Below are 41,376 nucleotides of genomic sequence, written 5' to 3' on the forward strand. Positions count from 1 at the left end.
AATACCTGTACCTGAAATTGGATAAGTATTGGTACCATCAGTAATCTGTGTAGCATCACCTACTGTAGTAATATCTACGTCTACATAAAATTGTGTATTAGAACAATCCGCAGATACTGTTGAAGAATCTACAACTGCTACAGTACATGCTAACGGAGTTCTAACAATAAATTCATCTATAAAGAAATCATAATCCTCATCATCATCTACCGTTCCATCTGTTGCCCAAACAGCAAACATAACCGTACCTGTATAAGCACTTAAATCGAAAGTTTCAACATCTCCAGTATGAGATGGATAATTTGACTGGTTATAAGTTATAAGGTTTACCCAAGTTGCTCCACCATCTTCTGAAATCAAAACCTGAACTTCATCATCACTACCCATTCCGTTAAGTTCTGGCGGGTTAGAGTTCGCAAAATCTGTAAGAGAAACTGAATATACTAGTTCATAGCCTCCACCAGATAAATCAAATAGAGGAGATATTAGCCAATCTTCTGTATCATTATAATACAAATTAATTCGAGCAGAATTGTTTGTTGTACCTATGTGTGAGAATGCAGTGTGTCCCCAATATCCAATTCCAAAATCAGAAGGACCAGTTGTTGGGTTACCTTCACTTGCTTCTCTCCAACATGAAGCAGGAACAGCAACATCAAAACTTTCTAAATAATCTGGTGTAAATGCAGCACAAAGGGTTGTAAAAGCATAAGGTCCTTGCCAATCACTAAATCCATTGATATCACAATTTGAACGAATATAAAATTCATAACCTGTTTCTGGTGTAAGAGCAATAGTCGAAGCAAATGATCCAACACCTTGTCCTACCATACCTCCATCAATAGAAGTCCCAGTTCCTACTGCAAAACCAACACTACCTAATTCTACTTCATAACCTAATGAAGCACCTGCTTCATCAGTCCAAGTTAATTCTGCAAAAGTGTCCATTAGAGCTCCTATAGATATATCAGAAGGTTGTAAACAAGAAGGGCAAGAACCTACTAAATTATCAGAAACTAACAAATCAGCCGGACCATTATGTACAGGATCTGATGATAAGCCTGCTGAAAAAACAGAAGTCCCAGTTGCATCAAAAATCTCATAACTACATTCACTTGCATAATCAGGGCTTCCAGAAGTAGCTGCAGGATTAAATGCTGTTGTTATAACTTGACCAGGTTGTACCGAAAAGGTGTATGTTTCTGTATCAGTTGCGACACCTATATCATCCAAAACAACTACACCATCTACTAATACATCCATATTAGAGACACCATTCCAACCGTCTCCCCAATCATCAGTTAGCGTTATTGTATAATCACATGGTGGACAATATCCTGTTATATTATCACTAGCTAGTAAATCTGCCGGTCCATTATGTACAGGGTCAGATGACAAGCCTGCAGAAAAAACAGAAACGCCAGAAGCATCAAAAATTTCATAGCTACATTCACTTGCATAATCAGGACTTCCAGAAGTAGCTGCAGGATTGAAAGCAGTTGTAATAACCTGACCAGGCAAGACAGAAAATGTATAGGTTTCAGTATCAGCTGCGACACCTATATCGTCCAACACTACAACACCATCTACCAATACATCCATGCTAGAGACGCCATTCCAACCGTCTCCCCAATCATCAGTTAAAGTAATTGAATAATCACATTGAGCATTTACTGTAAAACAAGTAAAGAGTGTGAAAATTCCAATAAATAAAAATGTAATTTTTTTCATCAAGAATTAATTTTAAGTTAGTAATACTGTTAAAAGTATATTAAAATTGAATAAACAAAAGGTTATTAAATTGTAAATCGATAAAAAACAAAAAAAATCGTTGTATACTATTTTAAGTAACCCTAACTCAAAATATCTAATTTTTGATTAGCTTTTGGGAATAGCTAATACCTTTAGAAAAAACTTTAATAAAATAAAATCCTGAGGTTAAAAAATTCAGATTTAACTCTAAACTCTTAGAAGAATTGCTTTGTGTTAAGATTTTTTTACCTGATAAATCATAAATTTCAATAAAATCAATAATATACCGAGAGGTTAAAAATAATCTATCTTGAAATGGATTTGGTAATAGATCAATTTTATTCATGATGTTATCTTCAATTCCTAGATTATCTCCTTCTATTATTAACACCTGTTGATTAGGTTGAATATTGTAAACTACATCTTCAACTCCACTAAGCCATTTAACTTTTATATAGTCTATATTTTCAGCATTACCAACACCAAAAAACTCTTTTGATGAATTTTGTGCAAGATAACTTTCACCCAACATAACATATCTATACTGTTTGTTATTATTTATTGAAATCTCAATCAAGGTACCAACTGCGTCCTTATTACTTTGAGTACTCTTCAGTTCTACAACTAAATAATTATTGGTATTATTAGTCTGGTTCTTCCATAAAAAAGGTAATGCATTACTATTATTAACAAGTATATCAACCTTACCATCGTTATCGATATCGCCTATAGCACTTGCAAAGCTAGCTTTATCATTATTTAAGAACCCTATATTATCTGGTGAGGTAAATGTTTCGTCTGATTGATTTTCATAAAAAGCATAAGAAGGATATCCATCTGAAACAGTGTAAGAGCAACTTACATACAAATCTAAATCACCGTCATTTTCTGCATCAAAGAAGCTGGATCCCCAAGAGAAACTATCTAGCTGTGTTCCTGAACTTACCGATATGTCTGAGAAAGTTTCATCTCCATTGTTCTTTAACAATACACTTCCTGCTGAGGGTGTACTGAAATTATTTGGTGTATTAGTTATGTATATATCTAAATAACCATCATTGTTAAAATCCTCAACTGTAACAGACATAGCATCTAAAACTAAATCAGTACCAGAAGATAAACTTATATCTGTAAACGTTCCATCTCCATTATTTTTATAAAGTATATTGGGAAAAAACTTATCATTAGCTACATATAAGTCCTGCCAACCATCATTGTTTATATCAATAAATCCTGCACACAAAGTTAGTGCCGGTGTATTACTTAAACCTATTTGATCAGTTACGTTAGTAAAAGTACCATTACAATTATTTTTAAATAAATAATTGGTAATTGTTGTACCTGAAGTTCTATTTGACAAGTATAAATCCAAACAGCCATCATTATCAATATCACCAAAGGAAACTCCATAAGTAAATAAATTATCTAGTGGTAGACCCGCGCTCAATGTAACATCTATAAAACCGTTAGATGTATTTTCATATAATCTATTGCCATTAGTGTCACTAGCAATAAATAGATCTTTATCATTATCATTATCGTAATCAACCCATAAAACAGATCTTGTAGGATAATTAATAGCAGGGCTTAACAAGTTCTGTTCAACAAAAAAACCTTGATAATTTTTATAAAATCTTAGAGGTTCACCTGAACCAGAAGTTAAGGTTATATCGTCCCATCCATCGTTGTCGTAATCAGCAAAACTTAATCCATTTCCAAGGGTAAAAAAACCGGTAGTTTGATTTATCCCATAAAAACTTGAAACATCTTCAAAAAAAATTTGTCCCATAATAAGCCTTGGTAGTACAAATAAAAGTAAGAATAGTAGTTTTTGCTTCATACCTCAAAATTAAAAAAAGCAATATAAAAAAAGCCATTATACTTTTGCATAATGGCTTTATATTAATTTTACAAAAGGTTCTATTCCTTTTCTACAAAAGCTTCCATAACAGCATCGCTTACTCCCATATTGCTAAAACCTCCATCGTTGTAAAGATTTTGGAGCGTAACTCTTCTAGTTAAATCACTAAATAATGTTACAGTATAATTAGCACAGTCCATAGCTGTTGCGTTACCAAGTGGTGACATTTTATCTGCATAAGCTAAGAAGCCATCAAAACCTTTTACACCACTACCAGCAGTAGTTGGTGTTGGTGATTGCGAAATAGTATTCACTCTTACCTTTTTATCTCTTCCAAAGAAATAACCAAAACTGCGCGCTATACTTTCTAAATAAGCTTTATTATCTGCCATATCATTATAATCTGGAAATACACGTTGCGCAGCCATATAGGTTAAAGCCACAATACTTCCCCATTCGTTCATAGCATCAGCTTTGTATAACGTTTGCATTACCTTATGAAAAGACATCGCAGAAACATCTGTTCCTTTTTGTGTCCATGCATAATTTTGATCTGTGTAATGTTTTCCTTTTCTAACATTTATTGACATACCTATTGAATGCAATACAAAATCAATTTTACCACCTAAAATCTCCATAGATTTTTCTATTAGATTTTGTAAATCTTCTTCTGATGTTGCATCTGCAGGAATTATTTGAGAACCTGTTTTTTCTGCCAAAGCATTTATTTGTCCCATTCTCATAGCTACTGGTGCGTTTGTTAATACAAACTCTCCTCCTTCTTCATGTACGCGCTCTGCAGTTTTCCAAGCAATAGAGTTTTCATCTAATGCTCCGAATATAATTCCCTTTTTTCCTTTAAGTAAATTATGCATAATTGTATTTTTTAGTCAGTTGTTAAAATAAATAGTTGGTAAATATAATACTAATTCAATAATTGTTTGGCATGTGCCATAGCAGATTCCGTAACATTAAGACCGCCCAACATTTGAGCGATTTCAACTATACGCTCATCTTCACTAAGTTTTTTAAGCTGAGTAAGTGTAACGTCTTCTTTATCTGTTTTAAAGACTTTAAAATGAGAATCTCCTTTAGCTGCAATTTGAGGTAAATGTGTAATGGCGAAAACTTGCATTCTTTGACTCATCTTCTTCATGATAGCTCCCATTTTGTTAGATATTTCACCAGAAACTCCTGTGTCTATCTCATCAAACATAATAGTTGGTAACTGAATATAATCTGCTAAAATAGATTTTATTGCCAGCATAATACGCGATAACTCACCGCCAGAAGCCGCTTTCTTTAACTCGTTGAAGTTAGAACCTTTATTTGCCATGAATAAAAATTGAATAGCATCCTTTCCGTTTGGTGTAAAATGATTCAATTCTTCAAGATCTATTTTGAATTTAGCATTTGGCATACCTAAGTCCGAAAGAATAGCTTCTAACTTTGAGACTAACAAAGGAATTATTTTCTTTCTATTAGCTCTAATTTCAGATGCTTTTTGATTTAATTCTGCTTCAAGCTTGTGTATCTTCTTTTCTAAATCGGCAATACTATCGTCTAAACTCTCAGTATCGTCAATTTTGTTTTGTAATTCTGTTTTTATGGTAATTAAATCGTCTATTTCCGAAACTGAATGCTTTTGAAACAGATTATTTACTATACGAAGTTGCTCACTTAATCTTTCTAGTTCTCTTGGATCTGAAGATAATTTTTCCTCAAGATTATCGAGCTCAACTAATATATCATCTAGTTCTATGTTGATACTAGACAAACGCTCTCTCAAAGCTTCGTAAGATTTTCCAAAACTCGAAATCCTTGTTAGCTCTTGCTTTGCTGCATTTAACTGATCTACTACTCCAACATCTTCAGTATTCAATATAGATTTTGCAATACTTAGCTTCTCGCCTATAATTTCAACATTATTAAGCTCTTCGTATTGTTCTTCAAGTTCTTCAAGCTTGATGGATTCTAGTTGAATTTCATTTAGCTCTTTAAACAAGAATAAATTATAATCGTGCTCTTTTATCAATTCAGTTTTTGATACCTGAAGTTTTTCTAAAGATTTCTGAAGAGATTTATAATCTTTTAATATACCTGAATAAGCTTCAATTACAATTTGGTTTTTGGCCAAAGCATCAATTACCTTAAATTGATAATCATCTTCTGTAACTTGCATAGTTTGATGTTGCGAGTGCACATCAATAAGATAATCGCTCAATATCGCAAGGTTATCTAAGGTTACAGGTGTATCATTTATAAATGCTCTGGATTTTCCTGATGGCAAAATTTCACGTCTGATAATAGTATTCACTTCGTAATCTAAGTCCAAAGATTTAAAAAGTGATTTTAGATCGTAATTAGCAACATCAAAAACGGTTTCTATGATACATTTTTCATCAGAATTTTTCACCTGACTTAAATCTGCACGCTTTCCTAACACTAAAGCAAGACCTCCCAATAGAATGGATTTACCTGCTCCTGTTTCACCAGTAATGATTGTAAGTCCGTTTTCAAACTTAACCTCTAATTCATCAATAAGGGCGTAGTTTTTTATGTAGAGTGATGTTAGCAAATGTTGATAGATTAATTAGTACAAAAATAGATATTATGGAATACTGAAACAAGTTCGACTTTAGTATTTCTATGCCTTAAAACAAAAAGCAGAATTGCTTTAGTATTTAATATTTCTCCACTTTTGAGAATGCATTGGAGCAATCCTATTGAGTATGTCCATAGCATCTCTAATATTTACACTTGGACCACCAGAAAAAACATCCATAATTTCGTTTGCCTTAGCATCAAAAAAGACACGCATAAGGTACGAATTTGGACGTTTTCCATGTACTTTTTGAAGTTCTTTAATCGAAGCTACTATTTGCTCCTTTCCTTTTCTAGTATCTTCATTCATAATATCCAAACCTTGAATATGGTAAGAATACATTGCTGAACGCATTTCACTGAATGTAGGCGACATTAAATTATCTATAAGAGCAAAACGTGATTGTAAACCATCTTCGAGCTTCCAACCTTGTCCGTTTAATTGTTGAGAGTAATTCGCAATAACTTGTGCCTGCTTAAAATACTCATCACCGCCATTAAGTTCGAAGGAATCAGCATCCATTCCAAGAATCATATATACATGAAATGATAACACAGAAATTAAGTTAGATTCAAATTGCGTTGGATTGTAGACTAAATTCTGAAATTCGAGATATTGAAAGTTGAAATCTTTATCATTATAATTATATACAGGCGAACTGTAAGTAGACTTAAAAATAGGTCTTGATGAAGAGACTTGAAGCGAAGCCGAAAAGTAATCATTGTCATAACTAGTGACATTGATTACCATACTACAATTAATACGTTCTTGCTGGCTAAAAGATTTATTGGTCCATTTAGTATTATTGATGAATTCGTTTAATTGCTTCTCTAAATTTTTGAAAACAACATTATTGTCATTTCCTGTTTGTTGCGCAATAACATTTACTGTACAGTTTAACTCTTGTGAGAACACTACAGAATTTATCAATAAACCTAATAAAACTAATATGTTACGCATCTAATTGTTTTAAAATTTGTTGCATTAAATCTTTAGCTACTTCAGCCTTAGACTTTAATTCGTTTTCAATAACTTCGTTAGAAGAGGTTATAAATGTAACCTTATTTGTAGAGACACCAAAACCAGCTCCCTTATCTTGTAGAGAATTCAGGACAATTAAATCTAGATTTTTAGATTGTAATTTGCCTTTAGCATTTTCTAATTCGTTATTAGTTTCTAAAGCAAAACCAACTAAAAACTGATTCTGTTTAACTTCTCCTAAAGATTTTAAAATATCTTTTGTCTTTTCTAACTCAATACTAAACGTTGATTCCTTCTTTTTTATTTTCTGAGAAGCTACTGTTTTTGGTCTGTAATCTGCCACAGCTGCAGAGAGTATTGCGACATCAACATTTTTGAAATGCTGATGCACCTCATCATACATCTCTTGAGCACTGACAACAGGTTTAACATCTATCAAACTATGCTTTGTAGTTTGGTGTGTTGGGCCAGTTACTAAAATAACTTTTGCACCAAGATTAGCTGCGGCATTTGCTATTTCAAAACCCATTTTCCCGCTAGAATGATTCCCTATAAAACGAACAGGATCTATAGCTTCGTAAGTTGGGCCAGCTGTAATTAAAATCGTTTTACCTCTTAATGGTAATTGATTAAGAATGTCTTTTTCTATAAAAGACACAATATCCTCTGGTTCTGCCATACGGCCTTCTCCTATCAATCCACTAGCCAATTCTCCTTTTCCAGCAGGAATCATTTTGTTACCATAAGATATAAGTTTATCAAACGATGACTTGGTAGATTCATGTTTATACATGTCCAAATCCATTGCTGGTGCAAAATAAACAGGGCATTTTGCAGAAAGATATGTTGCTAAAAGAATGTTATCGCAAACACCATTTGCCATTTTGGCCATAGTATTTGCCGTAGCTGGTGCAATAATGAATACATCTGCCCATAATCCCAATTCAACATGGTTATTCCAAACCGCATCATCATTTTCATCATCAACAAAAGATGAATGCACTGGGTTTTTAGAAAGTGTAGAAAGTGTAAGTGGAGTTATAAAATCTTTAGAAGCAGGCGTCATAACTACTTTAACGTTAGCGCCTGCTTTTATGAATAATCTTACTAAACTAGCAGATTTATATGCGGCAATACCTGCGGTAATGCCTAATAAAATGTTTTTGTCCTTTAGAATAGACATCTAAGGTTTATTGCTGAGAATCCTCAGTATTTCTGTGATAAATCTTATCATCTAACCACTCCTTTACTGCTAAAGCGTGTGGCTTAGGTAACTTTTCGTAAAATTTAGAAACTTCGATTTGCTCTTTGTTTTCAAAAATTTCCTCAAGACTATCATTGTAAGTAGCAAACTCTTCAAGCTTGTCTATTAACTCACGTCTGATATCTGTGTTTATTTGTTCTGCACGCTTAGCAATAACTGAAATAGCTTCATAAATATTGTTTGTTGGTGCATCGATTTCATTTCTATTGTAAGTTATAGAACTTACTGGCGCATCTGTCTTTTTTAAATCCATCGTTTATTAAGATTAACTTTTAGTCGTAATTGTATTTAACTCTTGTTGTAATTGTTGGTATTTTAAAGTCGCATCTTCCATCATTTCTGAATTAGGATATACCTTCTTAAAAGTATTATAGTAGCCTATAGCTTCGTTTAAACGTTCTTGCTTTAAATAGTCTACACTCAATACAGCTAAATTGTAGGCTGCATCAAGTCTGTAGTACATAGCCTCACCTCTAAGAGATGTACCAGGAAATTCCAACAAGAAATTATTAAAAGATTTTATTGAAGCTTTATAGTCTCTAATCTGATCGTATTGTTTAGCTATTTCGAAAGCCTTTTTTTCAAGTTTAAAGTCTAATTCCTTAACTATTGTGTTAGCCTCTGATAAATACTCCGAGTTTGGATAAGCATTAATAAAAAGTTGCAGTTTTTCAATAGCCTCAACAGTTTCCTTTTGCTCTTTTGAATACACTGGCGAATTAAAATAGTAGCCTTTTGCCGATAAAAAAGCAGCTTCTTCAGCTTTTTCGCTATCAGGATAAATGTCTGTAAACTTATCGAAATGGTAACTAGCTATATAATAATCACCTAATTTGTAAGAACACATAGCATGCATGTAGGTTAACTTCTCAGCTTGTGGCTTTCCTCTATAGCTTGCCAAAATCTGATCTAACAACTTAAATGCTTTATTGTATTTCCCTGCATCAAAAAGCTCAGTTCCCATCTTATATTTTTCTGCAATATCATCAGACTTCAATGCCTTTTGAAAATCGCTACAAGAAATAAATAGAATACTGAGTGAGAGTATGTAAAATGCTTTCTTCATAAATTTTAAATAGGATGCAAAACTACGCATTATTAACGGATTTTAAAAACAAAAATTATACGCTAAAATAAGTGTTGATTTATGTGATAAATCGAGTTTATGGAAAGTTTAACTTTTACCCAAAACTTTTAGCTCTTCAGCAATCTTGTGTTTTAAACCGTCTGTAGCTTCTACTAAAGGCAAACGCACATGCGATTTTGATATATCTAAACCATCTAAAACAGCCTTGATTCCTGATGGATTATTCTCCGAAAATATTAATCCTGTAATTGGCATTAGCTTAAAATGAATATCATAAGCTTCCTTTGCTTTCTTAGCTATTCCTAAACGAATCATTTCAGAAAACTCTTTAGGTAAAGCCTGACCAATCACAGAAATAACACCAGATCCACCAGCCAATGCTACTCCAAGAGCTAAGTCATCATCACCAGATAAAATTAAAAAATCATCAGGTTTAGTTCTCAATAGTTCGTAATACTGCTGAACATTGTTACCAGCTTCTTTTACCGCTATTATATTTTCAAAATCTTTAGCTAGCCTAATTGTTGTTTCAGGCAACATATTAGATGATGTTCTTCCTGGCACATTATAAAGTATAATTGGTTTTGGTGATGCTTCAGAAATTGCTTTAAAATGTTGATAAATGCCTTCTTGTGTTGGTTTACTATAATATGGAGAAACAGATAAAATTGCATCAATTGTAGACAAATCTGTAGATTTAATTTCGTCTATCACATTTGCTGTATTATTTCCACCTATACCCAAAACTAATGGTACTCTACCATTATTAACTTTAGATATAAAGCTGATAAGCTCCTTTTTTTCTTCTTTGGTAACGGTAACACTCTCTCCTGTAGTACCACTTATCACTAAATATTCTGTACCGTTTTCAATATTATATTCAACCAGTCTTTCTAAAGCATCAAAATCAATGCTTAAATCTTCTTTAAAAGGTGTAATTAATGCCACACCTGTTCCTATGAATTTGGTCATTTATAGTTTTTTTAAAATGTTTAAATATTTTTTTAATTCTTGTTTAAAAATGTTGATATCCTTCAGCACAACATCAATTATTAAATCGTAAAGTCGTTCATCATAATTAGAAATGCCTACTTTAAATTTAGCTTTTGAAGCTGCAGTCATATAGTCTAAAAGCAACGTCTCGTTTTTAAAATAGCAAATTAAAAGATCGTAAGGTTCGTTTAAAAAATCTTCTAAATCCTGATTGTTTACTTTCCCCTTCCAACCAAAATCTTTTGGACTATAGTGAGTGTTCCACTTGTTATGATCTAGCTTATCGTCTAACGTAAAGGCTACGATATTATTTTTTGGAGAATTTAATCCCAATTCTTTAAAATACACTCTAAAGACCTCAAATTCATGAAACTCGCTAGCGTTAAGCAATACCGCAACTGTATTCACTTTATCATTGTTTACACTAGCTTTACGTTCTGCCAACAAATTGTTGACATATTTTTGAATTGATTTTTCTTTAAATGCTTTTAAAATCATCTATCTTTAGCCTTTGTGCAAAAATAACAAAAGCACCAACACTTTTTACAAACTATTTTTAAGTTATTAAATGACTCGTAAATATATTCTGAATTTATTTTTATTGCTATTGATTTTTTCATGCAATGAAGATTTAAGCCTCTCAAAAATAAAAGGGGAACGTCTCGAAATCAATGACAGTATAACTGCTGATAAAACAATTGAGGATTTTGTAAAACCATACCGAGAAAGTGTCAACAGAGATCTTGACAGCACACTCGCCTATTCTCCTGAAACCTACACAAAAAAAGACGGCGAATTTAATACTGCAATTGGTAATTTAATGGCAGATGCCGTTTACGAAGAAAGCAACCCTGTTTTTAATAAACGAACTGGAAAAAACATTGATCTGGTTATCTTAAACCACGGAGGTATTAGATCCATTATTTCAAAAGGAAATATTACAGCAAGAACCGCTTATGAAGTTATGCCTTTTGACAATTCGGTTGTAGTTGTTGCTCTAAAAGGCACACAGGTACTTGAACTTGTAGACTACTTATCTAAAGTAAAACGCGCACATCCTGTTTCTAAACAAGTGCAACTTACGCTTAATAATGATTTTAGTGTTAAATCTGCTTTTATTAATGGAGAACCTATTGAAGAAGAAAGAACATACTACATAGCTACGAATGATTATTTGTATAACGGAGGTGATAGAATGACATTTTTCCACCCTAATGATAGCTTATATGTATTAGACTATAAAATAAGAAATGTACTAATTGATTATTTCAAAAAGAAAGATACTTTGAACCCTAAGAAAGATAATCGATTTATTAAACTAGAAGATTAACACCATGAAAAGAAGACATTTTATACAAAAATCTACAGCTGCAACTGCTCTTGCAACTATTGGCGGATTAGGTCTACAATCTTTTAGTTCACCAAAAACAAAAAAAATCACCATACTCCATACTAATGATGTCCATAGTCATATTGACCCTTTTGGACCTGAAGATGGCAGAAATGCCAATAAAGGTGGTGTTGCTAGGAGAGCTACTTTGGTAAATTCTATCCGAAAAAAAAACCCAAATACGCTTCTACTAGATGCGGGTGATATTTTTCAAGGCACACCTTACTTCAACTATTATGGAGGAGAATTAGAGTTTAAACTTATGAGTATGCTAAATTATGATTTAGCAACTATAGGTAATCACGATTTTGATAATAGTATTGACGGTCTTTATGCGCAACTACCGCATGCTAAATTTGAGTTTGTTTCAGCAAATTATGATTTTTCAAATACCGTTATGGACACACATGTGAAACCTTATAAGATTTTCACTAAAGACGGTATTAAAATTGGAATTTTTGGTTTAGGAATTCAACTCGATGGATTGGTAGATAAAAGAATGTATAAAGAGACTGTTTATAATGATCCGATTGAAGTTGCTCAAGATATGTCTCGTATTTTAAAAGAAGAACAAAAATGTGATTTGGTAATTTGTTTATCGCATATTGGGTATTACTATGATAAGTTTCCTGAGCGTGTTAGTGATCTTAATTTAGCGAAAGCTACAAAAGATATTGATCTTATCATAGGTGGACATACACACACGTTTTTACCAAAACCTACTATAGAAAAAAATAGTGCTGGAAAAAATGTTCTTATTAATCAAGTTGGGTGCTATGGACTTTATCTAGGCAAAATTGACTTTTATTTTGAACCAGGAAAAGACGTTAAAGCTGAAGGAGCATCTATAATTGTGTAGTTCAAGCCTCTAACTCATCAACATATTCTGGCTCTGGACCTGTAAACTCCAATTGCGATTGTAAGTAGAAGAAAATAAAAGCAACAACAAGAAATAAAGAGTACACAAAACTTAGGTTGTTATTATTTTCTAAAATGTAATAGTAAGCTAACTGTATCATTTCAGAAAAGAAAATAAAGATTGATCCTAATAAAAGCAGCATCGATTTATTGTCATTTCTATACATATAATTAATAAGCGCTGCCGATAACAATGTCATTATAACTGCATTGTACGTAAACTCTAAAGCATATTGATATACTGTCAACTCATTTTCAGCGGCAGCAGTTACTAATGTTACACAGAAAACGTCTAGTACTACCAAAACAATTATTGGTATGGGAAGTTTAGAGAAAACAGTCCGTACATTCAAATCTTTCAACAATTTTACTATCAAAGTAGTATAAGAAAGAATGTAAAATATATTAGTACTGTAATAATAAATATCTATACCATGCCATTCATTTAATGGAAAATGATAAGATATAAAATTGAATAAATCGCCTATCGTAAAAAGTAACAAAAACCAAAAAAAGTATTTTGTTCTTTTTTCCGACCATCCATAATATAATGTGGTCAGCAAAATAAGCATTAGTGTACTTATGGCGGCTCCCTTTGTTTCGAGTGCAAAAGCTTGAAGCAAGATAAAAACACCACCTAAAAGTAACAGTATTACTTTTAAGATTCTAGTTGTAGTCATTAATTAATCCCTTATTAATGACCCAAATATAAGAACACAAACAAAATAAACGACAAAAAATCCTATTTTATCGACAAAATGTAAAATATTGTAAGTTTTTACTTTAATAATTCTAAAAACTCACTCTCTGAGAGTATTGTAACCCCTAAATTTTCTGCTTTTGTACGTTTACTAGGCCCCATTTTATCACCAGCAACTAAATAATTGGTCTTAGATGAAATAGAAGAAGGTACTTTTGCACCGTTGTCTTCAATGAGTTTTTTTAATTCATTTCGAGATATAGATTCAAATACTCCAGTGACCACAAACTTCTTCCCTAAAAGCTTATCTGATTGCACATTAAAATATTTCAAAAATTCAATCCTTAATGAAACTGCTTTTTCTTTATCTCTATCAAATATATGTGTATCTAATTGTTTACTATGTCTTTTATTTCTGTCTATAACTTTATAGTCATCTTTCAAAATTTCATCAATGTTTTTAACCTCTAGTAACAAATTAGAAAAAACACTACCACAAACATGAGCATCTTCAAGAGCGTTATGGTAATTGTTTTGTACTATACCATAATACTGACTTATTGTACTTAATCTGTAATTTTGGAGATTTAAAATTTTTCTACTGAGTCTTAGTGTACAATAACATTTAAAATTTGGCATTTCTATATTATATCTATTAAGACAGAATTCTAAAACTGATAAATCAAAACTAGAATTGTGAGCAATGAGTATTCTATTATCAAAAAAATGCTCTATTTCTTTCCAAACTAGATCAAAAGTTTTTTCCTTTTTAACATCATTTAAAGTTATACCATGTATTCTTGTAGTAAAAGGGTTGAATTTTTCAACCATGGGATTTATTAAAGTATAATATTCATTGATGACCTTACCTTCTTTAAACTCAACTATGCCTATGGAACAAGGGTTCTTTCCTATAGCTGTTTCAAAGTCAAAAGAAATATAATGCTCAATCATTTAATAAATTAAAAAATTCTTGTTCACTAATCATTCTAATGTTTTCTTTTTCAGCTTTCATTTTCTTTGATGGCCCCATATTTTCTCCTACAATTAAATAAGAGGTATTCTTAGAAAGTGACCCTAAATTTTTACCTCCATTATCCTCAATTATTTTTTTTAACTGATTTCTATCAACCTGAAATTTACCTGAAACAACAAAATTAAGTCCTTCTAATTTTTTTGAAGTCAATTTCTTTTCCTCCATCTGAAAGGACAAACCAGCTTCTCTTAGCCTATTTATATTCTTTATATTCTTTTCATCTTTAAAAAAAGACTTGATACTATTACCAACACTCTCGCCAATATCTCGTATGGAAATTAGATCCTCTAAATTAGCATTAATCAAATTATTTAAAGATAAGTAATTTTCAGCCAGAGTTTTAGCATTAACCTCACCAACATCTTTAATTCCTAAAGCAAAAAGAACTTTATAAAAGGGTTTATTTTTCGATTTTTCAATTGCTGCCAATATATTTTTTGCTGTCGTTTGCTGAATTCCAACACGGTTTCTATCACTTATTTTTGTTACAAACTCATCAAGTTTACTATCATCATCAACCAAACCAGTAATTGAACTCCCTAATAATTCATCTATGTAATTCAAATTTTGAAAATCAAAATTGAATAAATTGTTAGGATATAAGTCAAATTTTAAATCGATTAATTTATTCAGTGAAACATAACCTTCAAATTGAAGGTAATTATTCAAATCAATAGTATAAAACCTTTCATTCAACAAGTCTAAAAACTTATTAACCTTTCGTTCATTGACGTTATTTGGAAAATTGTTTAATTGAAATAAATCTTCTAATTTGGTAATTTGATTACTTAAAAGTGAAGATTCTTTCTTGGTAAGATTTCCCCAACCATGACTTAAACCAAAAATAGCTTTATCAAGAGAAACTTGTAACTGACCATCTTTCTTTAAACCAGCTTCATCATTTTCAAGCCACATTCTTAAACCATTTATCTCGTTAAATTTTAAATAATATAAATCAGAGTAGTTTTTAATTTTATTATGATGATATAGTAATTCGATTATCCCTTTACCCATACCCTCTATATCCATAGCTTTTCTTGAAACAAAATGTTCAATCCTACCTATTATTTGAGGTTTACAACCAACCTTATTAGGGCAATAGTGTTTTGCTTCACCTTCTAGACGAATCAATTCTGTTTCACATTCTGGGCAATGTGTTATATAATTTGTTGGTGCGGAATTCTCTGGTCTTTTAGTGAGGTCGACAGCTATGATTTTTGGGATGATTTCACCACCTTTTTCAACAAAGACTTCATCTCCTACTCTAACGTCTAGTTTTTCAATCTGATCGGCATTATGTAAAGACGCACGTTTTACAATAGTTCCTGCCAATTCCACAGGTTCTAGATTCGCAACTGGAGTTATAGCGCCTGTTCTACCTACTTGATAGGTGATTTCATTTAAACGTGTAGATACCTGCTCTGCCTTAAACTTATATGCCATTGCCCAACGTGGAGCTTTAGCGGTATAACCAAGTTCATCTTGCTGATAAAAACTATTCACCTTTACTACTACTCCATCAATCTCGTAAGGTAATTCGTGTCTATGTTCGTCCCAATAACTAATATAGTCTAAAACCTCATCTATAGAATTGACTAATTTGGCTTCTTTGGGTACTTTAAATCCCCAAGCTCTAGCTTTTTCTAAACCTTCAAATTGTGTAGAAATATTTAAATTGTTCCCTTTAATACTATACAGCAAACATTCTAAAGGTCGCTTAGCCACCTCAGCACTATCTTGAAGTTTTAAACTTCCTGAGGCCGTATTTCTTGGATTTCTGTATGGTTCTTCGTCATTAGCAATACGCTCTTTATTCATTTTCATGAAGCCTTCTATCGGAAGGATAATCTCGCCTCTAATATCGAAACGCTCCGGAAAATCACCTTTAAGATGAAGTGGCACTGTTCTTATGGTTTTTACATTAGTGGTTACTTCATCTCCTTGAACTCCGTCTCCACGAGTCACAGCTCTGATTAATTTACCATTTTCGTAAGTAAGATTCATGGAAGCTCCATCATACTTTAATTCACAAGTATATTGTAGGTCTCCATCAACTATCTTTTTGATACGTTTTTCCCAATCGAGTAAATCTTCTTTGGAATAGGAATTATCCAAAGAATACATTCTAAAATCGTGAACTACCGTATTGAAATTCTTTGTTATAGTACCACCAACACGTTGCGTAGGAGAATTAGCATCGAAAAATTCGGGATGCGCATCTTCTAGTGCTTGAAGTTCTTTTAGTTTTATATCGAACTCGTAATCACTAATTGTAGGATTATCGAGTATGTAGTAATTATAATTGTGTTGACGAAGTTCGTCTCTTAAGGATTGTATTTTTTCTTTAATATCCATTTATTTATAAACCTTCTTTATTCAACCATTTAGGAGCTGGCAACGGTTTGTAATTATTCATTTTATTGAGTAAACCATCAATAGTATCATCCACAACTACAGCATCTAAATTTTCCTGTTTTAAAAAACCTCTATTCACCATAACCTTACATTGTTCTAAAAGCGGATCATAATAACCGTTGATGTTCAAAATGCCTATTGGCTTTGTATGCAAGCCGAGTTGACCCCAAGTAGTGATTTCAAAAAATTCGTCCATAGTACCAAAACCACCTGGAATAATTATAAATCCATCACTTTTTTCATACATAATGATTTTTCTATCATGCATGTTCTCTGTGGTTATTAATTCAGTAAGCTCAGTATGAACAATTTCTTTGGTTTTAAGAAACGTCGGAATAACACCAATGGTTTTACCTCCATTCTCAATAAGACTTTCAGCGACCTTACCCATTATACCAATCTTTGCAGCACCATACACTAATGTGATCTGTCTTTCCGCTAAAGTCTTTCCTAGTTTGAATGCGGTATTGATTATATCTTTATCATTTCCTTCGCTACTTCCGCAAAAAACTGATATACTATTCATAGTTATATTGTAGTGATAATATAGATTTGACTTATTGAAGTTCCTGCTTACACTTCGACAAGCTCAGTGTGACACTCAGGAATATAATTAATTTTACTTTTTAGTTCCTTTAAGCATTCTATCGTTACCAAAAATGTCTTTTCGTAATTCTACATTTTTTAAATTAACATCCTTTAAAAGTTGCTCTGTTTCTCGTCCAAGATACTGGTTAATTTCAAAATAGAGTGAACCATTTGGCTTCAACTTATCAACAGCAAAATTGGTAATTGCTTTATAAAAAATTAGTGGATTATCATCTTCTACAAACAATGCCAAATGTGGCTCGTTGTCTAAAACATTTGGTTTTATTTCTTGCTTTTCTAATTCCCTAACATATGGTGGATTTGATACGATAATGTCAAAAAGCCCATTCTGTTTCTGCGAGATATCTTTCTCAAAAGAAAAGAAGATCTCATTTACCAAATTGAGCGCGTTACCTCTTATAAACCGAATGTCTACATTGTTATGTTCTGCATTTTCTTTAGCAATCTTCAATGCAGACTCAGACACATCTAAAGCATAAACATTACCGTTAGTCAAATGTTTTGCTAGTGAAATTGCAATACAACCTGATCCTGTTCCTATATCTAGAATATTAATTTCTTCATCAATGTTTCGACTTTGCTCAACGTGAGATTTTATAATCCAATCCACAAGCTCTTCTGTTTCTGGTCTTGGGATTAACACGTTGTTATTCACTTTAAACTGTAATCCGTAGAATTCAGTTTCACCTAAGATATATTGAATAGGTTGTTGATTTTTCAAACGTTCCAAAACTTTGAAAAAAGTATCAACTTCAGACTTCATTATGGTAGTATTAGGCTCTAAAGCCAATTTAACCCTAGAAATATCTAGATAGTGCTCTGTTAACAAAAAGAAGAAGCTCTGCACTTCATCCTTTCCGTAAATATCATCAAGTTCTTGATGAAAAATATGTTTTAATTCAATTAGTTTCATTTACAAATCCTTTAGCATCCATTCTGTACAGGAATAGTGCCCTGTATTACCAAGCGGTTGATCTAAACTTTTGAAGCCTACTTTGTGATATAATTTTCTAGCTTCTGTCATATAAGGCAAAGTTTCAAGATAACATTGCTCAAAGCCTTCTGATTTTGCAAAATCGAGACAGGTTTTCATCATCAAGCTACCAAGCCCCTTTCCTCTGGCTTCAGACATAAAATACATCTTTTGCAATTCACAAACGTTACCATCATAACTTTCTAATGATGCAATACCAGCACCTCCTAAAATGTTACCATCCTTTTCTACAACAAAATATCTCTTTTTAGGTTTGCTGTAAGTTTCTGTCATGCAATCTAAAGCCGCATCTTCATAGGCAGTGCCAACTTTTGGTGCTCCATACTCTATTAAAACTGCTCTAATAGCCTTAGCTATTTTAGCATCATCTTGCACTTGTATCTCGCGAATGACAAAGTTATTATTGCTCACTTTATTTGTTATTTTTACATCCTGAAATTCGGGATGAAGATACACGAAAAATATATAAATCGTTGTTTGCAAATTGCTAAAAATGGATTAGGTACTACGCGACCAAACCCTATGGTTGGTGCTGTTATTGTCTACAATAAAAAAATCATTGGAGAAGGTTTTACCAGTCCTTACGGACAAGCCCATGCCGAAGTTAATGCTATCAATTCTGTAAAAGACAAAAGCTTATTATCCAAAAGCACAATTTACGTCACTTTAGAGCCGTGCAGCCATTATGGTAAAACACCTCCTTGCAGCGATTTAATTATTGAGAACAAAATTCCAAATGTGGTTATTGGTTGTATCGATGATAATCCTGAAGTAGCTGGAAAAGGCATTCAAAAATTAAGAGATGCTGGGTGCAGTGTCATTGTTGGAGTTCTTGAAAAAGATTGCAAAAAACATTTGAAACGTTTTTTCAGTTTTCACAATAAGAAACGACCATATATTATTTTAAAATGGGCAGAAACCAAAGATGGATTTATCGCTCCGCAAACAAAAGATGAACAAAAACCTGTTTGGATTACCAATATTTATTCTAGACAATTAGTACATAAATGGCGCGCTGAAGAACAAGCTATTTTAGTTGGCACCAATACTGTTATTGAAGACAACCCAAGCTTAACTGTTAGAGATTGGTGTGGAAACAATCCTTCTAGAATCGTGCTAGACCGTAATTCTAAGTTAGACACTTCTTTTTCTGTTTTTAACACACAAGCAGAAACCATAACAATTACCGAAAAAGATATTGATTTTGAAAAGCCAATAGCGTATCAAATCGGGAGTTTTCTTCATTCAAATTCCATAAACTCTGTAATTATTGAAGGTGGTTCTAAAACACTTCAAACGTTTATAGAAGAAGATATTTGGGACGAAGCTAGGGTGTTTATCGGTAATTCAGAATTTAAATCTGGGATTAAAGCACCTGATTTTGAAGGGAATTTGATTTCTGAGACTAAAATAAAAAAAGATACATTAAGAATTTACACCAATGATTAACACATTAATATTCGATTTTGGAGATGTCTTTATCAATTTAGACAAAAAAGGCGCAATGCAAAATGCCTTGACGCTTTTTCAATTGGAAGAATTTGATGACGACATGATTCAAACCAATATTCAATATGAAATTGGCAGAATTTCAACAAATGAGTTTATTGCTTTTTATTCTAATAAGTTTCCTAACTTGAGTGAAAAGCAAATCATTGATGCATGGAACTTCATTATTAAAGATTTTCCAAAATACCGATTAGACTTTTTAAAAGCTTTATCCAAAGAAAAGAAATATAAACTCATATTATTGAGTAATACCAACCATATGCATATCGATTATGTGAAATCTCAAGTTGATTTCTTTGATGAGTTCAAAAACTGTTTTGATATTTTTTATTTATCACAAGAAATCCATTTAAGAAAGCCCAATGCAGATATCTATGAGTTTGTATTGTCTGAGAACAACCTAAATCCTCAAGAATGCTTTTTTGTAGATGACACAAAAGAAAATACTGATACCGCCAACAAGCTTGGTATCAATGTTTGGAATATTGACGAAACTAAAGAAGATGTAATTAATCTTTTCGAAATTAATAAGCACATATTCTAGTCTATGTATTTATTACTAAGTATACTTTGTTCCACACTTATTTTTGTGGTTTTTAAAACCATAAATAAATACAACATTAGCACGCTACAAGTTATTGTACTCAACTATTTTGTTGCTTGCGCTATAGGCTTATTCTCTTTTGAAGAAAAAATAACACCAGTAAATTCCATAAAATCCGATTGGTTTTTAGGAGCACTATTTTTAGGTTTCTTATTTATAAGCATCTTTTTTGTTATGGCAAAAACGGCACAGAACAATGGAGTTTCAGTAGCTTCAGTGGCTTCAAAAATGAGTGTTGTTTTACCTATAATTTTTGGTATTTATGTTTATCATGAAAGTACTGGTCTACAAAAAATACTCGGTATTGTTTTAGCTTTAGTAGCTGTTTACCTCACTTCGGTAAAGTCTTCTTCAAACGTAAACTTTAAAAAGAATCTATTGTTACCTATTATTCTCTTTTTTGGTTCTGGTACAATAGACACCACAATAAAATATATTGAAACTACTTACGTACCAGAAAAAAGTATTCCGCTTTTTTCTGCTTCAATATTTGGCATAGCAGCAATTTTAGGTATAATTATTTTAGTTATAAAACGTGAATTCGACATTACTTTGAAAGCTATTTTGGGCGGCCTTACACTTGGCATAATTAACTATGGTTCTATTTACTTTCTTTTAAAAGCATTAGATCATGAACTATTTGAAAGCTCCACACTATTTACCGTAAATAATGTTGGTGTAGTAATGTTATCTACATTAACAGGCTTAATTTTCTTTAAAGAGCATCTTTCAAAAACCAATTGGGCTGGTATTCTACTTGCTGTAATCTCAATAATTTTAGTGACTTTAAATTAAATGATGGACGACATATACAAAACCATAACCAAATCAGCTGAAGGAGAATTATTTAAAGATAAAGGTAGTAAGTTTTATAGCTATGTATTTCCTATTACTAATGAAGACCAAGCTAAAAATCATATCGAAACCTTAAAAAAGCAACATCATAATGCAAGACACTGGTGTTATGCTTATCAAATAGGTATTGAGGACATACAATACAGAGCCAATGATGATGGAGAGCCCAACAATTCTGCTGGAATGCCTATCTACGGACAAATACAGTCTTTTGAAGTCACAAATGTGCTAGTAGTTGTTGTTCGTTATTTTGGTGGAACTAAGCTTGGTGTTGGTGGTTTAATCAATGCCTATAAAACGAGTGCTCAATTAGCACTTGAAGCAGCTAAGATTGTTGAAAAAACCATCAATAAAAATTTCACTTTAAAATTTGAATATAAAAACATGAGTAAAGTGATGCGATTATTGAAAGAAAATGACGTTGAAATCATCAATCAAAAATTAGAACTTAACTGTTTGTTGGAAATATCTGTCAGAAAAAACAACAGCTCTAATGTGTTTGAACTTTTTAGTGAATTTTACGGAGTAAAAATCACTGAATTATAACGAATAATCTTGCAGTTTATCTAAAAGATATTTTGGGCATCTTGTTGGCCTGTTTCTCTCTTTATCAATAAATGCTAAAACAGTACTCCCAGTCGCCAGTAAAACGCCTGATTCCGTGGTTAATTCATAATAAAATTCAATAGATGCTGTAGGCATCTTCTTAAGCATAGTTTTTACTTTAAGAACATCATCGTAACGTGCTGAATTTTTGTAATTTATGTTTAACGAAACAACTGGCAACATAATACCATCAGCCTCCATCCCACTGTAGCTCAAGCCAAACTCTCGTAACCACTCTGTTCTACCGACTTCAAAGTAGACTGCGTAATTGGCATGGTACACCACACCCATCTGATCTGTTTCACCATAACGCACCCTTATTTTTGTCTCATTAAAATTCATTTTTATAACTTGGTTTAAGAAAAATTTTGTAGATTTAAAGATGTTTTAAACATGGGGAAAAATTTCTAAATATTCAATGATATTTGATTTTTTTTTTAAGAATTTTGTTCACATATTTGTCCTGTTCAAAACAACAAGAGAATCCCTATTCTCTTTTTTTTTGCTAATCTAACTAACACAGAAAAATTTAACTTAGAGCATGGAGATCACAGCGCAATCTGTATGGAGTAATTGTCTCGCATTTATAAAAGATAATATACAACCACAAGCCTACAAAACATGGTTTGAACCTATAGAAGCTGTTAAACTTACCGGTAATGCTTTGAGTATTCAAGTACCTAGTAAATTTTTCTATGAGTGGCTTGAAGAACACTATGTAAAAATCCTTAAAGTTGCCCTTACAAAAGAGTTAGGTGAAGATGCTAAATTGGTGTATGTTATTAAGATGGAAAACACCTATGGCAACAAGCAACCTTTTACAGAAAAAATACCAAGCTCTAACAGATCTGCAGTTAAGTCTCAAGATGTAGATGTGCCTTTTAATAATAAAAGTCCTGAATTAAAGAATCCTTTTATAATTCCTGGAATTAGAAATGTAAAAATTGAATCGCAATTAAACCCGAGTTACAGTTTTGAAAATTTCTTAGAAGGTGATTCTAACAGATTAGCCAGAAACGCAGGTATTGCTGTAGCTAACAAACCAGGTGGCACATCATTTAATCCGCTTTTGATTTTTGGTGGTGTTGGTCTTGGAAAAACACATTTAGCTCATGCTATTGGTGTTGATATTAAAGACAAATACCCAGAAAAAACTGTACTATATATTTCTGCCGAAAAATTTACGCAACAGTATATTGATTCGGTTAAGAAAAATAATAGAAATGATTTTATTCACTTCTATCAAATTATAGACGTCTTAATTATTGATGACGTTCAGTTCTTATCTGGTAAAACAGGTACTCAGGATGTTTTCTTCCATATCTTCAATCATTTACATCAAAATGGTAAGCAGGTTATCCTAACAAGTGATAAAGCTCCTGTTGATATGCAAGATATTGAACAACGTTTATTATCACGTTTTAAATGGGGACTTTCTGCTGAATTACAATCACCAGATTTTGAAACAAGAGTTTCTATCCTTAAAAATAAGCTTTACAGAGATGGTGTTGAAATGCCAGAAGAAATTGTTGAGTATGTTGCTAAACATATCAAAACAAATGTAAGAGAGCTTGAAGGTGCAATTATTTCATTAATCGCTCAGTCTTCTTTCAACAAAAAAGAGATTACAATTAATCTTGCTAAAGATATTGTTGAGAAATTTGTTAAGAATACCAAGCGTGAAGTTTCTATTGATTACATCCAAAAAGTAGTTTCTGATTATTTCCAAATGGATGTCAGTACTCTACAATCTAAAACGCGTAAAAGACATATTGTTCAAGCTAGACAATTAGCTATGTTTTTCGCTAAAAAATATACAAAAGCATCTTTAGCTAGTATTGGTTCTCAAATTGGGCAACGCGATCATGCAACCGTACTTCATGCTTGTAAAACTGTAGATAATTTATCTTCAACCGACAAGCAGTTTAGAAAGTATGTTGAAGATCTTTCTAAAAAGCTATCACTTTAATAATCACAGATTATGACTCGCATTTTAATGGTGTGCTTGGGTAATATTTGCCGTTCGCCATTAGCACATGGTGTCATGGAATCAAAATTACCAGAAGATTTATTTTATGTAGATTCTGCTGGCACAGGTGCTTATCATATTGGAAATCCACCCGATCATCGTTCGATTAAAGTAGCTAGAAATCACGGCTTAGATATTAGTACGCAAAGCGCTAGACAATTCAAAGTATCTGACTTTGATACTTTTGATTACATCTTTGCAATGGATCAATCCAACTACAACAATATTGTTAGTTTAGCTCGCAACAATGCAGATATTGGTAAGGTGAAATTATTTCTAGAAGAAAACACTTCTATTTCCAATAAAAATGTTCCTGACCCTTATTACGGAGACATGCGCGATTTTGAACATGTTTTTTATTTAATTAAAAATACTTCAGAACTCATAGCTAGTAAGTTAATAAAAGCTAACCGATAGCAGTAATTCTTTCCATTCTTTTATTTTTTTGTAATTTCAATACGTTAACTCTCAAAAATTAACGCTATGAAAAAATTATTTACGCTTATATCTATATTATTTTTTTCCATTTCATTTTCTCAAGATATAGATTTAGAATCTTTTGCTACAGGTTTCAATAGACCTGTAAACATAAAACATGCTGGAGATGATAGACTTTTTGTTGCGGAACAAGATGGCATTATAAAAATTGTAAATTCTGATGGTACTACTGAATCAACAAATTTCTTGGACATAACATCTCTAGTTGGAAGTGTCGGGAATGAGCAAGGCCTCTTAGGCTTGGCTTTTCATCCTAATTATGCTACTAACGGGTATTTCTTTGTTAATTATACTAACAATTCAGGAGATACGGTAATTTCGAGATTTTCTAGAATTGGTACTAGCCCAGAAATTGCTGATCCAAATTCCGAATTAATCATTTTGACTTACACACAACCCTACAGTAACCATAATGGAGGTGAACTTCATTTTAGTCCTGACGGTTACCTATATATTTCTAGTGGAGATGGCGGCTCTGGTGGTGATCCTGATGATAATGGGCAAAGTCTTAACACATTGCTGGGAAAATTATTACGAATTGATGTTAACAATTCTACAGCCTCAAATCCTTATGATATTCCTTCAGACAATCCTTTTGTAGGCAACACTACTGTGAATCAGGAAATTTGGGCTTATGGTTTACGAAATGCGTGGAAATTTTCTTTTGATAGCATGACGGACGATCTGTGGATTGCTGATGTTGGGCAAAACGCAAGAGAAGAAATAAACCAAGCTGCAATAACTGAAGCTGGACTTAATTACGGTTGGAGGTGCTATGAAGGCAACAATACTTATAACACAACAGGCTGCCCAAATAGCAGCACTTTAACCTTTCCCATTTATGAATATGCACATTCTGGTGGTCGATGTTCTATAACTGGAGGTTATGTTTACAGAGGTTCTACTTTTTCTAATATGAATGGTTTGTATTTTTTTGCTGACTTATGCACTCAAGAAATTGGATATTTGAATTTTGAAGGAGGAAGTTGGAACGCAACTTATGAAGTTTTTTCTGGAAATTGGGTAGCCTTTGGTGAAGATGTGAATAACGAACTATATGTTGCCGACCTTAATGGTAGTATCTACAAAATAATAGACAATACACTTAGCATTAACGAAAACACATTAGATTCTATATCAATCTATCCTAACCCTGCAAGCCATATACTTCATTTAGATTTTTCAAATAACCTGAATAGTTTATCAGCTGACATAAAAATTTATGACATTCAAGGAAAGTTAATTAAATCAATTCTAAAAGATAAAAACGATACCTTTACCAGTATTGAAATTTCAAATATGAAAAGTGGTTTTTACATCGTAAAAATTAATTCTGAAGACGATAAAGAAATCACCAAAAAACTTGTTATCAATTAATAATGACTGATTCAAAAGGGAAGCTTTACCTTATTCCTACCCGTTTGGGAGATAACCCGCCTTTGGAAGTTTTACCAATTTCCATCAAAAAAACTATTGAAAATTTAGACTTTTATATAGTTGAAAATGAAAAAACAGCACGTCGTTTTATAAAACGTATTTCACCCGGAAAATCACAACCTTCCCTAAAGCTTAAAGTATTAAACAAATACACTACCGAAGCTGAACGAAACACATATCTGAACGACTGTTTAGAAGGTATTTCTGTTGGGTTATTATCTGAAGCGGGCTGTCCTGCTATTGCAGATCCTGGTGCAGATATTGTTCGTCTTGCACATCAAATGGACATAAGAGTTGTTCCATTAGTTGGCCCATCTTCTATACTACTAGCGTTAATGGGATCTGGTATGAATGGACAAAGTTTTACCTTTAATGGTTATTTACCTATTGATAAAGGGGAAAGAAAAGCCAAATTAAAAACTCTAGAACGCTTATCTTTTGAGCAAAACCAAGCACAGATTTTTATTGAAACACCATACAGAAATATGAAAATGCTTGAAGATTTAGTCAATACACTTCAGCCAAACACTAGGGTTTCTGTAGCCTGTGATTTAACTTTACCAACTGAATTCATAAAAACAAAAGCAGCAAAAGATTGGAAACATAACAAAGAGGATCTTCACAAGAGACCTGCAATTTTTATAATTCAAAAGGATTGAAAACTATAAAGTAACTCTAGCTTTCTTGTTAGGCTCTATGATAGAAGTATCGTATCCTGAAAACTTTTTCATATAATGCTTTACCGTAGAACCGTAAGCATCTGCAAAGTTGTTACCTCCATAACTACGTAAAAACTTTTTTACGCTACCAGGACCAGCAAGATGTGCAGCTGCCAATATACCAGATTCTGTTACTTTCACGCCACCTATAACTTTACCTTCAAATCGTTTGATGTCTTTTCTTAATACCCATTTATTACGAGATGCATTAGCAATAAACGCTTTCTCTTGTAATTCTGGATTGTACAAAAACTGATTTGGAGTATAGATACCTAATATCTTTAATGTCTCAGAACCAAATTGATATTTTCCTAAATAGCCTAACGTATTAACGGTAAAATAATTTCCTCTAGATTCTTTAAACGCTAAAGCTTCTTTAAAACCTTCAAAAGATTTTCCTAAGTGTGGTGTAAATATGTTTGGCTTTACAGTATGGTTATCTGTAACTACAGCCAAATCTTTAGAAATATTGTAGTTTAATTCTAAACCTTCAGTAGAATATGCCTCAGGATTAAGAGCGGAATCTGGGTATAGACCTAAAGCAATAAATACACAGATTGTAAATGGTAAAATAAAATTCTTAACGCTATTTTTTATCATAACAGTTAACCTTTAATGCAAAGTAATTTTTCAATTTTTTGGCTTTGCAAAATTCGGGTGCAAATATACGACTTTTTTTCAGTTATTGAAAATCAACCTTTTAAGTGTTAAAATTTTAACTTAAAAGTAGATATAATGCCATTTTATCCGACCATGGGAGTTCATTTCTAAAGTAGGAAAAGGCACCTTAATAACATTAAAAACGTCAAAAATTGTTTTTAGGAAGTGAGAATTTGTCTTAATTCGGGTTAAATCTACATCTAGACTTAGGTAGTATTGACGTGTTCTATTTTGGTTTGAAAATAAGGGATCATTGGCCTCACCTGTCAGCATTCCATCTGCTCCATATCCAAAAGCAAGATTCAACCAATTTGGGATTTTTTCACTTTTAAAAAATGAATTAATATTTGCACTTAACCAATACGTCTGTCCATTATAATCTTTTAAAAACTCTTCAGTAAAACCATCTCCTAACTTATCTGGTCTTTGAGAAGCATATTGTGTAGAATGAAATGAGTATTTCATTACTATTCGCTGTTCGTTCCATAATAGTTCTTGTCCAGCATACAATCCTGTTCCAGCTGCATTAGCAGCCATATCCGACCAAGAGAAACCCCATTCTTCAGAAAAACCATCCATTATTTCAACAGCAGTTAAAAAACCTAAACCTAATGTAGAGCCATAAAGTAGTTGGTCTTTTTTACTTACTCCAGCCCAATGTAATGTATTAGCTCCTATCCTACCCAATTGATATGAAGAAAATACATGACCTAATTTATCCATCTGAAGCCATTCACCACTATCATCAATCGTTTTGAAACTCGATTTTGGATAATCAGCATACCATAATTGATTCAGTCCAACAAGAGTAGCCAATCCTAATGAAGTTTCTGCAATAGCAACAGTATTTCTTCTAGATTTGTGAAGTGTATCACTTGGTTTTAAAAACTGATTGAGCTTGGATTGAGAAAACCCTAAACTACCTATAAATAAAGTTATGTAGCACAACCACTTCAAATATTATTTGTTTATGCCTTGGGAAGACAAATACCTTTGATACTCACGCGCATTATTATTATGCTGCGCCAAAGTCTTAGCGAATTTGTGATAACCTATACGGTTAGCATCTGCAGCAAAATAAAGGTAACTATGTTTTTCTGGATTTAAAACTGCTTTAATAGCAGACAAATCTGGCATAGCGATTGGTCCTGGTGGTAAACCATTATACATATAAGTATTATAAGGAGAGTTTATTTCTTTGTGTACATTTAAAACACGACGTATAACAGTATTCTTATATTTTGGCAATTGATAAGCTGCAAATTTTAGTGTAGGATCTGCTTGTAATGCCATGCCCAACCTTAATCTATTGAGATACACACCTGCAACTCTTGGTTGTTCGTCAGCTTGTTTAGATTCTTCATGAACAATAGAAGCTAAAGTTATGACTTCACTTGGAGATAAGTTCTGCTTTTTCGCTTGAGCTTTTCTTGTATCCGTCCAAAAACGATTGTATTCAGTAAGCATTCTTTCTCTGAAAGCTTCTGCAGATGTGTTCCAAAAAAACTCATAACTGTTCGGTAAATACATTCCTAAGGCTGTAGCTTTTGTAAATCCATTTTTTGATAAAAAGTCTTTATCTGTCATGGCCTTATAAAGCGAAAGGCTATCCGCTTCAATTTGAGAACCAATTCTTCCTGCTAAATCAGCCAAACTATTTTGATTATTAAAAGCTATTTTTAATGGTAAATTTTTACTTCTAATGGAATTTATAATGTCATTATTATTCATTCCTTTTGAAATCGCAAAACGACCAGCTTTAATATTTGTAGTATACTTTTTTTGTTGAGCTAAAGCATCAAAGCTATCAATATCATCTAATAACGGCGCCAGCTGTTCACGTACTTCTGCATAAGTAGCATTAGTTGGCACATAAATATATGCGGTTTCATTATTGAAGTTTGTGTTAGGTTGAAACATGGCTCCATAAATGTAATAGGCAAAAAGACCAAAAACCACAAGACCTATTAGAGCTATTGCCCAAAGAATTTTTTTAATGTACATAATTAATCGTTAATACGCTGTAAAATATATTCGTTTGTAAAGTTATGACCGTTATAGCTCCAGTCTTTTTTCAATCCTATTTTTTTAAAACCGTTATTCTCGAACAATTTTAAACTGGCAGTGTTACCTTCAGAAATGTTTGCATAAACTTGATGAAGATGTAACGCTTCAAAACAATAATTAACCAAAAGCTCTAAAGCTTCTTTGCCTATACCTTTATTTCTATTATCAGCATCTTTAATAAGAATACCGATGCCTGCACGTTTGTTTTTTGGGTCGAAATCAAAAAGATCTATCAAACCTATTGTCTGTGCTGTTTTATCGCAAATAGCTAAACGCAATTGTTTGGCTTCAAAAATATCTTGCTGAGCATTTTCAAGATACTGCTTTATTAAAAAGCGTGAATATGGAGTTTGGGTATGACTATGATGCCAAAGTGCAGTGTCATTCTCAACCTCGTAGATAAAATCTAAGTCTTCGGGTTCTAAAGCTCTTAGGTAAATATGTTCGCCTTTTAAACTTACCACTCTATCTCTCCTTTAAAAACTTGTTGTGCAGGTCCTATTAACCAAATGTTGTTGTAGTTATTATTTTCAACATCAAAAGTTACCTTAAGTTTTCCTCCGGGTGTTTCTAAATTCACCGTTTGACTTTCAGTGTTTTTATTGTTATACATCGCTAAAGCTACAGCAGTAACACCTGTACCACAAGAGTAAGTTTCGTCTTCTACTCCACGCTCGTAAGTTCTAACAGCAAAACTATCAGAAGATAGTTGTTCTACAAAATTGACATTACTTCCGGCTTCATTATAAGGTGATCCATAACGGATTTTTGAACCATTATCCTTCACATTGTAATTCTTGATATCTGATACCATTTCTACATGATGAGGAGAACCTGTATTTAAAAATGTATGATTGTCAAAATTTTCAATTGTAGAAACGTCTTGCATTTGTAAATGCACAATAGCATTATCTACTTTTGCCTTGTGCAAACCGTCAATAGCTACGAATTCCGTTTCATCTTTAATAACACCAAGAAACTTTGCAAAGGCCACAATACATCGTCCACCATTACCACACATGGTACTTTGATTTCCATCAGAATTATAATAGACCATTTTAAAATCTGAATTTTCGTCATTCTCTAATAAGATAAAACCGTCTGCACCAATGCCAAAACGTCTATGGCACAATTCTGCAATACGTTTGGTATCATTTTTGTCTATGGATAAATCGCGATTATCAACGATAATAAAATCGTTACCTGTTCCTTGATATTTATAAAATGTCATTGTCATAATAGGCAACAAATATAATAATATTAGGCTGTAAAATGGCTTGTTAAAGCGTCGTTAAATTTGGCGTTAAATAGTCGTTAAAATGAAAACTAAAATTCAATAAATATCTAACTTTAATCGTTAAAAAGAGACAATTAATTACAAAAGTTAAACTTAAATCTGAAAAAAGTATGAAGAAGATTCTAACATTGATTTGCGTTTCGGCATTAGGTGGACTATTAACTTTAGGCGGCTACAAGCTTTTTGTAGAAGAAGACAATAATGCCCTAGCTATTGAACAAAAATCTGATTTTCCTGTTTTTGTTCCAACAAACAATTCCATTAATACATTAAATAATACTGCGGCAATTGCACCTGATTTTGTAGACGCTGCAGAAAAATCTATACATGCTGTTGTACATGTTAAAAATACAGCTATTGTAAACGCTCCTATGAGTATGCAAGACTTGTTCTTTGGAAGAACCCAACCAAGAGCACAAGTCGGTACTGGTAGTGGCGTAATTATTTCACCTACAGGTTTTATAGTCACCAATAATCACGTAATTAAAAACGCAAACGAAATCAGTATCACTTTAAACAACAATAAAACATATATGGCTGAGCTTATTGGTACAGATGAGGCTACCGATATTGCTTTATTGAAAATCGATGCTGATGAAGATTTACCATACATGGCTTTCGGAGATTCTGATAGCGCTAAAATTGGTGAATGGGTTTTAGCTGTTGGTAACCCTTTTAACTTAAACTCTACCGTTACAGCTGGAATTATTAGTGCTAAGTCTAGAGATTTATCTGGTCAGAATATGCAATCATTTATTCAAACCGATGCTGCTGTAAATCCAGGAAATTCTGGTGGTGCTCTAGTAAACACTAACGGAGATTTAATTGGTATTAATACAGCTATTTCATCTCAAACAGGCTCTTACATCGGCTATTCTTTTGCGGTTCCAAGTAATATAGCACGTAAAATTGTAAATGATATTATGGAGTATGGTAATGTACAAAACGGTATTCTTGGTGTTGTTGGTGGTGCTTTAAATAGTAAAAGTGCTGAAGAGCTTGGTACAGATATCACTCAAGGTTTTTACGTTAGTGAAGTACAAGAAGATACTGGAGCAAAAGAAGCAGGAATTAGATCAGGAGATATTATCAGAAAAATTGATGGAGTAAAAATCAATAAATTTTCAGATTTAACAGGATACTTAAAAACTAAAAGTCCTAATGATGTAGTAAACGTAACATTACTTAGAGATGGAGATGAAGAAACACTTGCTGTAACTCTTTTAAAACCTACAACAGCTATTTTACAACCAATTGGTATAGTGAAAAATGTTTCAAAAGATGAATTAAAAAAGAACAACACAGAATATGGAGTAAAGATTTCAGAATTCAATAGTGATAAACACAAGTTCTACTGGAATCAGAATGGTATTGAAGAAGGGAGTATAATTACGAAAATAAATGGTAAAAAACTCTATTCTGTAGATGATGCTCAAAATGCAATGAAATCCAGAGGATATAATGAACCTCTACAGATTGAAATAATTAATAAGGAAGGTGAGAAAGTAATCTATAATTTTTAGATAAAAATCTTAAAATCCCGATAAAATCAGCCCTTCAAAGTGTAATTCTTTGAAGGGTTTTTATTTTCGATAAAAAGCGTTACGAAAACGTTTGAAATCTGTATTTTTGCCCAAAATCAATCTATATTAAACCAATAAAAAAATGGGTTTTAACGACACTTACGAAAAAGAGTTAGCGTTTCAAGCCGATCGTCGTAGAGCAACGGTCGAATTTATTAAAATTGTAAGCGATTTATGGTACGATAAGTCTATTGAACTTGTCATTTTCAGAAATCAATTAATCGACAGAAATGTGAGCGAAATTTTAAATCTGCATGAATACGCAGGTGAATTTGTTCAAAAACCAATTTCTATCTTCGATTCTGTTGAAATTGCTCAAGCCATTAGCGCTTTAGATTTACCACCTGCAAAATTAGACATTGGTAAACTGACTTATGAGTTTCATTTAGAAGACCAAAAGTACAGCAATGCTACAGCTTTTGTCGCAGCTAAACTAGGTAATGCTAAAGACAATAAAACCATAGAGCCTAAAGATGTGGTACTTTATGGGTTTGGAAGAATAGGTCGCTTGGTAGCTCGTGAGCTTATGACTCGTACCGGAAAAGGGAATCAATTACGTCTTAGAGCTATTGTGACTAGAGGTGCAATTGATGAAACAGTTTTAGAGAAAAGAGCTTCTTTACTTAGAAACGACTCTGTACACGGGGATTTCTCTGGTATGGTAAGTGTTGATGTAAAAAATGAAGCTTTAATTATTAACGGTACTACAGTGAATATCATTTCTGCTAATGCACCTGAAGATATTGATTACACCAAATATGGTATTAACAACGCTTTGGTTATTGATAATACTGGCGCATTTAGAGACAGTGACGCTTTAAACAGACATTTAAAGTCTAAAGGAGTGGATAAAGTTTTACTAACCGCGCCAGGAAAAGGAGTGCCAAACATCGTTCATGGTGTTAATCACTTACAAAACAACCCTGACAAGGTCAAAATTTTCTCTGCAGCGTCTTGTACTACAAATGCTATTACCCCGATTTTAAAAGCTGTTGAAGATTCTTTCGGCATTAAATCCGGGCATTTAGAAACAATTCATGCTTACACTAACGATCAAAATTTAGTGGATAACTTCCATAAAAAATACAGACGTGGTCGTGCTGCAGGATTAAATATGGTCATCACCGAAACAGGAGCTGGTAAAGCTGTTAGTAAAGCCTTGCCTTCACTTGAAGGAAAGCTAACTTCAAACGCTATTAGAGTACCTGTTCCTAACGGATCTTTAGCTATTCTAAATTTAGAATTAGAAAAAGAAACTTCTGTAGAAACCATGAACACCATCATGAAAAAATATGCACTTGAAGGCGATTTGGTTGAACAAATAAAATATGAAATGAGCGACGAACTTGTATCTAGCGATATTGTTGGTAGCTCTGCTCCTTCTATTTATGATAGTAAAGCTACTATTGTTAGAGAAGATGGTAAAAATGTTATTCTATATATATGGTATGATAATGAATATGGTTATAGCCATCAAGTTATCCGCCTAGCAAAATACATTTCTAAAGTAAGACGCTATACTTACTATTAGAATTACTGAAAAAGGAAAACCTGAAAAATCTTGTCGTTTGGCAAGATTTTTTTGTTTTAAGAAAGGTGTTTTCTAACATAATTTTAGCCCAAACATCCAAAAAATAGTTTGGTCCGTATATTAATTAGCCTTTCAAATTTTGATAGGCTATTTGTTTTGTAATATTTTATGATAAAGACATAAAATTATTATCTTGGCAGACAATTAATCTAACAAACTCAAAAAAATACGTCTAAGATGAAGTTCTTAACCAAAGCCACTGTAATTCTTTTAGTTACGTTTAGCTTTTTTTCTGTAAACGCGCAAACCGATGACGACGACGAAAAGCTATCCCTTAATGAAGGTACCATAGATAACCAGTTTGAATATGTCATTCAAAAATCGGGAAAATACCAAGAATACAAAGTGGTAAAAAGAACTTGGCTATACAGTTTAAAAGCGCACACCATGGATACCTTGGCTGCTTTTCACAAAAACTTGGCCGATACAAAAGCAGTGGTAGAATCTCAGGCCAACGAAATTGAAAGTTTAAAAACAAGCTTATCTAATACACAATCTACTCTAAACGACACAAACGAAGAAAAAGACAGTATTTCACTGTTTGGTGCACAAATGAGTAAAGCAAGCTATAAAGTATTAATGTGGTGCATTATTGCTGGTTTAGCTGGCTTATTATTATTCTTTATCTATAAGTTTAAAAACAGTAACTCTCTTACCAGAGACGCTAAACATAAACTAGAAGAAGTTGAAGCTGAATACGAAGAACACAGACGTACAGCTTTAGAGCGTGAACAAAAAGTAAGACGTCAACTCCAAGACGAGCTGAATAAGAATAAAGCATAACAGAAAAGTTCTTCACAAGCAAAGAAACTTTCTAAAGATTAAATTGAAAATCCGCAACTAGTGTTGCGGATTTTTTGTTGCTATAAAGTATCTTAAAAAAAATCCCTCAATTAGCCCTACCTTTGCATTCTATTTAGAACTACAATGCGCATAGATATTATAACCGTACTACCAGAACTTTTAAAAAGTCCATTTGAAGCTTCAATTCTTAAACGTGCTATAGATTCTGGTTTGGTAGAAGTACATTTTCATAACCTTAGAGATTACACTACAGACAACTACAAATCAGTAGACGATTACCAATTTGGTGGTGGTGCTGGTATGGTAATGTTAATAGAGCCTATAGATAAATGTATCTCTGGTTTACAAGCAGAAAGAAAATATGATGAAATAATTTATATGACACCAGACGGTGAGCGACTTAATCAAAGTATTACCAACCAAGTGTCTTTAAAAGAAAACATCATCATTCTTTGTGGTCATTATAAAGGTGTCGATCAACGCGTTCGTGATAAGTTCATTACTCGAGAAATATCAATTGGTGATTATGTGTTGTCTGGTGGTGAGTTGGGTGCTGCAGTTTTATGCGATGCCGTAATACGATTAATTCCTGGTGTTTTGGGTAATGAGACTTCTGCCCTAACCGATTCGTTTCAGGATAATTTGTTAGCACCACCAATTTATACCAGACCAAGAGATTATAACGGCATGAAAGTACCAGAGATTTTATTTAGTGGCAACTTTCCAGAAATAGAAAAATGGCGCGAAGAACAAGCTTATCAACGTACCAAGGAAAGACGACCAGACTTACTAGATGAATAATTACTTTAAAATTATTCATTATTAATTGTCAATTACTAATTAATAATTATCTTTGCAGCCAATTTTAGGTTAACCTCTGGCGAAAATCGTGAATGTTGATTTGGAATAACCATTAAACAAAACAAAATGAATTCTTTAGTAAAATTTGTACAAGACGAATTTGTAACCCGTAAAGATCTTCCAGAATTTAGTGCTGGTGATACAATCACAGTATACTACGAAATTAAAGAAGGTGCTAAAACACGTACACAGTTCTTTAAAGGTGTAGTATTACAACGTAAAGGTTCTGGTACTTCAGAAACTTTTACAATCCGTAAAATGTCAGGAACTGTTGGTGTAGAGCGTATCTTCCCAGTTAACTTACCAGCTTTACAAAAAGTTGAAGTTAATAAAAGAGGTAAAGTACGTAGAGCACGTATATTCTACTTTAGAGGTCTTACTGGTAAAAAAGCAAGAATCAAAGAAGTTAGAAGATAATTCTACTCACATAACATTACAAAAAGCTCTCATTTATGAGGGCTTTTTTTAGTTTATTAACTATTGTTAATAAGTCTGGTTTATAAATTGTTTATATCTAAAACGTTAAAAAAATAAATATTTCATAATTATGTTTTAAATTAGCTAAACAATCAACAACAAACTTTGTTTGGTTTTAAAAGAAATTTTAAATTAGTGTTAATTGTGAGATAGAGATTTAGTTCTTTATTTATTGAAGTTGTTTTTCGGAGGTTAAAGAGCCGCTTGTGTAGTCAAGTGAGGTAAAATTAGCCAAGAAGCTAAATTTTAAAACATACATTAGTAGGTTTTAAAGAGAAAGTGGAAAGCTTTGAAGAAGTAGCGGAATCGAAAGTGAACGTGAAAAGGAAGAGCAATGTTTTTAGAACGTATGAATCACGAAAGTGGTTGGTAAAAGAAAAAACATCAAGGAAAAGCAAACTCACGAAACCGAGTAATATCAGGTCAATACATTTTGAAAGATATGAAACGTTTCACTGAAGCAAGAACACTTGAACTGAAAAGGATGATGGTGTAAGCCAATCAGCCGATTTAGGTAAAACTAAATAAGTCACGTTAGTATTGTTTCAAAAAGAAAGCCATGTCAGAATAGTATTTACTATAGTGATATGGCTTTTTGCTTTTAATATCCAGCTAAATAAAAGTACGCTCACTTAAAATCTCAAATCTAACTCTAAGGTTCTATTTTCAAATTTTATATTTGCTCTATGAATCTTCAACTAATAGACGACCAAAACTTTAAAAATAAAGACTATACCTCTAGCCCACTTCCAAAAGCAGAGTATAGCTATTGTACTTTCACGGATTGTAATTTTGAAAATTCCGATATCTCTAATATCAACTTTTTAGAATGTGATTTTTATAATTGTAATTTCAGTAATGTCAATGTCATGCATACTGTTTTTAACGATGTTATCTTTGAAGATTGTAAAATGGTTGGCGTTCAGTTTCAAAACTGTAATGATTTTCTATTGACCTTTCGTTTTACCAGTTGTACTTTAAACTTATCATCTTTTTATCAGTTAAAATTAAAGGCCATAAAATTCCATAACTGTAAGATGCATAACATAGATTTTACAGAGTCTGATCTTCAAAATGCATCATTTTCAGAATGTGATTTAACCAACTCTATTTTCGATAGCTCAAACCTTGAAAGTTCCGACTTTCTTACCGCAAAAAATTTCGTCATAAATCCAGCAAACAACACCATCAAAAATGCTACATTTTCTAAAGAAAATTGCTTCGGATTACTCAATAGTTTACAGATTAAAATAAGGTAAAAACAATACATGTTTTACTTTAAGGAGTTTATTGTCATTTTCTCAAAAAAACACCTTGTTTACTACTAATATCTCACTTACAAAACACTATCATTTTTGTATATTTGCACAGTTTAAAAACTAGTGATTACACGATCTAAATACTTTAATGACTTATGACCAAAACAGCAAAGATTGTTTATACAAAAACGGATGAAGCTCCAGCTTTAGCCACACGTTCATTTTTACCAATTGTACAATCCTTTACCAAATCTTCTGGTATTACAATTGAAACTAAAGATATTTCCTTAGCAGCCAGAATTTTAGCTGTATTTCCTGATTATTTAACGGAAGAGCAAAAAGTTGCTGATGCTTTAGCTGAATTAGGTGAATTAGCTAAAAAACCTGAGGCTAACATCATTAAACTACCTAATATTAGTGCTTCAATTCCTCAGTTAACAGATGCTATAAAAGAATTGCAAGCTAAAGGTTACAACCTTCCTAATTATCCTGACGAGCCTAAAACAGAAGAAGAAAAAGAGATAAAATCTCGTTACGATAAAGTAAAAGGAAGTGCAGTAAACCCAGTTCTTAGAGAAGGGAATTCTGATAGGCGTGCACCAAAAGCAGTAAAAAACTTTGCTAAAAAAAACCCACACAGTATGGGTTCTTGGTCTGCAGACTCTAAAACTCATGTCGCAACAATGACTGATGGAGATTTTGCACATAATGAAAAATCAGTAACTATTACTGATGCTACTAGCGTTAAAATAGTACATACTGATAGTAATGGCAGTCAAACTGTTTTAAAAGATAATTTAGGCTTACTTGATGGTGAAATTATTGACGCTACTGTAATGAGTAAAAAAGCATTATTAAATTTCTTAGATAAAGAAATTAAAGATGCTAAAGATCAAGGTGTTTTAATGTCCTTACACATGAAAGCAACCATGATGAAGGTTTCAGACCCAATTATTTTTGGTCATGCTGTAAGAACTTACTTTAAATCTTTATTCGAAAAATACGCCTCTACATTCAAAGAAATTGGTGTCGATGTAAATAATGGTCTTGGTAATCTTATTGATAATCTTGAAAAATTACCACAAGCTAAACGTGAAGAAGTTGAAGCGGATTTAAAAAGTGCGCTTGAAAACGGACCAGATTTAGCTATGGTAAACTCTGATAAAGGAATTACAAACCTTCACGTACCAAGTGATGTTATTATTGATGCTTCTATGCCAGCAATGATTCGTACATCTGGACAAATGTGGAATGCTGAAGGGAAACAACAAGATACAAAAGCTATTATTCCAGATAGTAGTTACGCAGGTGTATATATCGCAACTATAGATTTCTGTAAAAAACATGGTGCTTTTGATCCTACAACTATGGGAACTGTTCCTAATATTGGGTTAATGGCTCAAAAAGCTGAAGAATACGGTTCTCATGATAAAACTTTTGAAATCGCTTCTAACGGAAAGGTTGAAGTTATTGATGCTTCTGGTGAAGTATTAATTTCTCATGATGTTGAAGAAGGTGATATCTGGAGAATGTGCCAGGTAAAAGATCTTCCTATCCAAGATTGGATTAAACTAGCTGTTACACGTGCGAGAGCTTCAGAAACTCCAGCTGTATTTTGGTTAGATAAAAATAGAGCTCATGATGCTGAATTAATCAAAAAAGTAAATCATTATTTACCAAATCATGATACTTCAGGTTTAGACATCAGAATCTTATCACCTATTGAAGCTACTAATTTTACATTAGAGCGTATTAAGGAAGGTAAAGATACTATCTCAGTTACAGGAAACGTTCTACGTGACTATTTAACGGATTTATTCCCAATTTTGGAAGTTGGTACAAGTGCTAAAATGTTATCTATTGTTCCTTTAATGAATGGTGGTGGTTTATTTGAAACTGGTGCAGGTGGTTCTGCTCCTAAGCATGTTGAACAATTTCTTGAAGAAAATCACTTACGTTGGGATTCTCTTGGAGAATTCTTAGCTCTAGCCGTTTCTCTAGAACATTTTGCTGAAGTTAACAGTAATGAAAAAGCGAGAGTTTTAGGTGAAGCTTTAGATGATGCTTCTGAAAAATTATTGGAAAACAAAAAAGGACCTTCTAGAAAAGTTAACGAATTAGACAATAGAGGTAGCCATTTTTATTTAGCACTTTATTGGGCTGAAGCTTTAGCTAATCAAACTAAGGATACCGAATTACAAGCTGAATTTAAAGAGGTTTATGAGAAGTTGTCTTCAAATGAAGACACCATAGTTAATCAATTGATAGACTGTCAAGGCGAACCAATAGATATCAATGGTTATTACTACCCAAGTGAAGATTTAGCTTCTGGCGCTATGCGACCAAGTGATGTACTTAATACTATTGTTAAATAAGATTAATACATTATAAACATCATATAATTTTAAAAAGCTTCTTTAGGGAAGCTTTTTTTTATACTTTTATTTATCATTTTGAAGCTAAAAATACATGTCTTTTACTAAAACTACAGAACAAGACTCTTACTATGACAATCTAGAACAGATGTCTATCAAAGAAATCATTACTAATATTAATAATGAAGATAAAACAGTCCCTTTAGCGGTTGAAAAAGCGCTACCACAAATAGAAAATTTAATTAAAGTAGCTGTTGAAAAACTACAAAAAGGTGGAAGAATTTTTTACATAGGTGCAGGTACAAGTGGACGTTTAGGGATTTTAGATGCTTCTGAATGTCCTCCAACTTTTGGTGTTTCACACGATTTAGTAATTGGACTAATTGCAGGTGGAGATACTGCTATAAGAAAGGCTGTAGAAAATGCTGAAGATTCAACAATTCAAGGCTGGGAAGATTTACGTGCTCATAATATTTCTACAAAAGATATTGTGATTGGTATTGCTGCATCAGGAACTACACCGTATGTAGTTCACACATTAGATAAATGTAACCAAGAAAATATTGCTACAGGTTGTATTACTTGCAATAAAAATAGTCCACTATCCCAAACAGCAAAATTACCTATTGAAGTTATTGTTGGACCAGAGTTTTTGACCGGTAGTTCTAGAATGAAAGCAGGAACAGCTCAAAAATTAGTTTTAAATATGATAACTACTACATCTATGATACAAATAGGAAAAGTAAAAGGTAATAAGATGGTAGATATGCAATTAAGTAATGATAAGCTAGTCGAAAGAGGAATTAAAATGATTATGAAAGAACTAAATGTACCAGAATCAAAAGCTACAGAACTATTAATGAAATATAAAAACGTTAGAAAAAGTATAGAATATGGACGAGAATAACAGAACTGACAAAGATATTTTAATGAAGGGGGTTAAAAAACTTGGTATAAGTCTTCTTTGTATGTTTGCAGGACCTTCACTAAGCTATATAGCTTTAAGCAATAAGGACAAATCACTTTATATTCCATTACTCATAGCTTCTATAGCTATATGTATAGCTGCTATTGTTCTTCTGTATATTGGAATCAATACAATATTAAAAAGTATGTTTAAAAAATAAGACCGACAATTATTTTTTTTTAACCCTTCTTCATATAATGTTCTCATCTAATAAACCCATATAAAAAGCAAAAAACCCTTACTAATAGATAGTAAGGGTTTTCAAAAAAGGCGGCGACCTACTCTTCCACAGTAAGCAGTACCATCGGCGCTAACGGGCTTAACTACTCTGTTCGGAATGGTAAGAGGTGAGCCCCGTCGCTATAACCACCTTAAATTTTTATCCTGAAGTAGATTCAGGATTTGGTTGTTATAAAAAATCAACACTAATATTGTTGACATATTGAAAAAGACGCTAAAGGTCATCGATATATGATAATTAAAGAGCTATACAAATAAATATGTACTTATAAAAAGAGCGGCGTACAATAAGCCTACGGGTTATTAGTACTACTCGGCTATGACATTACTGCC

Annotated in this window: 40 protein-coding genes, 1 rRNA gene and 2 pseudogenes; 19 read left to right on the forward strand and 24 right to left on the reverse strand. The window is 32.6% G+C overall.

Annotation, left to right across the window (positions count from 1 at the left end; translation table 11 throughout):
* The 10 genes from QGM60_RS14835 to QGM60_RS14880 form a co-directional block, all read right to left on the reverse strand.
* On the reverse strand, positions 1-1,731 hold a 1,731-nt coding region (locus tag QGM60_RS14835; protein WP_281141033.1), incomplete at its 3' end, for a choice-of-anchor J domain-containing protein.
* 136 nt (positions 1,732-1,867) lie between these two features.
* A complete protein-coding gene (locus tag QGM60_RS14840) occupies positions 1,868-3,592 on the reverse strand; it encodes an FG-GAP-like repeat-containing protein (RefSeq protein WP_281141034.1) in 1,725 nt (574 codons plus the stop codon).
* Between the two features lie 80 nt (positions 3,593-3,672).
* Positions 3,673-4,491: an SDR family oxidoreductase gene (locus QGM60_RS14845; protein WP_281141073.1), complete on the reverse strand. Its 819-nt coding sequence runs from the start codon at positions 4,489-4,491 to the stop codon at positions 3,673-3,675.
* Between the two features lie 47 nt (positions 4,492-4,538).
* Positions 4,539-6,191: a DNA repair protein RecN gene (recN, locus tag QGM60_RS14850; RefSeq protein ID WP_281141035.1), complete on the reverse strand. Its 1,653-nt coding sequence runs from the start codon at positions 6,189-6,191 to the stop codon at positions 4,539-4,541.
* A gap of 99 nt (positions 6,192-6,290) precedes the next feature.
* Positions 6,291-7,178, reverse strand: a complete 888-nt coding sequence (locus QGM60_RS14855; RefSeq protein ID WP_281141036.1) for a DUF4835 family protein — start codon at positions 7,176-7,178, stop codon at positions 6,291-6,293.
* Positions 7,171-8,382, reverse strand: a complete 1,212-nt coding sequence (gene coaBC / locus QGM60_RS14860; protein WP_281141037.1) for a bifunctional phosphopantothenoylcysteine decarboxylase/phosphopantothenate--cysteine ligase CoaBC — start codon at positions 8,380-8,382, stop codon at positions 7,171-7,173. Before coaBC ends, QGM60_RS14855 begins: the two co-directional genes overlap by 8 nt.
* Before the next feature lie 7 nt (positions 8,383-8,389).
* Complete coding sequence (locus QGM60_RS14865; RefSeq protein WP_281141038.1) at positions 8,390-8,716, reverse strand: DNA-directed RNA polymerase subunit omega; 327 nt, start codon at positions 8,714-8,716, stop codon at positions 8,390-8,392.
* Positions 8,717-8,728: 12 nt separating this feature from the next.
* Complete coding sequence (gene bamD / locus QGM60_RS14870; protein WP_281141039.1) at positions 8,729-9,529, reverse strand: outer membrane protein assembly factor BamD; 801 nt, start codon at positions 9,527-9,529, stop codon at positions 8,729-8,731.
* Between the two features lie 108 nt (positions 9,530-9,637).
* On the reverse strand, positions 9,638-10,522 hold the full coding sequence (gene dapA, locus QGM60_RS14875; RefSeq protein ID WP_281141040.1) for a 4-hydroxy-tetrahydrodipicolinate synthase: 885 nt from the start codon (positions 10,520-10,522) through the stop codon (positions 9,638-9,640).
* Entirely contained in the window at positions 10,523-11,041 is a 519-nt protein-coding gene (locus QGM60_RS14880; RefSeq protein WP_281141041.1) for a hypothetical protein, read from the reverse strand. It lies immediately after the preceding gene.
* A 70-nt stretch (positions 11,042-11,111) separates the two neighbouring features.
* Between QGM60_RS14880 and QGM60_RS14885 the strand changes: the two genes are divergently transcribed.
* Both QGM60_RS14885 and QGM60_RS14890 read left to right on the forward strand, forming a co-directional pair.
* Positions 11,112-11,873 (forward strand): 5'-nucleotidase C-terminal domain-containing protein, encoded by a 762-nt coding sequence (locus QGM60_RS14885; protein ID WP_281141042.1) that lies wholly within the window; start codon positions 11,112-11,114, stop codon positions 11,871-11,873.
* Between the two features lie 4 nt (positions 11,874-11,877).
* Complete coding sequence (locus tag QGM60_RS14890; protein ID WP_281141043.1) at positions 11,878-12,792, forward strand: metallophosphatase; 915 nt, start codon at positions 11,878-11,880, stop codon at positions 12,790-12,792.
* Between the two features lies 1 nt (position 12,793).
* Here the strand turns inward: QGM60_RS14890 and QGM60_RS14895 are convergent, their stop codons facing one another.
* From QGM60_RS14895 to QGM60_RS14925, 7 genes and pseudogenes are all read right to left on the reverse strand, one after another.
* Positions 12,794-13,531 carry a hypothetical protein gene (locus QGM60_RS14895; protein WP_281141044.1) on the reverse strand — a complete coding sequence of 246 codons (738 nt, stop codon included), beginning with the start codon at positions 13,529-13,531 and terminating at the stop codon, positions 12,794-12,796.
* 98 nt (positions 13,532-13,629) lie between these two features.
* Positions 13,630-13,866, reverse strand: a pseudogene (locus QGM60_RS14900) (BRCT domain-containing protein); the annotation flags it as partial.
* Positions 13,867-14,040: 174 nt separating this feature from the next.
* A pseudogene (locus QGM60_RS14905) lies at positions 14,041-14,505 on the reverse strand (exonuclease domain-containing protein); the annotation flags it as partial.
* The gene (ligA, locus tag QGM60_RS14910) at positions 14,498-16,942 is read right to left on the reverse strand and encodes an NAD-dependent DNA ligase LigA (protein WP_281141045.1); all 2,445 of its coding nucleotides are present in this window, start codon (positions 16,940-16,942) and stop codon (positions 14,498-14,500) included. The pseudogene QGM60_RS14905 and the gene ligA, both read right to left, overlap by 8 nt.
* A 4-nt stretch (positions 16,943-16,946) precedes the next feature.
* The gene (locus QGM60_RS14915; RefSeq protein WP_281141046.1) at positions 16,947-17,528 is read right to left on the reverse strand and encodes a TIGR00730 family Rossman fold protein; all 582 of its coding nucleotides are present in this window, start codon (positions 17,526-17,528) and stop codon (positions 16,947-16,949) included.
* A gap of 93 nt (positions 17,529-17,621) precedes the next feature.
* The gene (gene prmC, locus QGM60_RS14920; RefSeq protein WP_281141047.1) at positions 17,622-18,524 is read right to left on the reverse strand and encodes a peptide chain release factor N(5)-glutamine methyltransferase; all 903 of its coding nucleotides are present in this window, start codon (positions 18,522-18,524) and stop codon (positions 17,622-17,624) included.
* Positions 18,525-19,016: a GNAT family N-acetyltransferase gene (locus QGM60_RS14925; protein ID WP_281141048.1), complete on the reverse strand. Its 492-nt coding sequence runs from the start codon at positions 19,014-19,016 to the stop codon at positions 18,525-18,527.
* A gap of 33 nt (positions 19,017-19,049) precedes the next feature.
* Between QGM60_RS14925 and ribD the strand changes: the two genes are divergently transcribed.
* Genes ribD through QGM60_RS14945 form a run of 4 tightly spaced genes read left to right on the forward strand, consistent with a single transcriptional unit; the run spans position 19,050 to position 22,119 of the window.
* Positions 19,050-20,054 carry a bifunctional diaminohydroxyphosphoribosylaminopyrimidine deaminase/5-amino-6-(5-phosphoribosylamino)uracil reductase RibD gene (gene ribD, locus QGM60_RS14930; RefSeq protein ID WP_281141049.1) on the forward strand — a complete coding sequence of 335 codons (1,005 nt, stop codon included), beginning with the start codon at positions 19,050-19,052 and terminating at the stop codon, positions 20,052-20,054.
* Positions 20,047-20,658 carry an HAD family phosphatase gene (locus QGM60_RS14935; RefSeq protein ID WP_281141050.1) on the forward strand — a complete coding sequence of 204 codons (612 nt, stop codon included), beginning with the start codon at positions 20,047-20,049 and terminating at the stop codon, positions 20,656-20,658. The genes ribD and QGM60_RS14935 overlap by 8 nt, the downstream gene beginning before the upstream one ends.
* Before the next feature lie 3 nt (positions 20,659-20,661).
* Complete coding sequence (locus QGM60_RS14940) at positions 20,662-21,513, forward strand: DMT family transporter (protein ID WP_281141051.1); 852 nt, start codon at positions 20,662-20,664, stop codon at positions 21,511-21,513.
* A gap of 3 nt (positions 21,514-21,516) precedes the next feature.
* Positions 21,517-22,119 (forward strand): YigZ family protein, encoded by a 603-nt coding sequence (locus tag QGM60_RS14945; RefSeq protein ID WP_281141074.1) that lies wholly within the window; start codon positions 21,517-21,519, stop codon positions 22,117-22,119.
* Here the strand turns inward: QGM60_RS14945 and QGM60_RS14950 are convergent.
* Positions 22,114-22,521, reverse strand: coding sequence for a thioesterase family protein (locus QGM60_RS14950; protein WP_281141052.1), 408 nt, complete (start codon positions 22,519-22,521; stop codon positions 22,114-22,116). The genes QGM60_RS14945 and QGM60_RS14950 overlap by 6 nt on opposite strands.
* A 199-nt stretch (positions 22,522-22,720) precedes the next feature.
* Here QGM60_RS14950 and dnaA point away from each other — a divergent pair, with 199 nt between their 5' ends.
* The 4 genes from dnaA (at position 22,721) to QGM60_RS14970 (ending at position 26,802) form a co-directional block, all read left to right on the forward strand.
* Positions 22,721-24,148 carry a chromosomal replication initiator protein DnaA gene (dnaA, locus tag QGM60_RS14955; protein WP_281141053.1) on the forward strand — a complete coding sequence of 476 codons (1,428 nt, stop codon included), beginning with the start codon at positions 22,721-22,723 and terminating at the stop codon, positions 24,146-24,148.
* Between the two features lie 12 nt (positions 24,149-24,160).
* Positions 24,161-24,625, forward strand: a complete 465-nt coding sequence (locus QGM60_RS14960) for a low molecular weight protein-tyrosine-phosphatase (protein ID WP_281141054.1) — start codon at positions 24,161-24,163, stop codon at positions 24,623-24,625.
* A gap of 66 nt (positions 24,626-24,691) precedes the next feature.
* Positions 24,692-26,083: a PQQ-dependent sugar dehydrogenase gene (locus tag QGM60_RS14965; RefSeq protein ID WP_281141055.1), complete on the forward strand. Its 1,392-nt coding sequence runs from the start codon at positions 24,692-24,694 to the stop codon at positions 26,081-26,083.
* Between the two features lie 2 nt (positions 26,084-26,085).
* Positions 26,086-26,802 carry an SAM-dependent methyltransferase gene (locus tag QGM60_RS14970; protein ID WP_281141056.1) on the forward strand — a complete coding sequence of 239 codons (717 nt, stop codon included), beginning with the start codon at positions 26,086-26,088 and terminating at the stop codon, positions 26,800-26,802.
* Between the two features lie 3 nt (positions 26,803-26,805).
* Here QGM60_RS14970 and QGM60_RS14975 read toward each other — a convergent pair whose 3' ends face one another.
* The 5 genes from QGM60_RS14975 to dapF form a co-directional block, all read right to left on the reverse strand.
* Entirely contained in the window at positions 26,806-27,462 is a 657-nt protein-coding gene (locus QGM60_RS14975) for a peptidoglycan-binding protein LysM (protein WP_281141057.1), read from the reverse strand.
* A 120-nt stretch (positions 27,463-27,582) separates the two neighbouring features.
* The gene (locus QGM60_RS14980) at positions 27,583-28,470 is read right to left on the reverse strand and encodes a DUF2279 domain-containing protein (RefSeq protein ID WP_281141075.1); all 888 of its coding nucleotides are present in this window, start codon (positions 28,468-28,470) and stop codon (positions 27,583-27,585) included.
* 12 nt (positions 28,471-28,482) lie between these two features.
* Positions 28,483-29,526, reverse strand: coding sequence for an endolytic transglycosylase MltG (mltG, locus tag QGM60_RS14985; RefSeq protein WP_281141058.1), 1,044 nt, complete (start codon positions 29,524-29,526; stop codon positions 28,483-28,485).
* A gap of 2 nt (positions 29,527-29,528) precedes the next feature.
* Positions 29,529-30,053, reverse strand: coding sequence for a GNAT family N-acetyltransferase (locus tag QGM60_RS14990; protein WP_281141059.1), 525 nt, complete (start codon positions 30,051-30,053; stop codon positions 29,529-29,531).
* Positions 30,047-30,826, reverse strand: a complete 780-nt coding sequence (gene dapF / locus QGM60_RS14995; RefSeq protein ID WP_281141060.1) for a diaminopimelate epimerase — start codon at positions 30,824-30,826, stop codon at positions 30,047-30,049. Before dapF ends, QGM60_RS14990 begins: the two co-directional genes overlap by 7 nt.
* A 170-nt stretch (positions 30,827-30,996) precedes the next feature.
* Here dapF and QGM60_RS15000 point away from each other — a divergent pair, with 170 nt between their 5' ends.
* From QGM60_RS15000 to QGM60_RS15040, 9 genes are all read left to right on the forward strand, one after another.
* Positions 30,997-32,409, forward strand: a complete 1,413-nt coding sequence (locus QGM60_RS15000; protein WP_281141061.1) for a trypsin-like peptidase domain-containing protein — start codon at positions 30,997-30,999, stop codon at positions 32,407-32,409.
* A 142-nt stretch (positions 32,410-32,551) separates the two neighbouring features.
* Complete coding sequence (locus QGM60_RS15005; RefSeq protein WP_281141062.1) at positions 32,552-34,000, forward strand: glyceraldehyde-3-phosphate dehydrogenase; 1,449 nt, start codon at positions 32,552-32,554, stop codon at positions 33,998-34,000.
* Between the two features lie 237 nt (positions 34,001-34,237).
* On the forward strand, positions 34,238-34,843 hold the full coding sequence (locus QGM60_RS15010; RefSeq protein WP_281141063.1) for a tRNA (guanine-N1)-methyltransferase: 606 nt from the start codon (positions 34,238-34,240) through the stop codon (positions 34,841-34,843).
* Between the two features lie 144 nt (positions 34,844-34,987).
* Positions 34,988-35,665, forward strand: coding sequence for a tRNA (guanosine(37)-N1)-methyltransferase TrmD (gene trmD, locus QGM60_RS15015; RefSeq protein ID WP_281141064.1), 678 nt, complete (start codon positions 34,988-34,990; stop codon positions 35,663-35,665).
* A gap of 126 nt (positions 35,666-35,791) precedes the next feature.
* The gene (gene rplS / locus QGM60_RS15020) at positions 35,792-36,142 is read left to right on the forward strand and encodes a 50S ribosomal protein L19 (protein WP_281141065.1); all 351 of its coding nucleotides are present in this window, start codon (positions 35,792-35,794) and stop codon (positions 36,140-36,142) included.
* A gap of 746 nt (positions 36,143-36,888) precedes the next feature.
* Positions 36,889-37,461: a pentapeptide repeat-containing protein gene (locus tag QGM60_RS15025; RefSeq protein ID WP_281141066.1), complete on the forward strand. Its 573-nt coding sequence runs from the start codon at positions 36,889-36,891 to the stop codon at positions 37,459-37,461.
* A 155-nt stretch (positions 37,462-37,616) separates the two neighbouring features.
* Positions 37,617-39,836, forward strand: a complete 2,220-nt coding sequence (locus QGM60_RS15030; protein WP_281141067.1) for an NADP-dependent isocitrate dehydrogenase — start codon at positions 37,617-37,619, stop codon at positions 39,834-39,836.
* Between the two features lie 94 nt (positions 39,837-39,930).
* The gene (gene murQ, locus QGM60_RS15035) at positions 39,931-40,743 is read left to right on the forward strand and encodes an N-acetylmuramic acid 6-phosphate etherase (RefSeq protein ID WP_281141068.1); all 813 of its coding nucleotides are present in this window, start codon (positions 39,931-39,933) and stop codon (positions 40,741-40,743) included.
* Positions 40,730-40,963, forward strand: coding sequence for a DUF6095 family protein (locus tag QGM60_RS15040; protein ID WP_281141069.1), 234 nt, complete (start codon positions 40,730-40,732; stop codon positions 40,961-40,963). The genes murQ and QGM60_RS15040 overlap by 14 nt, the downstream gene beginning before the upstream one ends.
* Before the next feature lie 105 nt (positions 40,964-41,068).
* Here QGM60_RS15040 and rrf read toward each other — a convergent pair.
* Positions 41,069-41,177 (reverse strand): 5S ribosomal RNA (gene rrf, locus QGM60_RS15045).
* Positions 41,178-41,376: the final 199 nt, after the last annotated feature.

The organism is Winogradskyella sp. SYSU M77433 (assembly GCF_029911945.1).
Taxonomy (GTDB): Bacteria; Bacteroidota; Bacteroidia; order Flavobacteriales; family Flavobacteriaceae; genus Winogradskyella.

What these genes read in the sequence shown, in the direction of transcription:
- QGM60_RS14840 (WP_281141034.1), bottom strand. Translation starts at nt 3,592, where the DNA reads ATGAAGCAAAAACTACTATTCTTACTTTTATTTGTACTACCAAGGCTT.
- QGM60_RS14855 (WP_281141036.1), bottom strand. Translation starts at nt 7,178, where the DNA reads ATGCGTAACATATTAGTTTTATTAGGTTTATTGATAAATTCTGTAGTG.
- coaBC (WP_281141037.1), bottom strand. Translation starts at nt 8,382, where the DNA reads ATGTCTATTCTAAAGGACAAAAACATTTTATTAGGCATTACCGCAGGT.
- QGM60_RS14865 (WP_281141038.1), bottom strand. Translation starts at nt 8,716, where the DNA reads ATGGATTTAAAAAAGACAGATGCGCCAGTAAGTTCTATAACTTACAAT.
- bamD (WP_281141039.1), bottom strand. Translation starts at nt 9,529, where the DNA reads ATGAAGAAAGCATTTTACATACTCTCACTCAGTATTCTATTTATTTCT.
- dapA (WP_281141040.1), bottom strand. Translation starts at nt 10,522, where the DNA reads ATGACCAAATTCATAGGAACAGGTGTGGCATTAATTACACCTTTTAAA.
- QGM60_RS14880 (WP_281141041.1), bottom strand. Translation starts at nt 11,041, where the DNA reads ATGATTTTAAAAGCATTTAAAGAAAAATCAATTCAAAAATATGTCAAC.
- QGM60_RS14885 (WP_281141042.1), top strand. Translation starts at nt 11,112, where the DNA reads ATGACTCGTAAATATATTCTGAATTTATTTTTATTGCTATTGATTTTT.
- QGM60_RS14890 (WP_281141043.1), top strand. Translation starts at nt 11,878, where the DNA reads ATGAAAAGAAGACATTTTATACAAAAATCTACAGCTGCAACTGCTCTT.
- QGM60_RS14895 (WP_281141044.1), bottom strand. Translation starts at nt 13,531, where the DNA reads ATGACTACAACTAGAATCTTAAAAGTAATACTGTTACTTTTAGGTGGT.
- ligA (WP_281141045.1), bottom strand. Translation starts at nt 16,942, where the DNA reads ATGGATATTAAAGAAAAAATACAATCCTTAAGAGACGAACTTCGTCAA.
- QGM60_RS14915 (WP_281141046.1), bottom strand. Translation starts at nt 17,528, where the DNA reads ATGAATAGTATATCAGTTTTTTGCGGAAGTAGCGAAGGAAATGATAAA.
- prmC (WP_281141047.1), bottom strand. Translation starts at nt 18,524, where the DNA reads ATGAAACTAATTGAATTAAAACATATTTTTCATCAAGAACTTGATGAT.
- ribD (WP_281141049.1), top strand. Translation starts at nt 19,050, where the DNA reads ATGAAGATACACGAAAAATATATAAATCGTTGTTTGCAAATTGCTAAA.
- QGM60_RS14935 (WP_281141050.1), top strand. Translation starts at nt 20,047, where the DNA reads ATGATTAACACATTAATATTCGATTTTGGAGATGTCTTTATCAATTTA.
- QGM60_RS14940 (WP_281141051.1), top strand. Translation starts at nt 20,662, where the DNA reads ATGTATTTATTACTAAGTATACTTTGTTCCACACTTATTTTTGTGGTT.
- QGM60_RS14945 (WP_281141074.1), top strand. Translation starts at nt 21,517, where the DNA reads ATGGACGACATATACAAAACCATAACCAAATCAGCTGAAGGAGAATTA.
- QGM60_RS14950 (WP_281141052.1), bottom strand. Translation starts at nt 22,521, where the DNA reads ATGAATTTTAATGAGACAAAAATAAGGGTGCGTTATGGTGAAACAGAT.
- dnaA (WP_281141053.1), top strand. Translation starts at nt 22,721, where the DNA reads ATGGAGATCACAGCGCAATCTGTATGGAGTAATTGTCTCGCATTTATA.
- QGM60_RS14960 (WP_281141054.1), top strand. Translation starts at nt 24,161, where the DNA reads ATGACTCGCATTTTAATGGTGTGCTTGGGTAATATTTGCCGTTCGCCA.
- QGM60_RS14965 (WP_281141055.1), top strand. Translation starts at nt 24,692, where the DNA reads ATGAAAAAATTATTTACGCTTATATCTATATTATTTTTTTCCATTTCA.
- QGM60_RS14970 (WP_281141056.1), top strand. Translation starts at nt 26,086, where the DNA reads ATGACTGATTCAAAAGGGAAGCTTTACCTTATTCCTACCCGTTTGGGA.
- QGM60_RS14975 (WP_281141057.1), bottom strand. Translation starts at nt 27,462, where the DNA reads ATGATAAAAAATAGCGTTAAGAATTTTATTTTACCATTTACAATCTGT.
- mltG (WP_281141058.1), bottom strand. Translation starts at nt 29,526, where the DNA reads ATGTACATTAAAAAAATTCTTTGGGCAATAGCTCTAATAGGTCTTGTG.
- dapF (WP_281141060.1), bottom strand. Translation starts at nt 30,826, where the DNA reads ATGACAATGACATTTTATAAATATCAAGGAACAGGTAACGATTTTATT.
- QGM60_RS15000 (WP_281141061.1), top strand. Translation starts at nt 30,997, where the DNA reads ATGAAGAAGATTCTAACATTGATTTGCGTTTCGGCATTAGGTGGACTA.
- QGM60_RS15005 (WP_281141062.1), top strand. Translation starts at nt 32,552, where the DNA reads ATGGGTTTTAACGACACTTACGAAAAAGAGTTAGCGTTTCAAGCCGAT.
- QGM60_RS15010 (WP_281141063.1), top strand. Translation starts at nt 34,238, where the DNA reads ATGAAGTTCTTAACCAAAGCCACTGTAATTCTTTTAGTTACGTTTAGC.
- trmD (WP_281141064.1), top strand. Translation starts at nt 34,988, where the DNA reads ATGCGCATAGATATTATAACCGTACTACCAGAACTTTTAAAAAGTCCA.
- rplS (WP_281141065.1), top strand. Translation starts at nt 35,792, where the DNA reads ATGAATTCTTTAGTAAAATTTGTACAAGACGAATTTGTAACCCGTAAA.
- QGM60_RS15025 (WP_281141066.1), top strand. Translation starts at nt 36,889, where the DNA reads ATGAATCTTCAACTAATAGACGACCAAAACTTTAAAAATAAAGACTAT.
- QGM60_RS15030 (WP_281141067.1), top strand. Translation starts at nt 37,617, where the DNA reads ATGACCAAAACAGCAAAGATTGTTTATACAAAAACGGATGAAGCTCCA.
- murQ (WP_281141068.1), top strand. Translation starts at nt 39,931, where the DNA reads ATGTCTTTTACTAAAACTACAGAACAAGACTCTTACTATGACAATCTA.
- QGM60_RS15040 (WP_281141069.1), top strand. Translation starts at nt 40,730, where the DNA reads ATGGACGAGAATAACAGAACTGACAAAGATATTTTAATGAAGGGGGTT.